This is a genomic window from Limnohabitans rimovensis (SeqCode) (assembly GCF_965234775.1).
Classification (GTDB): Bacteria; Pseudomonadota; Gammaproteobacteria; order Burkholderiales; family Burkholderiaceae_C; genus Limnohabitans; species Limnohabitans rimovensis.
Genome location: NZ_OZ248566.1, coordinates 444,335 through 500,306 on the forward strand (window position 1 = coordinate 444,335; position 55,972 = coordinate 500,306).

General features: G+C 57.6%; 56 protein-coding genes and 1 other RNA gene (2 of these 57 cut by a window edge). 28 read left to right on the top strand and 29 right to left on the bottom strand.

Annotation, left to right across the window (positions count from 1 at the left end):
* From araD to AC8GFZ_RS10990, 3 genes are all read right to left on the bottom strand, one after another.
* Positions 1-366 carry the 5' end (the start) of an L-arabinonate dehydratase gene (araD, locus tag AC8GFZ_RS10980; protein ID WP_506644921.1) on the bottom strand. The gene continues 1,386 nt to the left of window position 1, outside the view, so the window shows 366 of its 1,752 coding nt (coding positions 1-366); its start codon is at positions 364-366; its stop codon lies beyond the left edge, outside the window.
* 91 nt (positions 367-457) lie between these two features.
* Complete coding sequence (locus AC8GFZ_RS10985; RefSeq protein ID WP_506644922.1) at positions 458-697, bottom strand: hypothetical protein; 240 nt, start codon at positions 695-697, stop codon at positions 458-460.
* A 167-nt stretch (positions 698-864) separates the two neighbouring features.
* The gene (locus AC8GFZ_RS10990; protein WP_506644923.1) at positions 865-2,370 is read right to left on the bottom strand and encodes a Ppx/GppA phosphatase family protein; all 1,506 of its coding nucleotides are present in this window, start codon (positions 2,368-2,370) and stop codon (positions 865-867) included.
* 226 nt (positions 2,371-2,596) lie between these two features.
* Here AC8GFZ_RS10990 and pstS point away from each other — a divergent pair, with 226 nt between their 5' ends.
* The 7 genes from pstS to phoR all read left to right on the top strand — a co-directional run bounded on the left by pstS (position 2,597) and on the right by phoR (position 9,165).
* Positions 2,597-3,616: a phosphate ABC transporter substrate-binding protein PstS gene (gene pstS, locus AC8GFZ_RS10995; protein WP_506644924.1), complete on the top strand. Its 1,020-nt coding sequence runs from the start codon at positions 2,597-2,599 to the stop codon at positions 3,614-3,616.
* 85 nt (positions 3,617-3,701) lie between these two features.
* Entirely contained in the window at positions 3,702-4,712 is a 1,011-nt protein-coding gene (gene pstC, locus AC8GFZ_RS11000; RefSeq protein ID WP_506644925.1) for a phosphate ABC transporter permease subunit PstC, read from the top strand.
* A gap of 15 nt (positions 4,713-4,727) precedes the next feature.
* On the top strand, positions 4,728-5,576 hold the full coding sequence (gene pstA / locus AC8GFZ_RS11005; RefSeq protein WP_506644926.1) for a phosphate ABC transporter permease PstA: 849 nt from the start codon (positions 4,728-4,730) through the stop codon (positions 5,574-5,576).
* 18 nt (positions 5,577-5,594) lie between these two features.
* Positions 5,595-6,374 carry a phosphate ABC transporter ATP-binding protein PstB gene (gene pstB / locus AC8GFZ_RS11010; RefSeq protein ID WP_506644927.1) on the top strand — a complete coding sequence of 260 codons (780 nt, stop codon included), beginning with the start codon at positions 5,595-5,597 and terminating at the stop codon, positions 6,372-6,374.
* A 14-nt stretch (positions 6,375-6,388) separates the two neighbouring features.
* The gene (gene phoU / locus AC8GFZ_RS11015) at positions 6,389-7,087 is read left to right on the top strand and encodes a phosphate signaling complex protein PhoU (protein ID WP_506644928.1); all 699 of its coding nucleotides are present in this window, start codon (positions 6,389-6,391) and stop codon (positions 7,085-7,087) included.
* Between the two features lie 2 nt (positions 7,088-7,089).
* A complete protein-coding gene (gene phoB / locus AC8GFZ_RS11020; RefSeq protein WP_506644929.1) occupies positions 7,090-7,812 on the top strand; it encodes a phosphate regulon transcriptional regulator PhoB in 723 nt (240 codons plus the stop codon).
* A gap of 42 nt (positions 7,813-7,854) precedes the next feature.
* On the top strand, positions 7,855-9,165 hold the full coding sequence (gene phoR, locus AC8GFZ_RS11025; RefSeq protein ID WP_506645115.1) for a phosphate regulon sensor histidine kinase PhoR: 1,311 nt from the start codon (positions 7,855-7,857) through the stop codon (positions 9,163-9,165).
* Here phoR and AC8GFZ_RS11030 read toward each other — a convergent pair.
* The 6 genes from AC8GFZ_RS11030 to ffs form a co-directional block, all read right to left on the bottom strand.
* Positions 9,140-10,483, bottom strand: a complete 1,344-nt coding sequence (locus tag AC8GFZ_RS11030) for an MATE family efflux transporter (protein WP_506644930.1) — start codon at positions 10,481-10,483, stop codon at positions 9,140-9,142. The two genes, phoR and AC8GFZ_RS11030, sit on opposite strands and share 26 nt — an antisense overlap.
* The gene (locus AC8GFZ_RS11035; RefSeq protein WP_506644931.1) at positions 10,480-12,198 is read right to left on the bottom strand and encodes a hypothetical protein; all 1,719 of its coding nucleotides are present in this window, start codon (positions 12,196-12,198) and stop codon (positions 10,480-10,482) included. The genes AC8GFZ_RS11030 and AC8GFZ_RS11035 overlap by 4 nt, the downstream gene beginning before the upstream one ends.
* A 95-nt stretch (positions 12,199-12,293) precedes the next feature.
* The gene (locus AC8GFZ_RS11040) at positions 12,294-12,548 is read right to left on the bottom strand and encodes a type B 50S ribosomal protein L31 (protein WP_506644932.1); all 255 of its coding nucleotides are present in this window, start codon (positions 12,546-12,548) and stop codon (positions 12,294-12,296) included.
* 81 nt (positions 12,549-12,629) lie between these two features.
* Complete coding sequence (rho, locus tag AC8GFZ_RS11045) at positions 12,630-13,892, bottom strand: transcription termination factor Rho (RefSeq protein WP_506644933.1); 1,263 nt, start codon at positions 13,890-13,892, stop codon at positions 12,630-12,632.
* Between the two features lie 167 nt (positions 13,893-14,059).
* Positions 14,060-14,392, bottom strand: a complete 333-nt coding sequence (gene trxA, locus AC8GFZ_RS11050) for a thioredoxin TrxA (protein WP_506644934.1) — start codon at positions 14,390-14,392, stop codon at positions 14,060-14,062.
* A gap of 160 nt (positions 14,393-14,552) precedes the next feature.
* Positions 14,553-14,649, bottom strand: an RNA gene (ffs, locus tag AC8GFZ_RS11055) — signal recognition particle sRNA small type.
* Between the two features lie 48 nt (positions 14,650-14,697).
* Here ffs and dnaX point away from each other — a divergent pair.
* From dnaX to AC8GFZ_RS11085, 6 genes are all read left to right on the top strand, one after another.
* On the top strand, positions 14,698-16,569 hold the full coding sequence (gene dnaX, locus AC8GFZ_RS11060; protein WP_506644935.1) for a DNA polymerase III subunit gamma/tau: 1,872 nt from the start codon (positions 14,698-14,700) through the stop codon (positions 16,567-16,569).
* A gap of 12 nt (positions 16,570-16,581) precedes the next feature.
* Positions 16,582-16,905 carry a YbaB/EbfC family nucleoid-associated protein gene (locus AC8GFZ_RS11065; RefSeq protein WP_506644936.1) on the top strand — a complete coding sequence of 108 codons (324 nt, stop codon included), beginning with the start codon at positions 16,582-16,584 and terminating at the stop codon, positions 16,903-16,905.
* On the top strand, positions 16,905-17,501 hold the full coding sequence (gene recR / locus AC8GFZ_RS11070) for a recombination mediator RecR (protein WP_506644937.1): 597 nt from the start codon (positions 16,905-16,907) through the stop codon (positions 17,499-17,501). The genes AC8GFZ_RS11065 and recR overlap by 1 nt, the downstream gene beginning before the upstream one ends.
* A gap of 94 nt (positions 17,502-17,595) precedes the next feature.
* Positions 17,596-18,645: an ABC transporter substrate-binding protein gene (locus tag AC8GFZ_RS11075; protein WP_506644938.1), complete on the top strand. Its 1,050-nt coding sequence runs from the start codon at positions 17,596-17,598 to the stop codon at positions 18,643-18,645.
* Between the two features lie 39 nt (positions 18,646-18,684).
* Positions 18,685-19,497 carry an ABC transporter ATP-binding protein gene (locus AC8GFZ_RS11080; RefSeq protein WP_506644939.1) on the top strand — a complete coding sequence of 271 codons (813 nt, stop codon included), beginning with the start codon at positions 18,685-18,687 and terminating at the stop codon, positions 19,495-19,497.
* A gap of 12 nt (positions 19,498-19,509) precedes the next feature.
* Complete coding sequence (locus AC8GFZ_RS11085) at positions 19,510-20,349, top strand: ABC transporter permease (RefSeq protein ID WP_506644940.1); 840 nt, start codon at positions 19,510-19,512, stop codon at positions 20,347-20,349.
* A 35-nt stretch (positions 20,350-20,384) separates the two neighbouring features.
* On the opposite strand, the gene AC8GFZ_RS11090 is transcribed toward AC8GFZ_RS11085, so the two are convergent.
* Together AC8GFZ_RS11090 and gloB are read right to left on the bottom strand one after the other, a co-directional pair.
* Positions 20,385-21,923, bottom strand: coding sequence for a transglycosylase SLT domain-containing protein (locus AC8GFZ_RS11090; protein WP_506644941.1), 1,539 nt, complete (start codon positions 21,921-21,923; stop codon positions 20,385-20,387).
* Entirely contained in the window at positions 21,905-22,672 is a 768-nt protein-coding gene (gene gloB, locus AC8GFZ_RS11095) for a hydroxyacylglutathione hydrolase (RefSeq protein ID WP_506644942.1), read from the bottom strand. The genes AC8GFZ_RS11090 and gloB overlap by 19 nt, the downstream gene beginning before the upstream one ends.
* On the opposite strand from gloB, the gene AC8GFZ_RS11100 reads away from it, so the two are divergent.
* From AC8GFZ_RS11100 to AC8GFZ_RS11115, 4 genes are all read left to right on the top strand, one after another.
* Positions 22,671-23,519 carry a class I SAM-dependent methyltransferase gene (locus AC8GFZ_RS11100; protein WP_506644943.1) on the top strand — a complete coding sequence of 283 codons (849 nt, stop codon included), beginning with the start codon at positions 22,671-22,673 and terminating at the stop codon, positions 23,517-23,519. The genes gloB and AC8GFZ_RS11100 overlap by 2 nt on opposite strands.
* On the top strand, positions 23,506-23,955 hold the full coding sequence (gene rnhA, locus AC8GFZ_RS11105) for a ribonuclease HI (protein ID WP_506644944.1): 450 nt from the start codon (positions 23,506-23,508) through the stop codon (positions 23,953-23,955). The genes AC8GFZ_RS11100 and rnhA overlap by 14 nt, the downstream gene beginning before the upstream one ends.
* Positions 23,956-24,060: 105 nt before the next feature.
* Positions 24,061-25,659 carry an efflux RND transporter periplasmic adaptor subunit gene (locus AC8GFZ_RS11110; protein ID WP_506644945.1) on the top strand — a complete coding sequence of 533 codons (1,599 nt, stop codon included), beginning with the start codon at positions 24,061-24,063 and terminating at the stop codon, positions 25,657-25,659.
* Between the two features lie 23 nt (positions 25,660-25,682).
* Positions 25,683-28,790, top strand: coding sequence for an efflux RND transporter permease subunit (locus AC8GFZ_RS11115; protein ID WP_506644946.1), 3,108 nt, complete (start codon positions 25,683-25,685; stop codon positions 28,788-28,790).
* A 23-nt stretch (positions 28,791-28,813) separates the two neighbouring features.
* Here AC8GFZ_RS11115 and moeA read toward each other — a convergent pair whose 3' ends face one another.
* The 4 genes from moeA to AC8GFZ_RS11135 all read right to left on the bottom strand — a co-directional run bounded on the left by moeA (position 28,814) and on the right by AC8GFZ_RS11135 (position 34,186).
* Entirely contained in the window at positions 28,814-30,088 is a 1,275-nt protein-coding gene (moeA, locus tag AC8GFZ_RS11120; RefSeq protein ID WP_506644947.1) for a molybdopterin molybdotransferase MoeA, read from the bottom strand.
* Between the two features lie 12 nt (positions 30,089-30,100).
* Positions 30,101-30,730 (bottom strand): molybdenum cofactor guanylyltransferase MobA, encoded by a 630-nt coding sequence (gene mobA / locus AC8GFZ_RS11125; RefSeq protein ID WP_506644948.1) that lies wholly within the window; start codon positions 30,728-30,730, stop codon positions 30,101-30,103.
* A 44-nt stretch (positions 30,731-30,774) separates the two neighbouring features.
* The gene (gene moaA, locus AC8GFZ_RS11130; RefSeq protein ID WP_506644949.1) at positions 30,775-31,935 is read right to left on the bottom strand and encodes a GTP 3',8-cyclase MoaA; all 1,161 of its coding nucleotides are present in this window, start codon (positions 31,933-31,935) and stop codon (positions 30,775-30,777) included.
* A 64-nt stretch (positions 31,936-31,999) separates the two neighbouring features.
* Positions 32,000-34,186 (bottom strand): sodium-translocating pyrophosphatase, encoded by a 2,187-nt coding sequence (locus AC8GFZ_RS11135; RefSeq protein WP_506644950.1) that lies wholly within the window; start codon positions 34,184-34,186, stop codon positions 32,000-32,002.
* Positions 34,187-34,425: 239 nt separating this feature from the next.
* On the opposite strand from AC8GFZ_RS11135, the gene ppa reads away from it, so the two are divergent.
* Positions 34,426-34,968, top strand: a complete 543-nt coding sequence (ppa, locus tag AC8GFZ_RS11140) for an inorganic diphosphatase (protein WP_506644951.1) — start codon at positions 34,426-34,428, stop codon at positions 34,966-34,968.
* 13 nt (positions 34,969-34,981) lie between these two features.
* On the opposite strand, the gene AC8GFZ_RS11145 is transcribed toward ppa, so the two are convergent.
* Complete coding sequence (locus AC8GFZ_RS11145) at positions 34,982-36,154, bottom strand: GNAT family N-acetyltransferase (RefSeq protein WP_506644952.1); 1,173 nt, start codon at positions 36,152-36,154, stop codon at positions 34,982-34,984.
* A gap of 23 nt (positions 36,155-36,177) precedes the next feature.
* On the opposite strand from AC8GFZ_RS11145, the gene AC8GFZ_RS11150 reads away from it, so the two are divergent.
* Together AC8GFZ_RS11150 and AC8GFZ_RS11155 are read left to right on the top strand one after the other, a co-directional pair.
* A complete protein-coding gene (locus tag AC8GFZ_RS11150; RefSeq protein WP_506644953.1) occupies positions 36,178-37,842 on the top strand; it encodes an NAD+ synthase in 1,665 nt (554 codons plus the stop codon).
* Positions 37,843-37,862: 20 nt separating this feature from the next.
* Positions 37,863-38,201: a P-II family nitrogen regulator gene (locus AC8GFZ_RS11155; protein ID WP_506644954.1), complete on the top strand. Its 339-nt coding sequence runs from the start codon at positions 37,863-37,865 to the stop codon at positions 38,199-38,201.
* 132 nt (positions 38,202-38,333) lie between these two features.
* Here the strand turns inward: AC8GFZ_RS11155 and AC8GFZ_RS11160 are convergent, their stop codons facing one another.
* Positions 38,334-39,347: a Bug family tripartite tricarboxylate transporter substrate binding protein gene (locus AC8GFZ_RS11160; RefSeq protein ID WP_506644955.1), complete on the bottom strand. Its 1,014-nt coding sequence runs from the start codon at positions 39,345-39,347 to the stop codon at positions 38,334-38,336.
* A gap of 18 nt (positions 39,348-39,365) precedes the next feature.
* Positions 39,366-40,160, bottom strand: a complete 795-nt coding sequence (locus tag AC8GFZ_RS11165; protein ID WP_506644956.1) for an alpha/beta hydrolase — start codon at positions 40,158-40,160, stop codon at positions 39,366-39,368.
* Between the two features lie 345 nt (positions 40,161-40,505).
* Here AC8GFZ_RS11165 and AC8GFZ_RS11170 point away from each other — a divergent pair, with 345 nt between their 5' ends.
* A complete protein-coding gene (locus AC8GFZ_RS11170; protein ID WP_506644957.1) occupies positions 40,506-41,015 on the top strand; it encodes a DUF1993 domain-containing protein in 510 nt (169 codons plus the stop codon).
* Between the two features lie 137 nt (positions 41,016-41,152).
* On the opposite strand, the gene AC8GFZ_RS11175 is transcribed toward AC8GFZ_RS11170, so the two are convergent.
* From AC8GFZ_RS11175 to AC8GFZ_RS11205, 7 genes are all read right to left on the bottom strand, one after another.
* Positions 41,153-41,725, bottom strand: coding sequence for a TIGR00645 family protein (locus tag AC8GFZ_RS11175; RefSeq protein ID WP_506644958.1), 573 nt, complete (start codon positions 41,723-41,725; stop codon positions 41,153-41,155).
* A gap of 86 nt (positions 41,726-41,811) precedes the next feature.
* Complete coding sequence (locus AC8GFZ_RS11180) at positions 41,812-42,402, bottom strand: DedA family protein (RefSeq protein ID WP_506644959.1); 591 nt, start codon at positions 42,400-42,402, stop codon at positions 41,812-41,814.
* Positions 42,403-42,643: 241 nt separating this feature from the next.
* On the bottom strand, positions 42,644-43,231 hold the full coding sequence (locus AC8GFZ_RS11185) for an LOG family protein (protein WP_506644960.1): 588 nt from the start codon (positions 43,229-43,231) through the stop codon (positions 42,644-42,646).
* Positions 43,232-43,253: 22 nt separating this feature from the next.
* The gene (locus AC8GFZ_RS11190) at positions 43,254-43,775 is read right to left on the bottom strand and encodes an RDD family protein (RefSeq protein ID WP_506644961.1); all 522 of its coding nucleotides are present in this window, start codon (positions 43,773-43,775) and stop codon (positions 43,254-43,256) included.
* Entirely contained in the window at positions 43,772-44,446 is a 675-nt protein-coding gene (locus tag AC8GFZ_RS11195) for a DUF3106 domain-containing protein (RefSeq protein ID WP_506644962.1), read from the bottom strand. The genes AC8GFZ_RS11190 and AC8GFZ_RS11195 overlap by 4 nt, the downstream gene beginning before the upstream one ends.
* A gap of 4 nt (positions 44,447-44,450) precedes the next feature.
* Complete coding sequence (locus tag AC8GFZ_RS11200) at positions 44,451-44,879, bottom strand: DUF3619 family protein (protein WP_506644963.1); 429 nt, start codon at positions 44,877-44,879, stop codon at positions 44,451-44,453.
* Positions 44,876-45,442 carry an RNA polymerase sigma factor gene (locus AC8GFZ_RS11205; protein ID WP_506644964.1) on the bottom strand — a complete coding sequence of 189 codons (567 nt, stop codon included), beginning with the start codon at positions 45,440-45,442 and terminating at the stop codon, positions 44,876-44,878. Before AC8GFZ_RS11205 ends, AC8GFZ_RS11200 begins: the two co-directional genes overlap by 4 nt.
* Before the next feature lie 271 nt (positions 45,443-45,713).
* Between AC8GFZ_RS11205 and AC8GFZ_RS11210 the strand changes: the two genes are divergently transcribed.
* From AC8GFZ_RS11210 to AC8GFZ_RS11240, 7 genes are all read left to right on the top strand, one after another.
* Entirely contained in the window at positions 45,714-47,489 is a 1,776-nt protein-coding gene (locus AC8GFZ_RS11210) for an acetolactate synthase 3 catalytic subunit (protein WP_506644965.1), read from the top strand.
* 163 nt (positions 47,490-47,652) lie between these two features.
* Positions 47,653-48,144, top strand: a complete 492-nt coding sequence (ilvN, locus tag AC8GFZ_RS11215) for an acetolactate synthase small subunit (RefSeq protein ID WP_506644966.1) — start codon at positions 47,653-47,655, stop codon at positions 48,142-48,144.
* Positions 48,145-48,188: 44 nt separating this feature from the next.
* A complete protein-coding gene (ilvC, locus tag AC8GFZ_RS11220; protein ID WP_506644967.1) occupies positions 48,189-49,205 on the top strand; it encodes a ketol-acid reductoisomerase in 1,017 nt (338 codons plus the stop codon).
* A 77-nt stretch (positions 49,206-49,282) separates the two neighbouring features.
* Positions 49,283-49,942 carry a phosphatidylserine decarboxylase gene (locus AC8GFZ_RS11225; RefSeq protein WP_506644968.1) on the top strand — a complete coding sequence of 220 codons (660 nt, stop codon included), beginning with the start codon at positions 49,283-49,285 and terminating at the stop codon, positions 49,940-49,942.
* 27 nt (positions 49,943-49,969) lie between these two features.
* Entirely contained in the window at positions 49,970-50,770 is an 801-nt protein-coding gene (pssA, locus tag AC8GFZ_RS11230; RefSeq protein WP_506644969.1) for a CDP-diacylglycerol--serine O-phosphatidyltransferase, read from the top strand.
* Positions 50,771-50,939: 169 nt separating this feature from the next.
* Positions 50,940-52,478, top strand: a complete 1,539-nt coding sequence (locus tag AC8GFZ_RS11235; protein WP_506644970.1) for a 2-isopropylmalate synthase — start codon at positions 50,940-50,942, stop codon at positions 52,476-52,478.
* A gap of 161 nt (positions 52,479-52,639) precedes the next feature.
* The gene (locus tag AC8GFZ_RS11240; protein ID WP_506645116.1) at positions 52,640-53,590 is read left to right on the top strand and encodes a serine hydrolase; all 951 of its coding nucleotides are present in this window, start codon (positions 52,640-52,642) and stop codon (positions 53,588-53,590) included.
* Between the two features lie 90 nt (positions 53,591-53,680).
* Here the strand turns inward: AC8GFZ_RS11240 and AC8GFZ_RS11245 are convergent, their stop codons facing one another.
* The 4 genes in view from AC8GFZ_RS11245 to AC8GFZ_RS11260 are tightly spaced (at most 16 nt apart) and all read right to left on the bottom strand, a layout consistent with a single transcriptional unit that may run on beyond the window.
* On the bottom strand, positions 53,681-54,409 hold the full coding sequence (locus tag AC8GFZ_RS11245) for an alpha/beta fold hydrolase (RefSeq protein WP_506644971.1): 729 nt from the start codon (positions 54,407-54,409) through the stop codon (positions 53,681-53,683).
* A 16-nt stretch (positions 54,410-54,425) separates the two neighbouring features.
* Positions 54,426-55,163, bottom strand: a complete 738-nt coding sequence (locus AC8GFZ_RS11250) for an amino acid ABC transporter ATP-binding protein (protein WP_506644972.1) — start codon at positions 55,161-55,163, stop codon at positions 54,426-54,428.
* Between the two features lie 9 nt (positions 55,164-55,172).
* Complete coding sequence (locus AC8GFZ_RS11255; RefSeq protein WP_506644973.1) at positions 55,173-55,859, bottom strand: amino acid ABC transporter permease; 687 nt, start codon at positions 55,857-55,859, stop codon at positions 55,173-55,175.
* Positions 55,860-55,861: 2 nt separating this feature from the next.
* Positions 55,862-55,972: the 3' portion of an amino acid ABC transporter permease gene (locus AC8GFZ_RS11260; protein ID WP_506644974.1), read on the bottom strand. The gene runs 651 nt beyond the window's last position; the window shows 111 of its 762 coding nt (coding positions 652-762); its start codon lies beyond the right edge, outside the window; its stop codon occupies positions 55,862-55,864.

A 55,972-nucleotide genomic window follows, 5' to 3' on the forward strand; every position in this document is an offset into this window, starting at 1 on the left:
GCCATCGATGGGGTGGCTGCGAATCAATTCTTCGGTTTCCATGGCCAACATGTTGCGGTACAGCATGGCGGTCGGGCGCACAAAGGCTTCGGCCAGAGAAATGGCCGGAAGTTCCAAGGGAAAGCCGCCGGCTTGAAAAATGCCGCGTTTGACGTCTTCCACCCGTTGCTTGAAGTGGGTGTGGCACGGGTTGATGTCCGACCAGGTATTGACAATCGCAATAACCGGTTTGCCCGCCCAGTCTTGCGGGGCATAGCCCATTTGCATGGCGCGGGAGCGGTGGCCAAAAGAGCGCAGGTCGTCAGGTGCAAACCAACGCGCGCTGCGCAATTGATCGGGATTTTTGGGGGTGTTTTTCAAGCTCATGCACGCATTCAATCACCGACGCCAGGTGGCGTCAACGCGGGCTTGTCATGTGGGGTATCAAAGTCGCCTGTGATGGGCGACGGTTCAAGGGTTAACCCTTGGCTTGTTCGGGGGTTTCGGCGGGTTTGGCCGGTTTGCAATCGAGGCACACAAACATGCTGGTTCCCAGCAGTTTGCGGAAAGTTCCAGAGGCCCGGGGTTTATGCAAGCCGCATTTGATGCAACTCATGGTGCTGCCTGCCAAGCCAGTGGTGCCGAATGGCGAGCCGCCTTTTTTGGACTTGTACCGGAGACCGTCTTGCGTGATTTTGGTGGTGTCGTCAGTGGCCATGTCTCTAAAGGATTCCCTTTTACTCATCTACCAGTGCACCCACCTGTCAACGCTCCGAGGAGGCCCACAAGGGGTGTGCAAGCCTTATTTTAAACGTTTATCGAGGCGGAGGTCGGGCGTGAGCTTTGTGGCGAATGCCGGGGCGCTTGTTTCGATCACATGGGCCACTATGGGCTGACCTTGTTGTTGCGCAAGCGAAGCGTCCATGGGGTTTTTTGCCAGGCCACGATTTCTTGTTGAATCAGGTGATGGGACTGCGGAAAACGCTGCGACCAATCGCTGGGACAAACCCATTCAAAGACTTTTTGTTCCGGCTCGCAATGCACCTGCAAACCCGTCATGTCTGGCTGGCGGCGTGAATGGCACAAGATGACCGACAAGCGCAGGGCCAACAATTGCTGAACCACCATGGGGTCCTCAAAGTCCATGTCGAGTTTGCGCAACTTGCCATGGTGACCCAGCACCAGCAGACTGAGGCGGTGCAATTCTGGCTGGCTGAAGCCCATGACATCGGCATTGTCCAAAATATAAGCGCCATGTTTGTGGTGATCGCTGTGGGAGATGGCCAAGCCAATCTCATGCAGTTCACAGGCCCAGGCCAGCTTGCGCTCAATCCGATGCGGTGCTCGGTTGTCGGCGGGATTCATCATGGCCAGCAATTGAAGGGCCACATCAGTCACGCGTTTGGCCTGATCGCGGTCAACGCCAAATTTTTCGGCCAGCCGGTGGACGGAGGCATCGCGGACGTCTTTTTCACTGTGGTCACGCTCCATCAACTCATGCATGGCACCGTGGCGCAAAGCCCCCTGGGCCACGTGCAAGGCTTCGATGTCAAACTGCTCGAACAAGGCGGCCAACACGGCCAAACCGCCACCAATCACGGCGCGCCGGTCCTCCTTGAGCCCTTCCAAGCGCAAGCGGCTGAAGTGTTGTGCGGCTTGCACGCATTGGATCAGCCAGGCCAAGCCATCTCGGGTGATTTGCCCCGGCGTCCAACCGGCCAATTGCAATACATCGGCCACTGCGCCCACGGTGCCAGACGCGCCATAGGCCTTGTCCCACAAATCGCGCGGGTACATGACCAGGGCTTCTTCCAACACGGCTTGGGCAGCCACTTTGGCCTGGTTAAACGCCTGCTCGGTGAATTGGCCTTGCGGAAAGTACTTTTGCGACCAAGACACACTGCCCACACGGTAGGAGTTCATGACGGAGGGTTCGCGGTTTTGCCCCAAAATCATTTCAGTGGATCGCCCGCCCACATCAAGCACCAAGCGGCGTTCGCCGTCATTGGGTAAAAACTGGCTCACGCCAATGTAGATCAACCGGGCCTCCTCGGTGCCGGAGATGATTTCAATCGGATAACCCAAAACCTGTTGGGCTCGGTTCAGAAAAATGTCTCGGTTGCGGGCTTCACGCAAGGTTTGGGTGGCCACGGCCCGGACCTGTCGGGCTGGCAGCCCATGAATGCGCTCGCGGAATCGGGCCAAACATTCCCAGCCGCGTTCCATGGCCTCTGGTGTGAGGTTGCGGTGTGCGTCCAAATCACCGCCTTGTCGGACGGTTTCTTTGAGGTAATCGGTGCGCACCAGTTGGCCGTGCTCCATGCGCCCCAATTCCAAGCGGAAACTGTTGGAGCCCAGGTCAATGGCGGCGAGCATGTCTTGGTGGGGCATTGGTTTGGGCAATTGGAGTCTAGAGCTGTATGAATATACAGAAGCGCTAAATTCTAATGCGCCATCATGAACGAGTGATGACAGTTCAGAGACATCCCTTGTCAATGATTTGCCTTGGACGGGCATTTTTTCACCGTATTGTCACAATCGGGGCCTAAAGTCCAAATTTCCATGCGCGGCATGGTACCCAAATTGATTGAAGTCCCTCTTTGTTAAAGGATCTGGCATGTTAAATCTGAAATCTTGGTTGGTGGCGATTGGCCTGTCCACCGTGGGTTTGGCTTCTATGGCGGTGGATATCACCGGCGCAGGGGCAACATTTCCCTACCCCATTTACGCCAAATGGGCCGAGGCCTACAAAAAAGAAACCGGCAATGGTTTGAACTACCAATCGATTGGTTCTTCGGGCGGTATTCGCCAAATCCGAGCCAAAACAGTGACCTTTGGCGCCACCGATGCCCCATTGAGCGGTGACGATCTCAACAAAGACGGCATGGTTCAGTTTCCCGCCATCATTGGTGGCACGGTTCCCGTGCTCAACCTGGACGGCTTCAAGCCCGGTGAGTTGCGCATCAGCGGCCCTGTGTTGGCTGAAATGTTCATGGGCAAAATCACCAAGTGGAACGACCCCAAATTCGCTGCATTGAACCCTGGCAAAAACCTGCCCGATCAAGCCATCACCGTGGTGCACCGCGCCGACGGCTCAGGCACCACTTTCAACTGGACCGACTACCTGACCGCCATCAGCAAAGATTGGGCCGATACCGTGGGCCGTGGCGCTGCTGTGAAGTGGCCTGCTGCATCCTCCGTCGGTGGCAAGGGCAATGAAGGTGTGGCCGCCAACGTCAATCGCGTCAAGGGCGCCATTGGTTACGTGGAATATGCCTACGTCAAGAAAAACAACATGAACTTCATGCAGTTGCTCAATGCCGATGGCAAATATGTCAGCCCTGATGATCTGACTTTCGCTGCGGCAGCTGCAGGTGTGGATTGGTTCAGTGTGCCGGGCATGGGTGTGTCCATGGTCAATGCCAAGGGTGCCACCAGCTGGCCCGTCAGCACCGCCTCCTTCATCCTGATGTACAAAGATCCTACTGACAAAAACCTGGCACAAGAGGCGCTGAAGTTTTTTGATTGGTCATTCAAAAATGGCAAGCAAATGGCCGCTGATTTGGACTATGTGGCCTTGCCTGATTCCTTGACCCGCCAAATTCGCGAGCGCGTTTGGTCGCAAATTGCCAAGTAATTCGATAGGTCTGAAATGATCAACCCCACACGCAGGGCGCCAGCTGGGACCGCGTTGGGGGTTGTGAACTTTATAAAGCGACACCATGGCCCTCACTGAACAATCCCCCACGAGCCACCCAGCCGATACCCAGATCCTGAGTGCGGCCGCCCGTTTGGCGGTGGCCAAGCGGCAGCAACTGCAAGACAAGTTCTTTCATGCACTGACCTTGGGCTTTTCATTGCTGGTGCTGATCGCTTTGATGGGCATTTTGATTTCCTTGGTCATCAACGCATGGCCTTCTTTTCAAAAGTTTGGCGTGGGTTTTATTTGGCGTGTCGAGTGGGACATCATCAACGAAGAGTTTGGTGCAGCGATTGCGATTTTTGGCACCGTGGCCAGCGCATGCATTGCATTGCTGATTGCCGTGCCGCTGTCGTTTGGCATTGCTGTTTTTTTGACCGAAACCTGCCCGGTTGCACTGCGTCGCCCCTTGGGCACGGCCATTGAATTGCTGGCTGCAGTGCCATCCATCATTTACGGCATGTTTGGTCTGTTTGTGTTTGCGCCACTGTTTGCCGAGTATGGCCAACCTGCATTGCAGTCCACCTTGGGTCAAATGCCTATTTTCAGCACTTTGTTCGGTGGCGCCATGAATGGCATTGGTATTTTGGCTGCGGGCATTGTGTTGGCCTTCATGATTTTGCCCTTCATCGCTGCCGTGATGCGTGATGTGTTCGAAATTGTTCCGCCGGTATTGCGCGAGTCGGCCTATGGCATTGGCTGCTCAACCTGGGAGGTGGTGCGCAACATTGTGTTGCCCTATACCCAAAAGGGTGTGATCGGCGGGGTGATGCTCGGCTTGGGTCGGGCCTTGGGTGAGACCATGGCGGTGACCTTTGTGATCGGTAACTCTCAGCGTTTGGGCACTTCGCTGTTTTCGCCGGGCACCTCCATTGCTTCCACCTTGGCCAACGAGTTTGGCGAAGCCGATGACTTCCATTTGTCCACCTTGTTCGCATTGGGATTTCTACTGTTTGTCATCACCTTCGTGGTGTTGGCTTTGGCCAAATGGATGATGGCCCGCACAGAAAAATCCAAAGGCGCGAAAACCTAAGGTAAGAGAAAAATCATGGACTTGAATCTTTATAAACGCCGGCGCTTGACCAATCAAGTGGGTCTGACTTTGTCCATGTTGGCCATGGCATTGGGCTTGTTTGTGTTGTTGTGGATACTGTTCGTGCTTTTCAAAAACGGCTTGCAGTCCATCGACTGGGCCATGTTCACCCAATCCACCCCGGCGCCCGGGTCCGAGGGCGGCGGCTTGGCCAATGCCATCGTCGGAAGCTTGATGATGGTGGGCTTTACCGCTTTGGTCAGCACACCGATTGGTATCTTGGCCGGGGTTTATTTGGCAGAGTACGGTGATCAAAGCAAAACCGCCAGTGTGACCCGCTTTATGACAGACATCATGTTGTCGGCGCCATCGATTGTTTTGGGTCTTTTTGTCTATGCCATTTGGGTGGCACAAGTCAAACACTTTTCCGGTTGGGCTGGGTCCATGGCCTTGTCATTGATTGCGATTCCAGTGGTGGTTCGCACCACAGAGAACATGTTGCGTTTGGTGCCTGGCAGTTTGCGCGAAGCCGCATTTGCCTTGGGTGCGCCCCGTTGGAAGGTGGCCACTTTCATCACACTGCGCGCCGCACAAACCGGGGTGATCACCGGTTTGTTGTTGGCGCTGGCGCGCATCAGTGGAGAGACCGCGCCTTTGCTGTTCACCGCTTTGAATAACCAGTTCTTTTCCCTCGACATGAACGCCCCCATGGCCAATTTGCCGGTGGTGATTTTCCAGTTTGCCATGAGCCCTTATGACAACTGGGTGCGTTTGGCCTGGGGTGGGGCTTTGCTCATCACTTTGACGGTTTTGTTCCTCAATATTTTGGCGCGTGTCTTATTTCGCGACAAAGTCCAATCCTGAACACTAGGAGTTCATTGCATGCCCACCACGCCCATCCTGGAAGAAAAAACAGCCATCGAGGTGAGAAACCTGAGTTTTTTCTATGGCACGTTCAAGGGGTTGATGGATATCAATCTCAACATCGCAGAGCACAAAGTCACCGCCTTCATTGGCCCGTCTGGCTGTGGCAAGTCGACCTTGTTGCGCACCTTTAACCGCATGTACAGTTTGTACCCAGGGCAACGTGCCGAGGGACAAATCAAACTCTACGGCCAAGATATTTTGGACGCCGGGCAAGACTTGAATTTGCTGCGCGCCCGTGTCGGCATGGTGTTTCAAAAACCGACGCCATTCCCGATGTCGATTTATGACAACATCGCCTTTGGGGTGCGCTTGTATGAAAACTTGAACCGTTCTGACATGGACGACCGGGTGGAGTGGGCGCTGAGCAAAGCGGCCATCTGGAATGAAGTCAAAGACAAATTGGGCCAAAGTGGTTTGTCTTTGTCGGGTGGTCAGCAGCAACGCCTGTGCATTGCTCGGGGCATTGCGGTCAAACCGTCGGTGTTGTTGCTCGATGAGCCCACTTCGGCCTTGGATCCGATTTCCACCGGCAAAGTGGAAGAACTGATCAGCACCCTGAAAAATGATTACACGGTGGTGATCGTCACCCACAATATGCAACAAGCTGCCAGGGTGTCAGACTACACCGCCTACATGTATTTGGGTGAATTGATCGAATTTGGCCAAACCGAGGCGATTTTCATGAAACCCAAACGGCAAGAAACTGAAGACTACATCACCGGCCGCTTTGGCTGATACAAAGGCAAACCATGGACAAGCACTTATCGAGTCAGTTTGACAATGAATTGCACAACATTTCCTCTCGGGTCATGGAGCTCGGCGGTTTGGTGGAATCTCAAATTCGTCAAGCCATATTCGCCCTTTCGCACTTCAATATGGACGTGGCCAATGCAGTGGTCGAGGCCGAGCAAAAAGTCAATTTGATGGAAGTCGAGATCGACCACGACATCGCCTCTGTGATTGGGCGCCGCCAGCCGACCGCCCGAGATTTGCGCTTGCTCATGGCCATGTCCAAAACCACGGCCAATTTGGAGCGGGTGGGTGATGAGGCTGAAAAAATTGCACGCATGGTCAAGTCCATCATCGAAAGTGGCTCAGCCCGGGCGTTGCCCTGCTCGGAGTTGAATGTGGCTTCCGAGCTGGCCTCGGGTTTGTTGCGCAAGGCCCTCGATGCCCTGGCCCGCTTGGATGTGCAAACGGCATTGGTGATTTTGAAAGAAGACGATTTGATCGACCAAGAGTTTGATGGTTTTGTGCGCAAGCTCATCACCTACATGATGGAAGACCCACGCACCATCTCTCCGAGTCTGGACTTGCTGTTCTTGGCCAAAGCCATTGAGCGCATTGGCGATCATGCGAAGAACATTGCCGAGTTCATCATCTACATCGTCAAGGGCGCCGATGTGCGCCACACCTCTTTGGCCGAGGTGGAATCGGTGGTGCGCTGATCATGCGTTTGCCCAAAGTATTGATCGTGGAGGATGAGTCTTCGATCGCTGAGTTGATCTCGGTCAATCTCAAACACAATGGTTTTGCGCCCGTATGGGCCGTTGATGGGGACGCGGCCCAACGCGAAATCGACGCTGTGTTGCCCGATGCGATTTTGTTGGATTGGATGTTGCCCGGGCAATCGGGCTTGGCTTTGGCGAAAAAGTGGCGTTCTGATCCGCGCACCAAAGCGGTCCCCATCATCATGCTGACGGCGCGCGGTGACGAGCCTGACAAAGTCTCCGGCCTCAACTCGGGGGCAGACGATTACATCACCAAGCCTTTTTCCACCCAGGAGTTGGTGGCGCGCATACGCGCTGTCTTGCGCCGCCGCTCACCTGAACAAACCATGGAGCGGGTGCAAGTGGGTGACTTGGTGCTGGATGGGTCCACCCACCGCGTGAGTTTTCATGACCAGGCTTTGAAATTGGGTCCCACCGAGTTCAAGCTGTTGAGTTTCTTGATGCACCATGCTGAGCGCGTGCACAGCCGTGGCCAGTTGCTCGACAAGGTGTGGGGCGACCATGTGTTCATCGAGGAGCGCACGGTGGATGTGCACATCAAACGCTTGCGTGAAGCCCTGGGTCAAGCTGGGGTGATGGTCGAGACCGTTCGCGGTGCTGGATATCGCTTGACCGTGGCCTCCAGCAGCGGTGTGGCCACGCCTTCCACCCCCACCCACTGAATCCGATCTGTGCTGGGTCGATTCATTTCATTTGCGGCCTTTCTGTTTGCCGGGGCGTTGGCTGGTGCGATCGTGCAGGGTTGGGTGGGGGCCTTTTGGGGGCTGACGCTTTTTGCTTTTGTCTGGTGGTCCATTGATGCCTGGCGCGGCCAGCGGTTTTTACATTGGCTGCAAAGGTCCGGCCAAGAACCGGTGCCCTTTACCTGGGGTTTGTGGGGTGAGGTCACCGATCGCGTTTGGCGCATGCGCCGTGAGAGCACTCGGAACATGGTCTTGAGCGACCAGCGCTTGAATGATTTTTTGGCCGCCATACAAGCCTCACCCAATGGTGTGTTGTTGCTTGATGAAGAAGGCAAGATCGAGTGGGCCAATCAAACGGCTGCCCAGCATTTGGGCATTGATGTGGTGCGTGATCATTTGCAGGTGCTGACCAATTTGTTGCGCAGCCCTGATTTTTTAAATTATCAAGCCCAAGCCGACTACAGCCACGATGTGGTGATTGCCGGGCGCGATGACAAGCCGCAAAGGCCGGTGCGCATCGCTGTGCGCTTGCACCCTTACGGCGATGGTCGAAAACTCATGCTGACCCGCGACATCACGGCATTGGAGCAAGCCGAGGCCATGCGGCGCGATTTTGTCGCCAATGTCTCGCACGAAATTCGCACCCCCTTGACGGTCATTGCGGGGTTTGTCGAAACCATGCAATCTTTGACCCTGGAGCCCCAAGAAACCCGGCGTTATTTGGATTTGATGGCTGGCCATTCGCAGCGCATGAAGGGCCTGGTGGAAGATTTGCTGATCTTGTCCCGCTTGGAGGGCAGTCCTTTGCCCGGCGTGGATCAATCGGTGGGGCTCAAGCCCATGTGGGACCAAGCGCAGCAAGAGGTTCGCGCACTGTCGGCTGTGTTGATGCCGTCACCGGCACAGCAATTGGATTTCAACTTTCCGCCAGAGTTGATCGACGTCGAATTGGTGGGCGTGCCCTCAGAAATTCAAAGTGCTTGGTCCAATTTGCTCAGCAATGCCGTGCGCTACACCCCGGCTGGTGGACGGGTTTGCGCAACGGCACACATCGATCAAGCTGGGTTCTTTTGCTTATCGGTGCAAGACTCGGGTCCAGGCATTGCGCCAGAACATTTGTCACGCTTGACCGAGCGCTTTTATCGGGTGGACAGCAGCCGCTCGCGCGACTTGGGCGGTACCGGTTTGGGCCTGTCCATCGTCAAGCATGTCATGCAACGCCATGGTGGTGAGTTGCGCATTGACAGCCATTTGGGCGTGGGCTCCCATTTCGAATTGGCTTTTCCTGCAGCACGCATGCGCGGCCTCAAACCCTTGGTTCACGCAGGCTGACTTTTCTCAGCAGCCACAAAAAAATCAGCGATGTCAGTGCCAGTGCCAAACTGCTGCTGATCCAAAAAGCCACCGGGTCTTGCAAGGCCGCAGTCCAAGGTGTCCCGTGGTAAGCGATCCATTGGCCGCCACCCAGCCCCAATCCCCACAGCATCACGGCATATACCAGCAAGGGTGCCAAGGTCACTTTGTGGCAGCGCAGCAAAAACATGCCCAGCGCTTGCATCGCGTCTCCCAAGTGGAAAACAGCCAGCCAGCCGAGCAAGTGGCTGGCCAATGCCACCACCTCGGCTTGTTGGCTGTAGACAGCGGCCAGCGGTTGGCGACACAACCACACCAGCAAACCCAGCGCCATGGCACAGCCTGCCACCAGTCGAATGCCCAACCACTGAACCTGAAGCGCCCGCTGGGTCTGATTGGCACCAATCCAGTAACTGACCCTGGCACTGGTCGCGATGGACAAGGACAGGGGCACCATGTAAAGCAGGGTGGCCACATTGGAGGCAATCTGGTGCGCTGCCAAAGGCAGGTTACCCAGGCGTGCAATGAACAAAGCCATGAAGGCAAATGAGGAGACTTCGACCAACAGCGACAAGCCATTGGGCAGGCCCATGGCCAACATGGGTTTAATGGTGGCCCAATCGGGTCGTCGCCAGGGTGCGCCAATGCGCAAAGGCCGGTACATAGGGGCCCAAACCAACAAACCGATCATGGCCAAAAGCATGGCGAGATTGACCCACCACGTGGCCCATGCACAACCAATCAAACCCATGCCGGGCTGACCGTCCACACCCAAGGCCAGCCATATCGACAGGGGAATTTTGACCGCCAAGGCCAGCACTTGGATCAGTGTGATCACCCGTGGGTGGCCCAGACTTTGGTTGAGCGTGCTGAACATGCGAAATAGCAAAGCGGGTGCCAGCGCCAACGACAGAATGGCCAGGTAATCAGAAACCACGCCTTGCAAATCTGCCGGCACTTGTGTCCATTCCAAAATCTGTTTTGGGTGACACAAAAAAAATGCCCCAGCAAGGCTGAGCAAGACGCAGATATACAAGCCTTGCTCAAAACAGTGGCCAATGGCGTGTTTTCGGCCTGCACCCACATGCTCGCTCAAAATGGGCAACAGGGCTTGCAGCACCCCCATCAGGGCCACAAAAACGGTGATGTACAGCGAAGAGCCAACCGATAAAGCGGCCAAGGCCTCAGGAGAGCTGCGACCGGCCACCAATGTATCGGTCACGCCAAAGCCCATCACCGCAATTTGTCCAATGAACACGGTGGCCGCTTGGCCGGCGATCAGCCGCCGTTCATTCATGGTGGTGGGGTGTTCGATGGGGCGGGGCTGATCTGCCGATAGATCAACAGGTTTTCATAGGCGCGCGTGGGCCTTTGAACCTTTTGAACCCGGGCCCACTGCAGTGGGTCTGGGGCATGCGTGGGGTCGCTGGCCCATTGCGGGTCTACCAACAACCATTCGCAGCGGCTGGCAGCAGACAGGTTTTCCAAGCGCCACGGCCCATGCCACTTCAAGGCGGCAATTTGACCTGCGTTCAACCCCTGGATGGCTACGCAAGAGGTCTTGGGAATGGCCAGTTTCACTTGTTGAACCAAGGGTACATAGCTGCGCGCGTAGTTCAACAAGGGCAACCACAAGGTCATCAACAGCAGCCAACACAAGGCGGCACCGGCAGAGGGCAACACCAGGCTTTTCCACAAGGCGGTCCGGTGCCGGCCCGCCCGCCAATGCACCAGCCAGACCCACAGGGCTGAACCGGCCAAAGCCAGGGCCAAGGGGAGGTACTCAAAAGAGGGCGTGAAACCAGGTGCCAAGCGGGCGACGTTGGCGGCGGGTTGCGGCGGCCAACCGGTTTGCATGGCCAGCCACACCACCCAAATGACCACACCGCAGCCGGTGAAAAACAGCAAGGTGAACCAGTCGATCAATGCCGTGACACTGCGCTTCAGGGTGGGCAGCGCAAAGGCCGCCATGGCGGCAAAAGCTGGCAAGGCCAGCAGCAAAGTGCGCTCTGAGGCCGCTGTGATGGCGCTGGCCACAGTCACGACCCCAATCATGGTGATGGGCCAAATCACATGCATGGACCACGGGCGGCGGCCCCAATGGCGCCGCCAACTCCATGCTGCCCACAGTGCGAGTGGCCAGCATGGCCAGGTGAACCACACCATCAGCTCCAGCCAGCGGCGCACTTCAGAGCCTTGCAAGGGCCAGGTGCGCAAGCGCCAACGCCACAATCCCCATTCGCTCACCAAATGGGCCAGCAGCAACAAGGCCACAAGCAACAGCCCTGCCAATGCCAAGCGTTTGCTGACAGACAGTTCTGGTGTTCCACCCAAAATCAACAATAGACTAGCCACGCCCAAAGCCATGGCCAAAGTGGGTGCGCCACTGAGTGCCAGCACCAGCAAGCCCAGCGCGCTGATCAAGCCGCCACGCCAAGGCTTGGTTCCCAATAGCGCCATGCCCATGAACAAGGCACTGCTGCCACCCAGTTGAACCAACATGGGCGAGGTTTCATGCAGGGGGACGGCCAGACCCAGGCATGCAATCAATGCCAATAAACCCGCATCGGCCAGGGTCCGCGCATAGGCTTTGGGTTCCGCCTCACCACCGAAAGCAAAGCTCACGGGTTGGGCCTGGGGACTTCGGGCCAGGGCTTCAATGGCGTACCAGGTCATGGCCAAGCACAAAGCGGCAATCGCCATGAACGGTAGGCGAGAAGCCATCACGGGAGAGAGCCCATCGGGAGCGACAGCCAAGGCCCAGGCACCCAACCAAAAGGGCAACAACCCATCGAGCTCGGGCGGCAAACCCATCAAAGTGGGTTGCCACCAAAGGCTTTCACCTTGGGCCAAGGCCAGCATTTGGCCAAACGCCGCCATGTCCCAGGGACGCCAAGGGTCGCGGCCCAAAAAGCCAGGCAACAAATACACCCCGCACAACAGCAGCAGACCCCAGCGTGGCAGTCGGCGCACGCCGCTTTGGGCAACGATGGCGGGATTGAGCGTGTTCAAGTTTTCAGGGCTTGGTGGGCCTTCAGGGTAGAGCGGTCAGCCATAAAAAAAGCAGCGCGGTCGTCCCGTGCTGCTTTTGTATGGGTGAAGACGGCTTACTTGGCGGCAGTCTTGTACTTGTTGCGGAATTTCTCCACGCGACCGCCCATGGTGTCGACCGACTTTTGGGTGCCGGTGTAGAAAGGGTGTGATTCGCTGGAGGTGTCCAACTTGTACAAGGGCAGCTCGCGTCCATCATCCATCTTCACCATTTCTTTGGTGTTGGCGCAGGAGCGGGTGACAAATTTGAAGCCGTTGGAGAGGTCGACAAAGCAAACCTCGCGGTAATTGGGGTGAATGCCGTCTTTCATGGGGTGTCCTTTGATCAACTGCAACAGCCACGCCAAACCATTTGGCGCACTTTTCGCAAAACGCGTAATTATGCCACGGCTTCAGCCGCCTCGGCGCATCAGGTCAAAGAAGTCGACATTGGTTTTGGTCGACTTCATGTTCTTGAGCATCAGCTCCATCGACTCGATTTCATCCATGTTGTAGATGAACTGTCTGAGGATGCGGGTTTTTTGCAAAATCTCGGGCTGCAGCAGCAATTCTTCGCGGCGGGTTCCGCTGCGGTTGAGTTGAATGGCAGGGAACACCCGTTTTTCGTACAGGCGGCGGTCGAGGTGGATTTCGCAATTGCCGGTGCCTTTGAACTCTTCAAAAATCACTTCGTCCATGCGGCTGCCGGTATCGACCAAGGCCGTGCCAATGATGGTCAGCGAGCCGCCCTCTTCAACATTGCGCGCAGCGCCGAAAAATCGTTTGGGGCGCTGCAAGGCATTGGCGTCCACACCACCCGAGAGCACCTTGCCGGAGCTGGGCACCACGTTGTTGTAGGCGCGGGCCAAGCGGGTGATGGAGTCGAGCAAGATGACCACATCTTTTTTCAATTCCACCAAACGTTTGGCGCGCTCGATCACGATTTCAGCCACGTGCACATGGCGTGCAGCAGGCTCGTCAAAGGTGGAGGCGATGACCTCGCCGCGCACGCTGCGCTGCATCTCGGTCACTTCTTCGGGGCGCTCATCGACCAACAACACCATCATGTGGCTGTCGGGATAGTTGGCGGTGATGGCATGGGCGATGTGCTGCATCATCACGGTTTTGCCGCTTTTGGGCGGGGCAACCAGCAAGGCGCGCTGACCTTTGCCGATCGGGGCAATGATGTCAATGATGCGCCCAGTGATGTTTTCTTCGCCTTTGATATCGCGCTCAAGCCGCATGTGTTCCTTGGGGAACAAGGGCGTGAGGTTTTCAAACATGATCTTGTGTTTGTTGTTCTCGGGCAAATCGCCGTTGACCTTGTCCAATTTGGTCAGCGCGAAATAACGCTCGCCGTCTTTGGGGATGCGCACCTCGCCTTCCACCATGTCACCAGTGTGCAGGTTGAAGCGGCGCACCTGGCTGGGGCTGATGTAGATGTCGTCGGTGCTGGCGGTGTAACTGGTGTCTGGGCTGCGCAAAAAGCCAAAACCGTCGGGCAGGATTTCGAGCACGCCGTCGGCAAACACCTGTTCACCAGCGCGGGCGCGTTTTTTGATGATGGCAAACATCAGCTCTTGCTTGCGCATGCGGCCCGTGTTTTCGATTTCGAGCGCTTCGGCCTGCTTGAGCACTTCAGACACGTGAAGTGCCTTGAGTTCGTTCAGATGCATGAAAAGACTCCTGCGATGGAGTTCATAAATAAATGGGGGGAGGGGGGAGCGGCCGCAAGGGCCATTCGATCCGCTGGGGATCCCGTCAATCGGATTGGACGGGAGGCATCAACGGGAAGATTATGACAGGAAAAAAACCTGGGCCGGCGGACCCAGGTGGCGGGGGTTCAGGCCAATTGCTGATCGATGAACTCGGTCAATTGGGCTTTGCTCAGGGCACCCACTTTGGTCGCGGCCAGTTGACCGTCTTTGAACAGCATCAGGGTGGGGATGCCACGGATGCCAAATTTGGCAGGGATGTCGCGGTTTTCGTCCACATTCATTTTGGCAATTTGCAGCTTGCCTTGATAACCGTTGGCGACATCGTCCAGGATCGGGGCGATCATCTTGCAAGGGCCGCACCACTCGGCCCAGTAGTCCACCAACACCGGCGTTCCCGATTGGAGAACATCGGCTTCAAAGGATTGATCGGTGATGTGTTTGATGAGGTCGCTGGCCATGTGTTGTCCTGTGGTGGTGTGGCGAATTGAATGCAGATTGTGACAGAAAGAGCTGATTTCAAGTGGCCCCTGCGCGACCCTGCGGGCTCGCCAGGGGTGACCCATGGGGTCTGAGGGGGGCAGTGGGCTGGTGCGCCGTGCGCGGGACCGCAAGAGGGGAGTTGACGAGCCTTGACCCCGGCACTGGTTCCACAGTTAGAGCTGCTTGGTTCCCCACCTGACTCGGTTGGCCGCTTAGCCATGCGGGAAGGCCCGTCGAGATCGATTGTAGGTCAAGGGGGCGGGGGCGTCATAGAATCCCGGCCATGTCTTACTTGGTGCTCGCCCGCAAATACCGCCCCAAAAACTTCACCGAGATGGTGGGGCAGACCCATGTGGTGCGGGCGCTGGTCAATGCCCTGACACAACAGCGTTTGCACCATGCCTATTTGTTCACCGGCACGCGGGGGGTGGGCAAAACAACCGTGTCACGCATTTTGGCCAAGTCGCTCAATTGCCAGGGCGTGGATGGTCAAGGTGGCATCACCGCTGAGCCCTGCGGCGTGTGCGATGCCTGTCGCGACATCGATGCCGGGCGTTTTGTGGACTACACCGAACTCGATGCGGCCTCCAACCGGGGTGTGGATGAGGTTCAAGCCTTGCTGGAGCAAGCGGTTTACAAACCGGTTCAGGGCCGCTTCAAGGTGTTCATGATCGACGAGGTGCACATGCTCACCAACACGGCGTTCAATGCCATGTTGAAGACCTTGGAGGAGCCGCCCGATTACCTCAAATTTGTGCTCGCCACCACCGATCCGCAAAAAGTGCCGGTCACTGTGCTGTCGCGCTGTTTGCAATTCAATTTGCGGCCCATGGCGCCGTCGGTGTTGGTCGATCACTTGGTGCATGTCCTGCAAGCCGAAGGGGTGCCGCATGAGATGCCGGCCTTGCGCTTGATGGCCCGCGCAGCCCGGGGTTCCATGCGGGATGCGCTGAGCCTGACCGACCAAGCCATGGCATTTGGAGCCGGGCAGGTGATGTTGGAGCCGGTGCAGCAGATGCTGGGATCAGTCGATCGCGGTCATGTGTTTGGCTTGATCGAAGCCTTGGCCCATGGAAACGGGCAGCAAGTGGTGCACACGATAGAGCAATTGCGCGCGCAAGGCTTGAATGCGGCATCCACCTTGGAAGACCTGACCGTGGTGTTGCAACATATGGCGGTGTTGCAAGCGGTGCCTGGCGCCAGTGAAGAAGCCGATGCGGACGAAGACGCCCAAACCGAGCGCCAATTGGCCAGCCTGATGCCGTCCGATGAAACACAACTGCTCTACAGCATGTGCTTGCATGGGCGAGCTGAGCTGGGTTTGGCACCCGATGAATATGCGGCCCTGACCATGGTGTTGTTGCGCTTGCTGGCATTCAAATCTCCGCAACAGCCCAGTGCCGACACGGAAAAAAAAAGCCTGAAATCAGCCAGCCCTGAGCTGGCGCATCCCAGCGCCATTTCGGCCCCAGCAGCCCCAAAGCCAATCAACAGTGGCTCAGTCAGCCCCCTGTCGGCACCCGTGGCGGTGCCCTTGGCGGGCCCGACGCCAAACCCTTTGCCCCAGTCTGTTGCACCAGCTGCCGCTGAGCATTTGCCACCCGGTCGCCAAGTGCCGGTGCGCGACACTTCCGCCAGCCCAAGCTTGGCTCGCTCCGACAGTCCCCAGTCTGTTGCCTCGGGTGGTGGGGCGATACCGGTGCGTGACCTAGGGCCTGCAGCCGAGCGCTTGGACAAACCCCAGGCACCCACCGAGTTGGTCTTGGTCACCTCTGAAGAGGGGGACTTTTGGCACGCACTGGTGCAACAAATGGTGGCGGCAGAGCGGATCACCGCCTTGGTGCGCGAATTGGCCTTGCAGTCGCAATTGGTGGGCCGCGATACCCAACAGTGGTTGCTGCGCACAGAGCGTGAGTCTTTGCACAACCCCATTGCGCGCGAGCGACTGGAGCAAGCTTTGTCAGATACCGGTCATGCTGTGCGCCTGACGCTTGAAGTGGGACGTGTGATGGACAGCCCGGCCAAACGCGCAGCGGCCTTGGCCGCGCAACGCCAACGAGAGGCCGAAGCCATCATCCTGCACGACCCCTTTGTGCAAAAAATCATGCGTCAATTTGACGCGAAAATTGTTCCCGGATCCCTTAAACCCGCATGAAAGAAACACACCATGTTCAATAAAGGACAACTCGCTGGCCTGATGAAGCAAGCCCAAGCGATGCAAGACAACATCAAAAAAACCCAAGATGAACTCGCCACCATCGAGGTCACCGGAGAGTCGGGCTCGGGCCTGGTCAAGGTGCTGATGACCTGCAAGCACGATGTCAAACGGGTGAGCATCGATGCCAGCTTGCTCAGCGACGACAAAGACATGTTGGAAGACCTGGTGGCCGCCGCCTTCAATGATGCGGCGCGCAAAGCCGCCGAAACCACAGAGGCCCGCATGGGCAAACTCAATGCCGGCATGCCCCCCGGCATGAAGCTGCCCTTTTGATGTCGACCAGCCCAGCCCTGGAGGCCTTGATGGCGGCTCTCCGCCGCTTGCCAGGGGTGGGCGTCAAATCGGCCACACGCATGGCCCATCATTTGCTGCAAAACGACCGTGAAGGTGCCCATTTGATGTCCCAAGCCATCGCGCAAGCTTTGGACAAAGTTGGGCATTGCGAGCGGTGTCACACCTTGTCGGAATTGAGCGTGTGCGTCACCTGTGCCGATCCAGCCCGAGACCCTACGCGCTTGTGTGTGATTGAAACACCGGCCGATCAATTGGCCTTGGAGCGCACCGGCGCTTACCAGGGAACCTACTTCGTGTTGATGGGTCGCATCAGCCCCATCGAAGGTCTGGGTCCGCATGAAATGGGTTTGCAAAAACTCATCGACCGCGCTTGTGATGGGCAGGTTCAAGAAGTGATTTTGGCCACCAACTTCACCGCAGAGGGAGAGGCCACAGCCCATGTGATTGGCGAGGTGTTGAAAAAGCGCGGCATCGCGGTCAGTCGTTTATCGCGGGGTGTGCCCATTGGCAGCGAGTTGGAATTTGTGGATTTGGGCACCATTGCCCATGCCCTGCTCGATCGGCGCAGCACCTAAGTGATAACCCTCTCGGGATGACACCGATGCGTTCTGGGGTCTGCAGGGCTATGCTTTTCACTCGCCCTGCTGACCATTTTTAAAAGTCCAGCCCATGAACGCTTTTGAACTCAACCGCCGACAAATCATCCGTGCCACCGCTTGGGCAGGCTTGGGCTTGGCCTGGTCTGGGGCACAGGCCCAAAACGGCAAACTTGAAAAAACCAAGGTGTCCATTGCGGTTGGCGGCAAAGCCTCTTTTTATTATTTGCCATTGACCCTGGCCGAGCAATTGGGCTACTTCAAGGCTGAGGGCTTGGAGGTGGAAATCAGCGATTTTGCCGGTGGCACCCAGGCTTTGCGGGCAGTGGTCGGTGGGTCGGCCGATGTGTGCTCTGGGGCCTATGAGCACACCATCAATTTGCAAGGCAAATCCCAAATCTTCAAAGCTTTTGTGCTGCAAGGAAGAGCCCCCCAAATTGCCATTGGGGTGTCCACCAAAACCATGCCGCAATACAAAACCCTGGCTGATTTGCGCGGTAAAAAAATGGGTGTTTCAGCGCCGGGTTCATCGACCAATATGGTGGCCAACCTGATTTTGTCGCGCGCCGGCCTCAAGGCCAGTGACGTCAGCTTCATCGGCGTGGGCACGTCAGCGGGTGCTTTGTCGGCCATGCGCAGCGGTCAAATCGACGCCATCAGCAACATCGACCCGGTGATGACCATGCTGGAGCAAAAAGGGGATGTGAAGATCATCTCCGACACCCGCACCATCAAGGGCACAGTCGAGGTGTTTGGTGGCCCCATGCCGGCCGCTTGCCTGTATGCACCGGCCGACTACCTCGCACAAAACCCCAACACCTGCCAAGCCTTGGCAAACGCCATCGTGCGCGGCTTGAAATGGCTGCAGACCGCAGGCCCATCGGATATTTTGAAAACCGTGCCCGAAAGTTATTTGTTGGGCGACCGGGCCCTGTATTTGGCCTCGTTTGACAAAATTCGCGAGGCCTTGAGCCCCGATGGCATCATCCCGCCTGAAGGCACCAAGACCGCGCTCAAGGCCTTGGCCAGCTTTGATGAAACGCTCAAGGCCGACAAAATTGACTTGTCCAAAACCTTCACCAACGACTTTGCCCGCCGCGCCAAGGACAAGTTCAAAGCCTAAGGTGCTTTGCATGACCCATTCGCGTGTGAATACGCCCTGATGGACACCCCCGCGCTCGAGCTGTGCAACATCTCTTGCACCTTTCGCCCCCGTTCCCCGGCGGAACCCGCATACACCGCGGTGGCCGATACGTCTTTGCTTGTTCAACCGGGTGAATTTGTCTCGGTGGTGGGCCCCACGGGCTGTGGCAAATCGACCTTGCTCAATGTGGCGGCTGGTTTGCTTACGCCCAGTCTGGGTGAGGTGCGTGTTTTCGGGCAAGTGCTGCAGGGCATCAATGCCCGTGCGGGCTATATGTTTCAAACCGAAGCCCTGATGCCTTGGCGCAGCGCTTTGGACAATGTGTTGCTGGGTTTGCAGTACCACCACACCGAGGCTCAAGCCGCGCAGCAATTGGCCCTGGATTGGCTCGCGCGCGTGGGTTTGTCGGGTTTCGAAGACCGCTATCCGCACCAGCTCTCCGGGGGCATGCGCAAGCGCGTGGCTTTGGCCCAAACCCTGGTGCTTGACCCCGATATCATTTTGATGGACGAACCGTTCTCCGCCCTGGACATTCAAACCCGGCAATTGATGGAAACCGAGGTGCTCGAACTCTGGTCGCGTAAAAAAAAGGCCGTGCTCTTCATCACCCACGACTTGGACGAAGCCATTGCCATGAGCGACCGGGTGGTGGTTTTGTCGGCCGGGCCGGCCACGCACCCCATCGGCGAGTTTCAAATTGACTTGCCTCGGCCCCGCCATGTGGCCGAGGTGCGCTCGCAAGCGCGTTTCAATGCATTGCACGGACAAATTTGGGAGTTGCTGCGCGACGAAGTCCTCAAGGGCTATGCCCAGCAATTGCGCAAAGCCTGAGGCAACACCACCATGTGGTCCCTGATCAAACCCCAAGAATCGAATTTGCGCTGGTGGCAAGTGGGCCTGTTGGTGGCGGTGTTGGCCCTGTGGCAATGGGCCAGCCAAGACCCCAAGATGGCTTTTTTTCTGGGCAACCCGGTGCAGGTCATGGGCCGGGTGTGGAGTTGGTTTGCGCCCATCGACCTGCCCCCCAACTTTTTCTTTCCAGATGGGCTCAAGGGCCGGGCTGACATTTATATCCATTTGGGCGTGACCCTGCTCGAGACCGTGTTGGCATTCGGCTTGGGCACCTTGCTGGGCTTGGTGTGTGGCTTGTGGTTGGCGCTGAGCCCCTTGGCCAGCGCCATCTTGGACCCCTACATCAAGGCCGCCAATGCGATGCCTCGGGTGATCTTGGCACCCATCTTCGCCATGTGGTTTGGCCTGGGTATTTGGAGCAAGGTCGCGCTGGCCGTGACCTTGGTGTTTTTCATTGTGTTTTTCAATGTGTACCAAGGCGTGCGCGAGGTCAGCCCGGTTTTGTTGGCCAATGCGCGCATGCTGGGCGCGAAGCAAAAACAACTGTTGCGCACGGTTTATTTGCCCAGCGCCACGAGCTGGGTTTTCTCCAGCTTGCACACCTCGGTGGGCCTGGCTTTTGTGGGGGCCGTGGTGGGTGAGTACCTGGGTTCAGCGCGGGGTGTGGGTTATTTGATCCAACAAGCTGAAGGGACCTTCGATATCAACACGGTGTTTGCAGGCATCACCATTTTGACTACTTTTGCCCTGTTGCTCGATGGGGCCGTGGGGCGCTTGGAGCGCCACTTGATGGTGTGGCAGCCACGCAGCGCAGAAAACGAACGGCTCTGAAATGCCTTGCCTTGGTGGCAAAACCCGGAGCGAATTTAGCGGGCTTTGGCGGTTTGCACCTCGGTGCCCGATTTTCCCGTTGGTTTTTTCTTCGCTTGGGCCTTGGTTTGGCCTTTGGCAGCGCCAGGTTTGGCCGCCACATACACCACCAGCGTTTGGCCGGCTTTGAGCGGACTGCGAGGGCTGAGCTTGTTCCACTCGGCCAATTGCGCCGCACTCACTTTGTAGCGCGCAGCCACTGCATCCAGGTTGTCTTGCGGCTTGGCTTTGACCGTCAGCCGCCTGAGTTGCGCCTCGGGGGACAGGTCCAAGCGCCCGTTATCGGCGATGGCCGGGGAAACGTCATCTTCCATGCGGGCGGTGCGTGGCACCAGCAGGGCAGAGCCAGACTTGATCAACATGTGGGGCGGAATGCCGTTGAGGGCGCGGAAATCGGCCTCAGGCATTCCCGCACGTTTGGCCGCTTCAGCCACTTTGATGCTGTGCGGGGTCACCCAAGCGGTCCAACTGGCCATGCGCGCTTCACCATGTTGGGCAAAGTTGCGCATGAAAATTTCAGCGTTGTCCCAAGGCAGCAGCAATTGGGGGGTGCCTGCAGCCAACAGCACGGGCCGGTGGGCCGAGGGGTTGAGCGACTTGAAGTCCTCCACCGAGATGTCAGCCAGTTTGGCCGCCAAGGTGACGTCAATATCCCGCGTCAGGGGCACCGTTTGAAAATAGGGGTGGTTGGGGATGTGGGGCAATTGCAGGTTATACAACTGCGGCATGGCCACAATGTTTTTCACCGCTTGCAACTTGGGCACGTAATAGCGGGTCTCATTGGGCATGTTCAAGTCGGTGTAGGACAGGCCCAGTTGGCTGCGCTGATTGCGCGCCAATGCCTTGCCCACATTGCCCTCGCCCCAGTTGTAGGCGGCCAAGGCCAGGTGCCAGTCGCCAAACATGTTGTACAACCTTTGCAGGTAATCCAAAGCAGCACGGGTCGAAGCCAGCACATCGCGCCGGTCGTCGCGAAACGCGTTTTGCTTGAGATCAAAGCTTTTGCCGGTGGCCGGCATGAACTGCCACATGCCAGTGGCCCGTGCGGTCGAGACGGCTTGGGGATTGAAAGCGCTCTCTATAAAGGGCAGCAAGGCCAGCTCGGTGGGCATGCCGCGGCGTTCAATTTCTTCCACGATGTGGTAGAGGTATTTGCTTGACCGGTCGGTCATGCGCTGCAAATAGTCGCCCCGGGCCGCATACCACTGGGTGCGGTCTTGCGACAGGGGGTGGTTCAGGTCGGGCATGGCAAAGCCGCGTCGGATGCGGTCCCACAAATCCACGGGCAGGTCCATGCGTGGCACTGTGGAGGGACTGGACTCGGAGGAGGGGGTCAAGGGGCTCAACACGGTCGAGACAGGGTTGGCGGCGGGCTTGTCGACCAAGACTGGGGTGAGTTCGCGCCAGGGCACGGCCGCGATCGGTGGGACCTCATCTGTGGCAACTTGTGTGGGCGGTGGCGTGACACAAGCGGTGGTCACACAGGCGGTGGCCAGCAGCAAAAACAGTCGATTGATCAAAATTGGTTTTTCCATTCGCGCAATTGGGCAAATACCGCCACTTCATCGTCGGCACCGGGGCTGCGTTGCTGCACCGCTTGCACCACCGAGGCTTGGCGGCTGCGCATAAAAGGGTTGATGGCCAGCTCCTGGCTCAGGGTGGAGGGCAGTGTCGGCTGCCCATTGGCACGCGTTTGCTGACAGCGCGCATGGTACGCCAGCAAATCTGCATTGAGGGGTTCTACGGCCAGCGCAAAGCGCAAGTTGGACAAGGTGTATTCGTGGGCGCAGCACACCCGGGTGGCACCCGGCAGGGCAGCCAGGCGGTCCAAGCTGCTCAGCATTTGGGCCGCTGTGCCTTCAAACAAGCGACCGCAGCCCCCAGAAAACAAGGTGTCGCCGCAAAACAGCAGGGGGGCATCGTCTTGGCCAGGGGCAAAGTAGGCAATGTGGCCCGCGGTGTGGCCGGGCACATCGATGACCTCGATGCGCTGTCCCTGCCAATCAAAGTGGTCACCGTCCGACAGGGCCACATAGGGGCCTGGGATGTTTTCACCCGCGGGCCCGTAAACCACAGCCTGAGTGGCTTGCCGCAGCAGGTTCACGCCCCCGGTGTGGTCCGCATGGTGGTGGGTGACTAAAATGGCGTCGAGGTGGAGTTGTGATCGGGCCAAAGCCTGCATCACCACCTCACCGTCACCCGGATCCACCACCACCGCGCGGGTGCTGTCATGCCACAGCCACAGGTAGTTGTCGTTGAAAGCGGGCAGTGGTGTCAGTTGCATGGAGCTTCAAATTATAGAAACCCCTGGATTGAACGCTTGGTGGCAAAGCCCACCCGGTCAATATCTGTTGGATTGGCAGCAAACGCAGTTTGACCGCGTGGTCGGCGATGTGTTTGGTTACCACGCCTTGCAACTGGGTTTGCCACACATCGATACCTTGCGCCACAACCGCATGCCCCACCGCTGGATGGCCTGCCGCAACCATGCCGACCTCGCCCTGTGGTTGGCGCAACCCCAGCAAGCCCAAGATCCGGGGGCTAAGCGCTCGGTTTTTGTCACCGAATCCGTGGCCTTGCCGTTCCCCGATCAATCTTTGGACTTGGTGGTGCTGCCCCATGGTCTGGAAACCAGCCTGGACCCCCATACCACGCTGCGCGAAGTCGAGCGGGTTTTGGTTCCCGAAGGTCGGTTGGTGATATCAGGGCTCAACCCGATGAGTTTGTGGGGCTTGCGCCAGCAAAGAACGCGTTGGTTCAAGCGTTGGGGTGCCACAGATCAATTTGTCCCCGAGGTCTCGGATTGGATGGCTTATTGGCGACTGCGCGATTGGCTGAAATTGCTGAGCTTTCAGGTCGAAAGCGGCGGATTTGGCATTTACCGCCCCGCCTTGGACAAACAGGTCTGGCTGCAGCGCTGGTCCTGGATGGACCCGGCGGGCGACCGCTGGTGGCCGATTTTGGGGGCTGCCTATTTCTTGGTGGCGATCAAACGGGTGCACGGCATGCGCCTGTTGGGGGCCACATGGCGGCGTCCAGGGGCGGCGGCGGTGCGCCAAACCAGCACAGCCAAAACCCGCCCTGCCACCAGTCAGCGACAAAGCAGCGAGGTGCCTCATGAAGTCGGTTGAGATTTACACCGACGGCGCTTGCAAAGGCAACCCTGGCCCCGGGGGGTGGGGCGCGGTGCTGATCAGCGCGGGGCGCGAAAAAGAGATTTTTGGTGGGGAAAGCCTGACCACCAACAACCGCATGGAGTTGATGGCGGTGATCGAGGCTTTGCGCGCTTTGAACCAACCCTGCGCGGTGGTGTTGCATTTGGACAGCGAGTATGTGCGCAAGGGCATAACCGAATGGATCGCTGGTTGGAAGGCGCGTGGCTGGCGCACAGCGGCCAAGCAACCGGTGAAAAATGTGGATTTGTGGCAAATGCTCGACGATGTGGTTCACCAATCGGGCCACGCCATTGATTGGCGCTGGGTCAAAGGCCATTCCGGAAACCCTGGCAATGAGCGGGCCGATCAATTGGCCAACTGCGGCGTGGATTCGGTGATGTCATCTATGTGACAGCTGGGTGATCGTCTTTATCGGCGTGGCTGGATTCAGAGCCTGCGGATTTACCCCACAATCAGCGCTTATTTCTGAAATCTGTCTTTTCCAACATTCTGAGACATGGCAACAAAAATCATTTACCCCTTGGTGGCGGTCATTGGCATTGCAGCGGCCTCCGGCGCTGCCTGGTGGCTCCAGCAACCTGGCAAGTCCATCTCGGATATCGTTAACTTCAAATCCGCTGCCGGGCCTGCACCCGCGGGTGGTGGAGCGCCGGGTGCAACTGGCCCAGGGGGCGGCGCACCAGGCGGTCCGCGTGCCATGGGAGTGGAAGTGACCCAGGTCAGCAAAATCAGCATCCGCGACGATGCGCAAACCGTGGGCACCTTGCGCTCACGCCAAAACGTGATGTTGCGCCCCGAGGTGGCTGGTCGTGTGTTGGCCTTGGGCTTCACCGACGGCAACCGTGTGCGCGCCGGTCAATTGCTGGTGCAATTGGATGACACCTTGCAACGCGCCGAGGTGCAGCAGTCTTTGGCCCAGGTGTCGATCGCCAGTGCCAACCACAAACGCAACCAAGACTTGGTGGCGCAAAACTTTGTCGCTCAACGCGTGCTCGATGAAAGCGGTGCGAGCTTGCAAGTGGCGCAAGCCCAGTTGGCCTTGTCCTGTGCGCGGCTGGACCGTATGCGCATCATTGCCCCGTTTTCGGGCACTGTGGGCATTCGCAACGTCAACATCGGCGACTATGTCAAAGACGGCGCAGATTTGATCAACCTGGAAGACATTGGCACTTTGTATGTGGACTTTCGCTTGCCCGAGCGCAACCAGGGCAAGGTGGTGGCCGGTCAAGTGGTCGAACTCGACATCGATGCCATGCCCGGTCGCATGTTCAAGGCCAAAGTGGAGGCGGTGGATCCGCTGATCGATGCCAATGGCCGCTCGATTGGTGTGCGTGCTGTCATGGCCAACACGTCCGGTGAGGCTTCTTTGCCTCCCGGTGGTGGAAAAGGCGGTGCGGGTGCCGCTAAAGGTTCAGCGCCTGGGGCCGCAGCCGGTTCCGCGAGCAAGGCCGGTGCGCCCATGGGTGGTGGTGCCGCCCGCACCCCGGCAGCGTCAGCACCCAGCCCAGTGGCAGCGCCAGTGGCTGTGGCGGCCCCGTTGCCTTCGGGTTGCCCTCCCAATATATTGGCCAGCCGGGTATCTGAATTGCCCGCAGCTGCCCCCTCCGGCCCATTGCGCCCGGGCATGTTTGCCCGCGTCACCGCGGTGTTTGCTTTCAAACCCGAGGCCTTGGCCGTGCCAGAAGAAGCCATCGTTCCCCAAGCCGGGCGGCAATTTGTGTTCAAACTGGTGGAGCCCAGCACCATGGAAAACTTGGGCGCCTTACCTCCCGATACCAAGTGGGTTTCCAAACGTGTGGAAGTGACCATTGGCATTCGCCGACCGGGGCAGGTGGAAATATTGACCGGCTTGGCCGAAGGTGACACGGTGGTGTTGGCCGGCCAGCAGCGATTGCAAAAAGACGGCACAGCGGTGCGCGTGGTCGAGCTGGGTCGGCCGGGTGGCCCTGGTGGCAAGCCGCCTGCTGGCGCACCTGGAATGCCAGCGGCACCGGGTGCACCCGGCGCACCTTCCACGCCGGCGGCGCCTGCTGCTGCACCTGCAGCCGCGGCCTCTCCCGCGGCTCCACCCGCCGCACCGGCTGTTTCTCGTTGATCCAAACGTTTTGAGGTCCTGGCATGCAACTCCCTGAAATATCGATCAGACGCCCGGTTTTTGCGACGGTGCTCTCTTTGTTGATTGTGTTGTTGGGCTGGGTGTCCTTCAACCGGCTCACGGTGCGCGAGTACCCCAAGATCGACAACCCGGTGGTCACGGTGGAAACCAAGTACGTGGGCGCATCCTCCACGGTGGTGGAGTCCCAAGTCACGAAGGTGTTGGAGGACTCGCTGTCGGGCATCGAGGGGGTGGACGTCATCACCTCCATCAGCCGCCAAGAGCAAAGCCAAATCACCGTCAAGTTTGTTCTCTCCCGCGAGCCCGACTCGGCCGCAGCCGATGTGCGCGACAAGGTCTCGCGGGTGCGCCAGCGCTTGCCGCAGGGCATTGATGAACCGGTGATCGCCAAGGTTGAGGCCGACGCCTTCCCAGTGATTTGGCTCGCCTTCAGCTCTGACACCTTGGATCCTTTGCAGCTGAGCGAATTGGCCAACCGCGTGGCCAAGCCCATGATGCAAACCGCGCCGGGTGCCTCTGATGTGCGGGTGTTTGGCGAGCGCAAATACTCGATGCGCATTTGGATTGACCCCGATCGTTTGGCCGCTTTCAAGTTGACCACCCAAGACGTGGAAGACGCTTTGCGCCGATCTAACCTTGAGGTGCCCGCAGGCCGCATTGAAAGCAATTTGCGCGAGTTCAATGTGACCGCTGCCACCGATTTGCAAAAGCCCACTGAATTTGGCGAGATCACCATCAAGTTGGTCAATGGCATGCCGGTGCGCATCAAAGATGTGGCCCGGGTGGCCCAAGGCCCCTTGTCTGAGCGCACCGCTACCCGGTTGAACGGTCGCGATGCGATCACACTGGGCGTGATTCGCAATGCCACCGCCAACCCCTTGGAATTGAGCGCCGCTGTGCGCGCCATGATCCCCAAGATCAAGGACAACCTGCCCCCAGGCATTGAGATCGATGTGGCCAATGACAACTCGGTGTTCATTGACCGGTCCATCAAGGCCGTTTACACAACGATTCTGGAAGCCGTGGTGTTGGTGGCGTTGGTGATTTTCTTTTTCCTGCGCACCTTCCGCGCTTCCATCATTCCACTGGTCACCATCCCAGTGGCGTTGATCGGTACTTTTTCGATGATGGCCTTGTTTGGCTTCTCCATCAATTCGCTGACCATGCTGGCCTTGGTGCTGGCCATTGGCTTGGTGGTGGACGACTCCATTGTGGTGCTGGAGAACATTTACCGCCACATTGAAGAGGGCATGACGCCCTTCCAAGGCGCCATCGTGGGCTCCAAAGAGATTGCCTTTGCGGTGGTGTCCATGACCTTGACCTTGGCTGCGGTGTTTGCGCCCCTGGCCTTCACCCCGGGACGCACGGGCCGATTGTTTGCGGAGTTTGCCTTGGCTTTGGCCGGTTCGGTGATCGTGTCGGGCTTTGTGGCCCTGACCTTGTCGCCCATGATGTGCTCCAAGTTGCTCAAGCACACCGAAAAGCACAACTGGTTTGACAGCAAGATGGAAGTGCTGTTGCGCGGTCTTGAAAACGGTTACAGCCGGATGCTGGGCTGGACCTTGGGCGATGCCAAATTGGGTTTTTTGCGGTTTTCGCGCCGCTGGTTTGTGGTGGGCATCATGCTCTCGGCTGCCGTGGGCACGGTGGTTTTGTTCATGCAAACCAAGAGCGAGCTTTCCCCCATGGAAGACCGGGGTGTGATTCTGACGGTGATCAACGGGCCCGATGGCGCCACGATGAACTACACCATGAAGTACGCCGAAGCCTTGGAGAAAATAGGTGCGCGCTACCAGGCTGACTTTGACCGCATCTTCACCGTGGTGGGCAATCCCACTGTGGCCCAAGGGAATGTGTTTTTCAGGGGCTTGCCGTGGGAGGAGCGCAGCCGCACCACCATGGATGTGGCGCGGGAAATCACCCCCTTTGTGGCGAGCATGCCGGGTGTCACGGCATTCCCCATCACGCCGCCCTCACTGGGGCAAGGCTTTCGAGAACGCCCCCTTAACTTCGTTATTCTGACTTCCGACAGTTACCAAAACCTGTCGCAGGTGGTGCGCCAGTACCAGGAAGAAATTGCCAAAAATCCTGGCATCGTCAGTGTTGACACTGATTTGCGTTTGAACAAGCCGGAGATCAGCATGGAGGTGGACCGCGAGCGCGCCGCTGACATGGGCGTGCCCGTGGACGCCATTGCCCGCGCGGTCGAGACCATGATGGGAGGGCGCAACGTCACCCGTTACAAGCGCGAAGGTGAGCAGTATGAAGTGGTGGTGCAAACCACTGCAACTGGTCGCGACACCCCCAATGACATTGAAAAGATTTTCGTGCGGGGCCGCAATGAGGCCATGATTCCCTTGTCGGCTTTGGTCAAAATCAAAGAGGTGGTGGTGCCGCGTGAGCTGAACCACTTCAGCCAGCGCCGCAGTGCCACCATCACCGCCAATTTGGCCCCCAATTACTCTTTGGGTGAAGCCTTGGTGTTCATGAAGGATGTGTCTAAAAAGGTGCTCAAGCCCGGCTATTCCACCGACTTGAACGGCACTTCGCGTGAGTTTGTCGAGTCATCGGGCTCCTTGGCCTTGGTGTTTGTGCTGGCTTTGTTGTTCATCTTTTTGGTCTTGGCCGCTCAGTTTGAAAGCTTTGTGGATCCGTTTGTGATCTTGCTATCGGTCCCTTTGTCCATGGTGGGTGCCTTGCTCGCGCTCAAGTGGTCGGGGGGGTCGCTCAATGTGTTCAGCCAAATTGGCCTGATCACCTTGGTGGGATTGATCACCAAGCACGGCATTTTGATTGTGGAGTTTTCCAACCAAATGCGCGGCAAGGGCAAGAGCACCATGGTGGCGGTCAAAGAGGCTGCCACCATGCGTTTGCGCCCCATTTTGATGACCACTGGCGCCATGGTGCTGGGGGCCATTCCGCTGGCCATGGCCACGGGTGCCGGTGCCGAAAGCCGGCGTCAAATTGGTTGGGTGATTGTGGGCGGCATGTCGCTGGGCACTTTGCTGACCATTTTTGTGGTGCCCACCATGTACACCTTGTTTGCCCGCAAGTCCACGCCGGGCGCCATCACCACGGTGATCCACGAGCCAGGCCACGACCCGGCCTGATTCCCGCCTGCGCTTGACGGCGCTCAAATCGCGCCGTCAAACAGCATCACATCCACCGGGTCGCCGACGGCGACATGGCCTTGGTCGTGGTGCAACACGATCAAGGCATTGCCTTGCACCATGGAGCTGAGCACGCCCGAGCCTTGGTTGCCGGTGGTGCGCACTTGCAATGCCCCGTTGTCTGAGCGGCTGACCACCCCACGTTGGTATTCGGTGCGCCCCGCTTTTTTGCGCATGGCTTGCTGGCTTTGTGCCCGCACCAGCAGGGGGGGTGCATCAGTGCAGCCCATCATGCGCCACAGGGCAGGGCGCACGAAGGCCAAAAACGTGACCATCACCGCCACCGGGTTGCCCGGCAGGCCAAACATCAGGGTCTGGCCCATGCGACCCACCGCCATCGGGCGGCCCGGGCGCATGGCAATGCGCCAAAAGTCCACGTCACCGAGTTCGCGCATCAAGGCCTTGGTGTGGTCGGCTTCGCCCACGCTCACACCGCCACTGGTGATGATGGCGTCTGCCCGCTGGGCGGCTTCTTCAAAGGCGGCGCGCAGGCGTTGGGGGTCGTCAGGCACCACGCCGAGGTCAATCCATTCGCAGCCCATGCGCTGCAGCAAGCCACAAACTGTGTAGCGGTTGCTGTCGTACACCGCGCCCTCACGGGGTACCTGGCCGAGGCTCAAAATTTCGTCGCCGGTCGAGAAGTAGGCTACCCGCAGGCGCTGGCGCACAGCCACCTCGGGCAGCCCCAAGCTGGCCAACAAGCCCCAGGCCGCTGGGGTGAGCCGTTGGCCTTGGCGCAGGGCGGCTTGTCCTTGGGCAATGTCTTCGCCACGCAAACGCCGGTTGTCGCCGGTGTGTACCCGTCCTAAGGGAATGGTGATGCGCTCGCCTTGAACCTGCACCATTTCATGCGCTACCACGGTGTCCAACCCAGCAGGCATGATGGCCCCGGTGGTGATGCGCAGGCATTGACCCGTCTTGGGCGGCGGACCGGCCCAGGCCGCGCCCGCCAGGGCGTGGCCCACGCATTGCAGCACCGTTGGCTCGGTGGCGGACAGGTCCGAACCGGTGAAAGCAAAGCCATCCATGGCCGAGTTGTCGTGGGGCGGGACATCGACGGGGGACACCACATCGCGGGCCAAGATGCGTTCACCCGCGGTCATGACCGGCAAGGTCTCTACAGGGCCGTCATGCCGCAAGGGTGCGAGTTGCTCTAAAAAAGCCTGAACCTGTGGCACTGACAGGGCTTGCGGGTCATAGCCTTCCAGGGCAGCGGCGATTTGCGCCAGTGACTTCATCACCATGCCCGGCTAACTGGACAGCCGCTGCAGTTCGGCCAGGGTGTTGGCGTTGGCAAATGCGCGCGGGTCGTCATGGGCTTGGTTGAAGGGCACCAATACCGTGGGGTGTTGGGCGGTCCATTGGTCAATTTTTCGCCCTCCACCTTGGGTAAAGCGCGCCAAGCTTTCGAGCAAGGACACCGGCAGCAGGCAAAACACCGGTTGGGTGCGCAGTTGGGTTTGGCCATCTGGATCGGTTTCTAAGCCGCTGGCCATGGCGATGGCCTGGTCTGACCCGCTCAAGGCCTGGGCCATGCGCTCGGCCAAGTCGGTGGGGAACCAGGGCGTATCGCAGGGCACAGTCAACAGGTAAGGGGTTTCGCAGCGCTCCAAGCCAGTCAAAAAACCGGCCAAGGGGCCGGCATGGTCACTCAAGGTGTCGGGCCACACTGGTGCGCCAAAAGCCTCGTAAGCGGCCAAGTTGCGGTTGGCATTGATCATGGTTTCGCCCACTTGGGGGCTCAGGCGCATCAAAGTGTGCAAAGCCAGGGGGAGACCTTGAAAATTTTGTAAACCTTTGTCCACCCCACCCATGCGCGAACCCCGCCCACCGGCCAAAACCAGACCAGTGATGTCTTGCGAGGCGATGCTGTGGGTCATGCTTGGGCGTGCTGGTAGGCTGCGGTCAGGTTCAGAGCTGGGCCTCAGCCCCCGATGTAGCTCATCTCGACGCGCTTGAGCCCGCTGCCCGAGGGGCCTTGTTGGGCGCCGCGCAGTTCGGAGTAACGGTCGTCGCGGCCATGCCAAATTTGAGCAATGGCCGCGCTGAGTTGTGCATCACTGGCCCCTTGGCGCACCAAGCTGCGCAAGTCATGCCCCTGCGACGCAAACAGGCACAGGTAAAGCTGACCTTCGGTGGATAAGCGAGCCCGGTTGCAGTCACCGCAAAAAGCCTGGGTCACACTGCTGATGAAGCCCACTTCACCCAAGGCCGGGTCGTGTTGGCCGTCGGCTCCTGCATGGCCCCAACGCTGTGCGGTCTCTCCAGACGTTGATGCCGACAAGGACACCAATCGAAATTCGGTTTGCAGCAATTGGAGCAATTCTTTCGAGGGGACCACCTCATCCATGGCCCAGCCATTGGTTTCGCCCACGTCCATGTACTCAATGAAGCGCAAAGCCATGCCGCTGCCCAGAAAGTGCCGCGCCATGGGCAAGACTTCGCCCAGGTTGGTGTGGCGCTTGACCACCATGTTGATCTTGATGCCGCTGGGCCTGCCCGAGGCGTCAACGCCCAAGCCAGCATCGACCGCTGCTTGGATGCCGTTCAGCACATCGCTGACCGGAAAGTCCACATCGTTCATTTGGCGAAACACGGTGTCGCTCAATCCGTCCAGGCTGATGGTGATGCGTTTCAAGCCCGCTTGCTTCAAGGCTTGGGCCTTGCGTGACAGCAAAGAGCCGTTGGTGGTCAATGTCAGGTCCAATGGCAAACCATCGGGTGTGTGCAGCTCAGACAGTTGTGCCACCAGCACCTCGATGTGTTTGCGCAGCAGCGGCTCACCGCCGGTAAGTCGAATTTTTTGCACCCCATGGGCCACAAATTGGCGCGCCACCCGGGTGATCTCTTCAAAGCTCAGCAGCGAGGACTGGGGCAAGTAGGTGTAGCTGTTATCAAACACCTCTTTGGGCATGCAGTAATTGCAGCGGAAGTTGCAGCGGTCGGTGACGCTGATGCGCAAATCGCGCAAAGGCCGCTGGCGTTGGTCCCGCAGCAGACCCGTCGGCGCAACCAGGGGCATGGGTAAATCCCAGGCCTGGCCTTGGTGGCGCTGATCGATCAAAGGAATGGTGCGTGAACCCATGCGTTGATTGTGCCCGAGGCAAAAAAAGACCCGCGCAAGCGGGTCTTTGGGGAGCGCAGCAGTTTTACTTGCTGGCTGCTGGGGCGGGCGCAGAAGCCTCAGCCGCAGGCGCCAAGGTGGGCGCTGTGGCGGTGCTGGCCGCTGGTGCCACCACCGCTGGTGGCGTGGTCACGTGGGCTGGCGCGGCTTTGGGCGTGTTATTGCCAGGCAGGATGGGCACAATCAGCAAGGCCACGATGTTGATGATCTTGATCAACGGGTTCACGGCGGGACCGGCGGTGTCTTTGTAGGGGTCGCCCACGGTATCACCGGTCACAGCCGCTTTGTGCGCTTCGCTGCCTTTGCCGCCAAAGTTTCCATCTTCGATGTACTTTTTGGCGTTGTCCCAAGCACCGCCGCCGGTGCACATGGAGATGGCCACGAACAGGCCGGTCACTATGGTGCCCATGAGCAAACCACCCAAGGCGGCAGGGCCCAGAGTCAGGCCCACAATGACGGGAACCACCACGGGCAGCAGTGAGGGCACCACCATTTCCTTGATGGCAGCAGTGGTCAGCATGTCCACGGCCGCGCTGTAATCGGGCTTGCGTTTGCCGGCCATGATGTCACCGTCAGCAAATTGGCGGCGCACTTCAACCACCACCGAACCCGCGGCACGGCCCACCGCTTCCATGGCCATGGCACCAAACAGGTAGGGAATCAAGCCACCGATGAACAGGCCCACGATCACCTTCGGATCACTCAAGCTGAAAGCCACGTCCAGGCCACGGCTTTCCAAAGAGTGGGTGTAGTCGGCAAACAGCACCAGGGCGGCCAATCCGGCCGAACCGATGGCGTAGCCTTTGGTCACGGCCTTGGTGGTGTTGCCCACCGCATCCAAGGGGTCGGTCACGTCACGCACAGACTTGGGCAGCTCGGCCATTTCGGCAATGCCACCGGCGTTGTCGGTGATGGGGCCGTAGGCGTCCAAGGCCACCACGATGCCGGCCATGCTGAGCATGGCGGTAGCAGCGATGGCAATGCCATACAACTCGCCCAGTTGGTAGGCCGACAAAATGCCTGCACACACCATCAGCACCGGCCAGGCGGTGGAGCGCATGGACACGCCCAGGCCGGCAATGATGTTGGTGCCGTGGCCAGTGGTGGAAGCTTGTGCAATGTGTTTGACCGGCGGGTATTGGGTGCCGGTGTAGTACTCGGTGACCCACACCAAAGCGGCGGTCAACAGCAAGCCGACCGCACAAGCGCCCCACAGGCGAATTTGGGTGCCAGCACCCAAGGCGTCGTCGGGCATGATGGCCTTGGTGACGAAATAAAACGCCACCAACGACAGCACGCCAGCCACGGCCAGACCCTTGTACAGGGCGGGCATGACGTTTTTCATGCCGGGTGAGGCTTTGACGAAAAAGCAACCAATGATGGAGGCAATGATGGACACCCCGCCAAGCACCAAGGGGTAGAGCACTGCTGCCATCGGGGCTGCATTCACCATCAATGCACCCAAGACCATGGTGGCAATCAAGGTCACCGCATAGGTTTCGAACAAGTCGGCAGCCATGCCAGCGCAGTCACCGACGTTGTCGCCGACGTTGTCGGCGATCACGGCGGGGTTGCGCGGGTCGTCCTCGGGAATACCGGCTTCGACTTTGCCCACCAAATCGGCGCCAACGTCAGCGCCTTTGGTGAAGATGCCACCACCCAAACGGGCGAAGATGGAGATCAACGAGGAACCAAAGGCAAATCCCATCAAGGGATTGAGCAAGGAGGCCAGGCTCTTATCGGGGGTCAGGTTGCCGTTGCCAACCAAAAACCAAAAGAAGCCGCCCACGCCCAGCAGGCCCAATCCCACCACCAGCATGCCGGTGATGGCGCCGCCTTTGAAGGCCACGTCCAAAGCCGGACCGATGCCGTGGGTGGCCGCTTGTGCGGTGCGCACATTGGCCTTGACCGACACATTCATGCCGATGAAGCCACAAGCCCCGGACAGCAGTGCGCCAATGACAAAACCAATGGCGGTTTGCGAGCCCAAAAAGACCCCGATCAAAATGGCCAACACCACACCCACGATGGTGATGGTGCGGTACTGACGCGCCAAATAAGCGGCGGCACCTTGTTGAATGGCCGATGCAATTTCTTGCATGCGGGCATTTCCAGCATCCATGGACAAAATGGAAGCACGGGCCCAAAAGCCGTAAATCACGGCAATGACACCGCAAGCGAGCGCAAAAATGAGCGCTGAGTTGCCAGACATAAAGTCTCCTTAGAGTTTCCCTTGAGTGAGGTGGTCCAACACAATGGCCAGACCACGACCGATGTGTTGCTTCCTCAGACCGATGAAATCCTCGGTGTCCGATTGGCCAACCCGTGGAATGTAAGCGAAGCGCGCCTAGGGTTGACCCTAGACGTGTCGCTTGCAAGTCCAGTGAAAGTAAAATGAGGGTTAATACGGATAAAGCCTTTTCGCCATTCTTTTTTTGTTTTGGAACTTCCATGTCACTCGATAACGTCACCCCCGGCGATCAACTGCCCCACGCTTTCAACGTCATCATTGAAATCCCCATGAACGCCGACCCGGTGAAATACGAGGTAGACAAGGCCACGGGTGCGATTTTTGTGGACCGTTTCATGAGCACCTCGATGCATTACCCCACCAACTACGGCTATGTGCCCAAAACCATCAGTGGCGATGGCGACCCGGTGGACGTGCTGGTGATCACGCCCGTCCCTTTGATCCCCGGCGTGGTGGTGACTTGTCGGCCCATTGGTATTTTGAAAATGGAAGACGAGGCTGGCATGGACGGCAAGGTCTTGGCCGTGCCGACCGACAAAATTTTGTCCATTTACACCCAATGGCAAAAGCCCGAAGACTTGAACCCCATGCGCTTGAAAACCATTGCCCATTTCTTTGAGCATTACAAAGACTTGGAGCCCGGCAAGTGGGTCAAGATTTTGGGTTGGGAAGGCCCACAAGCGGCCATTCAAGAGGTGTTGGACGGTATCGCCAACTACCAAAAAGAGCACGGATTGGCCTGAACCGGCCCCGGATTTACTCCATGGCGGCCAGGTCGTTCGCTGGTTTGTAGGGCGTGCGCTGGCCCAAGTGCTCCATGTAGTTGTCCACGCCCCGACCTTCGCGCTCTAAAAACTGGCCAATGGCCTGGGCAAAGCGGGTGTCGGCCACCCCATGGGCGCTGTGTGTCATCACCGGCATCAGGGCCCGGGCCATCTTGTGTTCACCCTGGGCACCGCCTTCAAAGCGCTGCACCCCGTTTTGCAAGCACCAGAGCAGGGGTTGGTAATAACAGGCCTCAAAGTGCAGGCAGTCCACCCGTTCCAGCGCACCCCAATAGCGGCCGTAGGCCACGCCAGGGCGGTCAGTGCCATCTGACAGGCCAATCAGGCTGCAGGCCATGGGCAAACCATTTCGCTCGCCCAACAACAGCAACCAGTTCTCCGGCATGTGGTCTGCCATGGCTTGGAAAAAAGACCGGCTCAGGTAAGGCGCATTGCCGTGCTCTAAATAAGTGCGCTCGTAGCAGGCATAGAAAAAATCCCATTCGGCTGTGCCTATGTCGCGACCGCGCAGGGCTTGGAACTGAACCCCGGCATCGGTCACACGGCGCCGCTCTTGTTTGATTTTTTTGCGCTTTTCTTGTTGCAGGCTGGCCAAAAAAGCGTCGAAGTCGCTCCAGCCTTGGTTGTGCCAATGGAATTGCACGGTGTGGCGCTGCATCCATTGGGCCTGGGTGCAAGCAGCGATGTCCGAATCACTGCCAAACAACAGGTGCCAGGAAGAGATCTGTTGCTCATCGCACCACTGTTGCAGCGCTTGCAACAAAGCTTGGCGGGCAGTGTCATCGCGCGCCAACAAGCGGCTGCCTGGTACCGGCGTGAAAGGCACGGCAACCAAGGCCTTGGGGTAATAGCTCAGGCCATGTTGCTCATAGGCGTTGGCCCAGGCCCAGTCAAACACATATTCACCATACGAGTGGCTCTTCAAGTAAAGCGGGCAGGCGGCATGCAGTTGGTCGCCTTGCCACAGGCTCAGGAACTGGGCGCTCCATCCGGTCCGCGCTGTGGCACTGCCGCTGGTTTGCATGGCGCTCAAATAGGCGTGGCGCATGAAGGGCGTGGGGTGGGTTTGCTGGGCCAGCAAAGCGTCCCACTGTTCAGTGTCAATGTCTTGGGGGTTGTTGTCAACCCGAATGCCATAATTCATGCGCTCAGTATCCATCCCTATTTATGACACTACTTCTCAGCGTTGCCCAGCTCAATTTTGTCGTTGGCGACATGGCGGGCAATGCCCAAAAAATCATCGAAGCTGCACGCACCGGTTACCAGCGCGGGGTGCGCTTGTTGCTGACGCCCGAATTGTCGATTTGTGGCTATGCTGCAGAAGATTTGTTTTTGCGTCCGTCCTTCATCCGAGCCTGCGATGATGCCTTGAAAACCATCACCACCACCTTGGCCGATTTAAAAGGCCTGCATGTGGTGGTGGGCCACCCCAGTGGAGGCGACAGCCGCACCCGTTCGGTGTCGGTGGTGCAGCGATTCAACCGCGCCAGTGTCCTCAGCGAGGGCCAGGTGGTGGCTTTTGCCGATAAACGCGAATTGCCCAACTACCAGGTGTTTGACGAGCGCCGCTATTTCACCCCAGGCCACAGCACCTGTGTGTTTGAGGTGGGCGGTTGGCGTGTGGGGTTGTTGATTTGTGAGGACGCCTGGTTCGAGGCCCCGGCTGCGGATGCCTTGGCCGCCGGGGCGCAGATGCTGGCCGTGGTCAATGCCTCGCCGTTTCACGTGGGCAAGGGCGGCGAGCGTGAGGCCACCATGCGCCAGCGCTGTGAGCAAACCGGTTTGCCCCTGATCTACGCGCATTTGGTGGGCGGGCAAGACGAGGTGGTTTTTGAGGGCCGGTCGTTTGTCTTGGGCGCTGACGGCGAATTGCTTGGGCGCGCCCAGAGTTTTCAAGAGCAGGCGTTTGACATTGGATTGGACCGACCCTCGGGCCTGGTCCAGGTGCAAGCCACACTGGCCCAAGCCCAAAGCCTGGAGTCCGATCTGTGGCATGCCTTGGTGATGGGGGTGCGCGATTACATTGGTAAAAACGGATTCCCCGGGGCCTTGTTGGGTTTGTCGGGTGGCATCGACTCGGCCCTGGTGCTGGCCATTGCGGTGGACGCGCTGGGTCCCGAACATGTGCGGGCCGTGATGATGCCTTCGCCCTACACGGCCGATATCAGTTGGATCGATGCCCGCGAGATGGCCCAGCGCATGGGCGTTCGTTACGACGAACACTCCATCGTGCCGGAATTCGAAGCCTTTTTGGCCACCTTGGCCGGCGAGTTCGCGAACAGCCCGGTCGATACCACCGAAGAAAACATTCAAGCGCGCATCCGGGGGACCTTGTTGATGGCCTTGTCCAACAAGTTCGGCGCCATTGTGCTGACCACGGGCAACAAAAGCGAAATGGCCACCGGCTACTGCACCTTATACGGGGACATGGCGGGTGGTTTTGCGGTCATCAAGGACGTGGTCAAAACCATGGTCTTTCGCTTGGCCCACTGGCGCAATGCCAACGACCCCTTTGGCCGGGGCTTGAACCCCATCCCAGAGCGCATCATCACGCGTCCGCCCAGCGCGGAGTTGCGACCCGACCAAACCGACCAAGACAGTTTGCCCGCTTACGAGGTGCTCGATGACATCTTGGAGCGCTTCATGGAAAACGACGAAAGCCCTGCGCACATCGTGCAGTCCGGCCACAGCCCGGCCGATGTGGAGAAAGTCACCCGCTTGATTCGCATCAATGAATACAAGCGCCGTCAGTCCCCCGTGGGCATTCGCGTCACCCACCGCAGCTTTGGCAAAGATTGGCGCTATCCTATTACCAATCGCTTCCGCGAATGACATTTCAACCTGGAGTGAACATGAAACAAATCACCGCCATCATCAAACCCTTCAAACTCGAGGAAGTGCGCGAGGCCCTGGCTGACTGCGGCGTCACGGGTTTGACTGTGACCGAGGTCAAGGGTTTTGGCCGTCAAAAAGGCCACACCGAGTTGTACCGGGGTGCTGAGTACGTGGTGGATTTTTTGCCCAAGGTCAAGGTCGAGGTGGTGGTCAAGTCGGCCGATGTGGACGCTTGTGTCGATGCCATCGTGCGGGCCGCACGCACCGGAAAAATTGGCGATGGCAAGATCTTCATCACCTCGGTCGAGCGGGTGGTGCGCATCCGAACCGGTGAGCTGGATGAGTCGGCTGTCTAACAAAAACAGTGTTTGGGGTGGATCAGTAAAACGAGGATTCCCTGGCCATGCCAAATGGCCAGATCGTGATGCATCCGAGGGGTACGAATCAATCTCAATGATGTGCGCACCCGCGAGGACTCCATCAGCAGCTTAGTTCATCTTGATGCCAGCCGCTTTGACCACACCCCCATAGAGGACCAGTTCCTTTCGGATGGTGGCGGATAAAGCTTCTGCCGTACCAGGGGTGGCCGCGATACCTGCGGCTTCAAGCTTTGCACGCACTTCGGGGTCTGCCAGTGCTGCATTCAATTCAGTGTTGAGGCGTTCAACAATGGCACGTGGTGTTTTGACAGGCGCCACCAGGCCGACCCAAGAGTTGATATCGAAGTCGGCCAATCCGGACTCGGCAAAGGTGGGAATGTCAGGGTATTGGCGCGATCGCTTGCCAGAAGGCACGCCAAGCGCCTTTAGGTTGCCAGACTTCAAATGGTTCTGTACCGAAGCCGCAGAGGCAAATGCCAGTGGCGTGTGGCCGGCCAGTGCATCGGCAATGGCGGGCGCACCACCCTTGTAGGGGATATGGACCAGATTGGCACCGGTTCGCTGTTTGAGCAATTCTCCAGCCAAGTGAACAATGCTGCCGGTACCCGAGGTGCCGTAGGAAACGCCTGCTGGCTGTGCTTTGGATAGATCAATCAGCTCTCGCATATTGTTGGCTTTGAAGCCTGGGTGCGCCACCAAGATGGTCGTGGAGTCGCCGATCTTGCCGATGGGGCTGAAGTCACGCAGCGGGTCGAAGGGAACCTTGTCATACACATGGGGGTTGATGACGAAGGTGCCGTCCAGCACCAGCAACAATGTATAGCCATCGGGCTCTGCACTGGCCACCACTTGACTTCCGATGTTGCCCGAAGCGCCTGGGCGGTTGTCAGGTACCACCTGCTGCCCGAGCCGCTTGCCCAAGAATTCGGCAATGATGCGACCGCTGGTATCGGTCACACCACCCGGGGCAAATGGGATCACCAACTTGATGGGTTTTGCGGGCCAAGCAGATTGCGCCAGAGCATTGGAATAGGCCAGGGTGCCAGTGGCAAGCAGCGTTCCAGCGGACTGTAGAAATGCGCGGCGGTTGGTTGGCTGGGATTGGTTGCGGATTGGGGGCATTGGGTTCTCCAAAGTGAGTCATATGGACAAAAGATCGCGCACAACCAGACGTGTCAGTTCACCGTCCGGTGATTCAAAGTGGCGCATGACGGTGTAATGGTCGCAACCTTCAAAGTCAATAAAGCGCGCATTGGCGCCTTGAGACGCGCAGGTGGCAGCAAAGCGTTCCGACTGTTCAACAAAGCCCCGGGTTTCCGATCCGCCCACAGCCACGGTCAGGGGTACAGGCTTGCAGGGGGCATGGCGCATGGGGCTCATGGAGGCAACTTGATCGGGGCGCAGGCGAATTTCCTGATTCACAGAGATCGAAAGAACGGGTTCCAGTTCGTAGATACCACTGATGAGCACCGCCGATGACGGCATGCCCGGTGGCACAGACGCTGCATGGGCATGTTTTGCCAAGCATGCCGCAATCAGGTGTGCACCCGCAGAATGGCCGGAAGCGCTGTATCGATGGGGGTCTGCTCCCCATTCGGCCGCATGTTCATGCACCCATGCCAGGCAGTGAGCAACTTGCTCGACGATGGCAGGCAGTTCCACTTGGGGGCACAGGTCGTAATTCATGACGATGGTTGTGATCCCATGCGGCACAAGGGCATCGGCCAGATAACTGAAATCGCTTTTGTCGCGTCCACGCCAGTAGCCACCATGTAGAAACACATGAATGGGTGCATTTGGTGGAGCCGCCTTGAACACATCAAGTGTCGCCAGGGGGCCAGGCCCATAACGCAGGTCGTAAATCCCCTTGTGACGCTGCCTGGCTTCATGGCTCAGTTGTTGGGTTCTGGTGGAATGCACTTCGACATTGGGCACCGCATGGCGCGGGTTGAACTGGGTTTCAATGTCAGTGGAATGCATGCTAATTCTTTTTTGATGGAAGGAAAGAGAGGCTTGGTTCGATGAATTCCTAGTGGTTTCCTTGGGAATGCTTGCAGCGTGATGGTTTGCTCACTGCTTCGCCTGTTTCATCACCCATATCTCAGGGGTGGGCATATTTTGATGTATACATTTATTGGCCACGACAGGGCCGTTCAGGGAAAAAATCATCTCATTCCAATTCATTGCCCACGACAGTCCCTCCTATACTTGATATGCGGGTTGACGAGTATCACCCCTCTTCATCTCTATGATCCACAGTGTATAAACAATTGGAAAACCATGTCTATTTCTCTTTATTCAGCCACGGTTCCTGTTTTGGTGCAAATGCTCACGGCTCTCAGCGAAGTGCTAAAAAAAGGCGAGGCCTTCGCTCATCAGCGAAAATTTGACCCAGCCACCTTATTGCAGTCGCGCTTATTTCCAGACATGCTGCCGTTGGTTCGTCAAGTTCAAATTGCCTGCGATTTCGCCCAAAGTGTTCCTTTTCGCATCGCTGGGCTTGAAGTGGCTGCCTACGAAGACACCGAGCAAAGTTTTGCCGAACTGCAAAGCCGCATTTCCAAAACCTTGGCGCTGATTCACGCACTGTCCCCAAGGCAACTGGATGACAGTGGGATCCAAGAGATTGTTTTGCGCCCCGGCACGCCAAAAGAGAAAAAACTATCTGTCGAAGACTATGCTTTGAAATACGGCATGCCACAATTTTTCTTCCACATCACGACCTCCTACAACTTGTTGCGCCAAAACGGCGTTGAGATCGGGAAAAAGGATTTCATGGGGTCTTACTAGCCGCCGAGGCGATGGCCTTTGGGGTCTTCTTCAAACCCCAAAGGCAGGTTCGGCAATTGCGAGCGCCAGTCCTCTAAAGTTCGTTGAGACCTTGTTCGCCAAGGTCGGCATCAACGATAGCGGTTGTGGCAACCGGTTCAGTGTTCGGTATGGCCTTTGTGTTTCAGCGCATGGGTTCGCTCCGAGATACTGTCCATGTACGCAAAGAGTACCCCCGAAATAACAAGAACAACATGAATGCCGACTTTCCATGCGATCGCTTGATCAGCTTCTGACCAGATCGCGGGCGTGTCGCCCCCGCTCTTGAGAAGGACGCCCAGATTCACGAATCCCTTGAGCAACTCGATCGCAGAGATGGCGACGATCGAGGCAATCACTTTGATCTTCAAGCCAGCAAAATCGACCTGACCCATCCATTCGGGCCGATCCTCATGGCCTTTGGTGTTGATCTTGGAGACAAAGTTTTCGTAACCGCTAAAAATCACGATCAGAAGTAAGTTGGCCACCAATGAAAGATCGACCAAGGCCAAAACCGCCAGCACGACTTCGCTCTCGCTGGCGACGAAAATGTTGGGTATGGCGTGGATCAGTTCTTGTCCGAACTTCACCAGTAACAAAACGATGCCGACCACAAGCCCCAGGTAAAACGGTGCCAAGAGCCACCGGCTGTTGAAAATCAAAACTTCTAATAAATGTTCAATGGCTTTCATGCGGATTTCCCATGGATAAATAACAGTTGCTTACTGGGTTCAATGCAGGCCACCCATCTGTGCGGCCAAGTTACTGCGTCACAGGTCTAACTTCGCTCTGCGACACGTTCGAGTTTCCGGCTGAGGATCCACGACAGCAGGAGGAAAACAATCAGCATGACCATGCCAAAACCAGAGAAAGCATCACTCATCAGCTTCTCCGAGATGTGGCCAAACGCATGTCCAGCTGAAAGAATGGCTGCAGACCAAAGTCCAGCCGCGACGAAATTGAACGCCAGGAATATGGACCACGGCAATCGTGACATTCCGAAGGCAAAACCGGCGACACCGCGAATGCCGTGGGGATAGCGATGAAACAAAATCAGCCACACATAGTAACGATCCACCAACTGAACCACGGTCTGGCTGGTGCGATGAATCCGTGGAAAAGGCGAAAGCCATTGGTTGCCGAAACGCCGTCCGATCCAGAACCGAAACGCATCTCCCAGAAAACTGCCGGTCCAGACGACCACAACGAGGGTGCCCAGATCAAGAGCCTCTGTACTGGAGGCATAACCGGCAAAAAGTGTGAACAGCAGGCTGTGCGATGCCGCGAACGCGAATATCAAGCCGTAGGCTGCATCACCATGCAAGCGCAACAACTCCAGGAACGAGGCCAAATCGGTAGGGAAGATCAATGATGTATTTCAGAAATGAAAAATTGATCATAGCGCACTGCTCAATTTTGTTCCCTGCGTGGGCAATGCCATACGCAGTTGATGGGCATGTGTTTTTGACAACTTTTGCCATTAGAAAGAAAAAAGCAACACGCAAGGCATCGCTTATGACGGTGGTTCCTCAAACTGGGCCTAAAACCAGAGTCCGACACAGTTAGCCTTTGTGGATTGAGCACTGGGGCCAGTGCTCAGGCCTGGCGATTTAAATCTCACTCAGACCTGAGCCAGGTGTGTGCATGCTGGCCGCTCGGGCCAAACCACTCAGCAATTCATCCACATCACTGCCATGTTGAACCAGGTGTTGTTGCGACTCACCAATAAAACCGCGCTCGGTGGCTTGCGATAAAAAACCAGTTAAACCATCGAAAAATCCTTGCACCGATAGCAAACCAATGGGCTTGTGGTGGTATCCCAACTGACGCCAACTCCAGACTTCAAAAAACTCCTCCAAGGTGCCAATGCCCCCCGGGATGGCCAGAAAAGCATCGGCGCGCTCGGCCATCATTTGCTTGCGTTCATGCATGGTTTGCACCACGTGCAGTTCGTCGCATTCTCGCCGCGCAACCTCTTTGTCGACCAAGGCCTGAGGAATCACGCCCACCACCCGACCGCCGGCTTGTGCCGTGGCTTGGGCCACCACGCCCATCAGGCCGTTGTTGCCTCCGCCGTAAATGAGTTGGCCTTGGTGTTGCCCTATCCAAGTGCCTACAGTTTGGGCGGTTTGGGCGTAGGCAGGCGAGTCGCCCATGCGCGACCCACAGTAAACACATAAAGAGAAGGTGGGTTTCATGGGTGAAGGGCGTGAGGAGATGTCAGTCAGGAATGGGTTCATGAACCAATTGCGTGCCCGCCCATGCATCGTGCCAGAACTGGCGCCGGGGTGCAAATCGCGACGACCAAGCCCAGCCAATCACCCATGTCACGCACAAAGCCATGGTCATCATCACCGGCAAATCGGCCAGCCAGGCCAACAGCAAAGGGGGCGCAAACCACAGGCAAGAAAGCACAAAACGTTTCAATGCCAAAGACTGTGTCAGCGCCTTGCCGTATTGATCCAGCACCCGGATGCGCCATGTTTTCATGGCCAAGGTTTGTCCCTTGTGCCAAAACCAAGTGAAGTAAAGCGCCAGCACCAGCCCCACAAAAATTTGCAATCCCAATCGGTTGGCCAAGCCGTGTCTGCTTTGGCTCAAGGCGCTGAACAGGTAGGCTGCAATGAAGGTCACTCCAAAGAGCAGCATGCCTTCGTACAACCAGCACGCCATGCGCCGAAACAAGGTGGGGGTGGGAAGGGGGGCATCGGCCACCGCTGGCGGCAAAGACGCGGAGGTCATTCGCTTTGGGTGGGCGAGCTGGGTGCAGCAGCGGTTTGCGCCGATTGGGGCAACAAGGTGGCCGGGTCCAGCATGTCAATGTCAATCTTTGGGCCGGTGAGGTTGGGCGCTTTGACCGCCGGTGACGCAGCGAGTTTGTGTGAGGCCACTTTTTTCACCGCCGTGGCGGCACCCACGGGAGGGGTGGGCGAGGTAGCCGCGAGTTTGGTTTTTTCTTCGGCGCTCAAGGACTGGTAGGCCTCCCACTTGGCGCGCTTGTGGTCGCCAGAGTGTTGGGCGCTTTCACCAAAGTTCAAGCGGGCCTGGGCTCTTTGCTGTGGGCTGAGTTGGGCCCACTCTTGCACGCGGGCATGGAGTTTGTTCTTTTCCTCAGGGGGCATGGTGGCGAAATTTTTCGACATCGCCAGCCATTTGCGTTTTTGTGCGGCACTGATGGTTTGCCACTGGGGCTTGAGCGGTGCCAAGGCTTGTTGCTCAGATGGGCTCAGATCTGTCCAGTGGGGGCGAGATTGGGGTCCAGGTGTCGCTTTTACCGCTGACTCCGCCTTCAAGGTGCTGCCGGACGTTGCTGGGGTGACCGCAGGTCCTTGCGCCCAGGTGCCGAACGCCCAGGCGCAAACACCCGCCGCCATCATGGGCTTGATCAATTGGAGTGGGTGAAATGGGCGCATTAAATCAATCGGCATTTTCTGCGGCGGGCAGCTTTAAAAAATGCACAAAACCCGGGTCGGTGTAGGCGGTGGGGGGCAAATCATCGGTCAACAAAGCAGCGTCCACCTCGGCAACTTCATTGGCCCGGTATTCGTCGAGCACCATGTTGATGGTGAGCAAGCCCACGACCAATAAGACCATGGGGAACAAACTGGCCAGAGGGGTCCAGCCCTTCCAGGGAGCACCCAAGGACAGGGTTCCATCGCCCATTGGTTGAACTTGCGGCTGCGTGACCGCTATCGGCGAGACCCGCCGTGCAGCGATGGCGCGCATGCGACCAGCACGCAGACGCTCTTGCACTTCGTAAGGCAATTGTTCTAAATTGGCCGACAGGGCACCTGCCACGAGCTGGCCAAATTGGTCTTCAATGTGTGGGTTTGTGCGGGACTTCATGGCTTTGATTTCTTGGATTTCAGGACATTGGCAAGGGTTTGGATGGCACGAAAGCAATGGGTTTTAACACTTCCTTCTGAACATCCCATGGCTGAGGCGGTTTCGGCAATGTCAAGCTCCTCCCAGTAACGCAGCAGGAAGGCTTCGCGTTGACGTGGCGGTAATTTTTCAATTTCGGCTTCTATTTCAGCCATGGTTTGGCTTTGCATCAGGCTTTGTTCGGCGCTTTGTTGCCAGCCATCGGTGTTGGCCGCGCCCAAAACTTCGAGCAAGTCAAAACCATCTTCATCGGCATCGCCCTGTGCATCGGAGAAGTTGATGAACATCGATTGTCGGGTTTTGCGCCGTCTAAACCAATCCAAGGTGCAATTGGAGAGGATGCGCTGAAACAACAGTGGCAACTCATCGATGGGCTTGTCGCCATAGTGCTCGGCCAGTTTCATCATGCTGTCTTGGACGATGTCCAATGCCGCTTCTTCATCCCGCACGTGGTAGAGCGAGCGCTTGAAAGCACGCTTTTCCACACTTTGCAGAAAAAGGGAAAGTTCGCGTTCGGTGGCCAATTTGCGTGGGGTTGTCGCTGTGACTTCAACGCCTGTGAGGCGCCGAAGATTGAAGTGCGCTGGATTATGGCACTGACGAATTAAGTTCCCAGACAGACCCAGACGGCCCCGGTTTTGATGCCATAATCGCGCCTCAATTTTGGCAAACGGGTCTGGATTCGGCATATCAGTGATTGCCCATGGTCTTAGGCCCTAAGTCTTGACACCTCCCCACAAGGGCCGGTGAAGAGGCACCCAAGGTTTTTCGTTTTCGAAGACTGAAAGGTTCATCATGGAAATCTCCAAGGCGGAAATCGCCTCAGCATCCTCCGTTGCCTTCGCCGCCCCTCAAGAGTTGATGGGTGCCGAAATCATGGTCAAGGCCTTGCAAGCCGAAGGGGTCAAGTACCTCTGGGGCTATCCGGGCGGGGCTGTTCTCTACATCTACGACGCGTTGTACAAGCAAGACACCATTGAGCATGTTTTGGTGCGCCATGAGCAAGCGGCCGTGCACGCCGCTGACGGTTATGCGCGCGCCACCGGAGAGGTGGGTGTGGCCTTGGTCACATCGGGTCCTGGTGTGACGAATGCGGTCACGGGCATCGCCACCGCTTACATGGACAGCATCCCGTTGGTGGTGCTCACGGGTCAAGTGCCCACCCATGCGATTGGTTTGGATGCGTTTCAAGAGTGCGATACCGTGGGCATTACGCGGCCCATCGTTAAACACAATTTTTTGGTCAAAGACGTGGCCGATCTGGCCCTTACCATCAAAAAGGCTTTCCACATTGCCCGCTCTGGGCGTCCAGGCCCTGTGGTGGTGGACATCCCCAAGGATGTGTCTTTCAAAAAGACCCTTTACAGCGGCTACCCAGAAGATGTGACCATGCGCTCTTACAACCCTGTGCGCAAAGGGCATTCGGGCCAAATTCGCAAGGCTTTGGGCCTGTTGATGGGTGCCAAGCGGCCTTACATCTATACCGGTGGCGGTGTGCTGCTGAGCAATGCGTCCGACGAAGTGCGCGCCTTGGTCAACATGATCGGCGCGCCTTGCACCAGCACCCTGATGGGCCTGGGGGCCATTCCCGCGAGCGACCCAAAGTTCTTGGGAATGCTGGGCATGCACGGCACCATAGAGGCCAACAACGCCATGCAGCATTGCGATGTGTTGATCGCCATTGGTGCGCGTTTCGACGACCGGGTGATTGGAAACCCCAAGCACTTTGCCCAAAACGAGCGCAAGATTGTCCACATCGACATCGACCCGTCCAGTATCTCTAAGCGTGTCAAGGTGGATGTGCCGATTGTGGGTGACGTCAAGGATGTGCTGACCGAGTTGATGAACCTGATCACCGAGTCCAAAGCCAAGATGGATGCCAAGGCCTTGGCCGATTGGTGGACCACGGTTGAGGGCTGGCGCTCGAGAAAGTGTCTCAGTTACGACCGGGGCATCAATGACGTCATTAAACCCCAGTTTGTGGTGGAAACCCTTTGGAACATGACCAAGGATGTCGACGCCTACATCACCTCCGATGTGGGGCAACACCAAATGTGGGCTGCTCAGTATTACCGCTTCGACCAGCCCCGGCGCTGGATCAACTCCGGTGGACTGGGCACCATGGGCGTGGGCATTCCATATGCCATGGGCATCAAATTGGCCAAGCCCGACAGCGAGGTGTACTGCATCACCGGTGAAGGCTCGGTGCAGATGTGCATTCAAGAGTTGTCGACTTGCTTGCAGTACAACACCCCGATCAAGATCATGGCCTTGAACAACCGCTACCTGGGCATGGTTCGCCAGTGGCAAGAGATCGAGTATTCGGGCCGCTACAGCCACAGTTACATGGATGCCTTGCCGAATTTCGTCAAGCTGGCTGAGTCCTATGGCCATGTGGGCATGTTGATTGAGCGGGCGCAAGATGTGGAGGGCGCGTTGATCGAAGCGCGCAAACTCAAGGATCGCACCGTATTCATGGACTTTCGCACCGATCCGACCGAAAACGTGTTTCCCATGGTGCAAGCTGGAAAAGGCATCACTGAAATGCTGCTGGGCAGCGAGGACTTATAAGGCTGCACCGATCAACGGTGCCTGGATCAAAACCAGGCCCAATTCCATCAACCCCGAGAAGAATCTATTGCCCGCCAAATTTGCCGGTTACCGCTGGCAGACGAGGGCGGTGACACCGATCACACCCCTGTGGCACGGTGTTTGAGCGAAAAGAGGAATCCCCATGAAACACATCATCTCCGTTCTGCTGGAAAACGAACCTGGCGCTTTGTCCCGGGTCGTGGGCTTGTTTTCAGCCCGTGGTTACAACATCGAATCCCTGTCGGTGGCCCCCACCGAAGACCCCAGTTTGTCGCGCATGACGCTGCAAACGGTGGGTTCTGATGATGTGATCGAGCAAATCACCAAACACCTGAATCGTTTGATCGAAGTTGTCAAAGTGGTCGACTTGACCGAAGGCGGCTATACCGAGCGCGAACTGATGATGGTCAAGGTGCGTGCGGTCGGTAAGGAGCGCGAAGAGATGAAGCGCATGGCCGATATTTTCAGGGGCCGCATCATTGATGTCACTGAAAAAAGCTACACCATTGAAGTCACTGGTGACCAATCCAAAAACGATGCTTTCCTAGAGGCCTTGGACCGTTCGGCCATTTTGGAAACCGTGCGCACCGGCGCTTGCGGCATTGGCCGTGGCGAACGCGTGTTGCGTGTTTGATTCAATCCACCCCTTTCCCAACCCTTAATCACCCAGGAGAAATCATGAAGGTTTATTACGATAAAGACTGTGACTTGAGCATCATCAAAGGCAAGACCGTGGCCATCATTGGCTATGGCTCGCAAGGTCATGCCCACGCGCAAAACCTCAACGACAGCGGCGTCAAGGTGTTGGTCGGATTGCGCCCGGGTGGCGCGAGCTGGAACAAAGTGGAAAAAGCCGGCCTGAAAGTGGCATCGGTGGCCGACGCTGTGAAAGCCGCCGATGTGGTCATGGTGTTGTTGCCCGATGAGCAAATCGGCAGCGTTTACACCAACGACATTGAGCCCAATATGAAAAAGGGCGCTTCCCTGGCTTTTGCCCACGGTTTCAATGTGCATTACAACCAAGTGGTTCCCCGTGCCGATTTGGACGTTTGGATGGTCGCGCCAAAGGCTCCTGGCCACACCGTGCGCTCAACCTACGCCCAAGGTGGCGGTGTGCCCCATTTGGTGGCCGTGCACCAAGACTGCAGTGGCAAGGCCCGCGACATGGCACTGAGCTACGCCATGGCCAACGGTGGCGGCAAAGCCGGCATCATTGAAACCAACTTCCGCGAAGAAACCGAAACCGACTTGTTCGGAGAGCAAACCGTTTTGTGTGGTGGCGCGGTGGAACTCATCAAGGCTGGCTATGAAATCCTGGTCGAAGCCGGTTATTCGCCTGAAATGGCGTATTTCGAGTGCTTGCATGAGCTCAAACTCATTGTTGACTTGATCTATGAAGGCGGCATCGCCAACATGAACTATTCGATCTCGAACAACGCCGAATACGGCGAATACGTCACCGGCCCGGAGATCATCAACGACCAGTCGCGTGCAGCCATGCGCAAGGCCCTGGAGCGCATTCAAAACGGCGAATACGCCAAGAGCTTTATTTTGGAAGGCCGCACCGGCTACCCCAGCATGACGGCCCGCCGCCGTTTGACCGAAGACCATTCGATCGAGAAGGTGGGCTCGCAATTGCGTTCCATGATGCCTTGGATTGCCAAGAACAAACTGGTTGACAAAACCCGCAATTGAGCGTCTGAGCGTTCGATGCACAAAGGCCACTTGGGTGGCCTTTGTGCTTGTGTCTTATTCAACGATACACTGAGACCATGTCTTCCAATTCCTATCCCCACCCCATCTTGGCACGCGAGGGCTGGCCTTTCATACTTTTGGTCTTGGTGCTGGCCATTGGTGTACATGCCACCGCTGGCTGGGCTTGGGCTTTGCCGTTTGATGTGGTTTTGGTCTTTGTGGTTCAGTTTTTTCGCGATCCTGCGCGGGCCATTCCCGATCTGCCCAATGCCGTGCTGTCGCCGGCGGATGGCCGGATTGTCAAAATAGAAAAAACATTTGACCCCTTTGCCCAGCGCGATGCCATTTTGGTCAGTGTGTTCATGAATGTCTTTAATGTGCACAGCAATCGCTCCAGCGTGAACGGTGTGGTGCGCAGCGTCAGCTACTTTCCCGGTTTGTTTGTAAATGCCGACTTGGACAAGGCGTCGACCGAAAACGAACGCAATGCCGTGGTGATCGATGCTCAAATTGGTGCTGCACAGCACACCATCACTTTGGTGCAGGTTGCAGGTTTGATCGCACGCCGCATCCTGTGTTACGTCCAGGCCGGTCACAATTTGCAAAAGGGTGAGCGTTATGGCTTTATCCGTTTTGGTTCGCGGGTGGATGTGTATTTGCCGCTGAGCGCTCAAGTGCTGGTGGCCCCAGGTGACAAAGTCTCGGCCACCCTGACCCCTCTGGCCACGGTGGGCTGATTGGCTTTTGTGCCAGATGAATTCCGCATGACCGAGCCCACCGATAAATCTGACGACATGCCCGCACGCCCGCGCAAGGGCATATACGTGCTGCCCAATTTGTTCACCTTGGCGGCTTTGTTTGGGGGCTTTTACGCCATTGTCATGGCCATGAACAACCGATTCGATTTGGCAGCCATGGGTGTGTTTTGTGCCATGGTGCTCGACAGTTTAGACGGGCGTGTGGCCCGCATGACCAACACGCAAAGCGCGTTTGGTGAGCAAATGGACTCGCTGGCCGATATGGTCTCTTTCGGAGCTGCACCTGCATTGATTGCTTACGAATGGTCGCTCAAAGGCCTGGGGCGCTGGGGCTGGGTGGCTGCCTTTGTGTACATTGCCTGCGCAGCCTTGCGTTTGGCCCGCTTCAATGTGAACACTTCAGTGGTGGACAAGCGCTACTTCCAAGGCCTGCCGTCTCCCGCTGCGGCGGCATTGGTCATGGGCTATATCTGGATCATGACCGAGCTGCAGTGGATGGACGGGACCATCACCTGGATCACGTTTGCGGTGTGTTTGTTTTCTGGCCTGACCATGGTGACCAATCTGCCGTACTACAGTTTCAAAGACATTCAGATGAAGAAGAGCGTGCCCTTTGCCGCCATTGTTTTGATTGCTTTGATCATCGCCGTCATCAACATTGATCCGCCCTTGGTTTTGTTCGCCTTGTTCGTGAGCTATGGCCTAAGCGGCTATGCGGTGTACGCTTACCGCAAAGCCACAGGGGTGCAAACCAGCGTGATCAGCACATCCACCGATGAGCCCGACGAAAAAGGCTTGCACAACTGATGCAAAGCCTGTGATATGCTGTGGACCATGAACACACTTTGCTTGCTACTGCTACTTCGCGCCATCGGGCGGAGTGGGTAGCGCGCGCGCACTCCATCCAAGGCCCGTATGCCAGCGCTACGGGCCTTTTGTTTTTTTGGCTATGATTTTCTTGAATAGGAGAAGTGACATGAGCGACCAATTGATCATTTTTGACACCACCTTGCGCGACGGCGAACAGTCCCCAGGTGCCTCGATGACCAAAGACGAAAAGCTGCGCATCGCCCGTCAGTTGGAGCGCCTCAAGGTGGATGTGATCGAGGCCGGTTTTGCGGCCAGCTCCAACGGCGATTTTGATGCGGTGCACGCGATTGCCAATGCGATCAAAGACTCCACCGTGTGTTCTTTGTCCCGAGCCAACGACCGAGATATTTCGCGATCTGCCGAGGCCCTCAAAGGTGCGAAACGGGGCCGCATCCATACCTTCATTGCCACCTCGGCCTTGCACATGGAGAAAAAGCTGCGCATGACGCCCGACCAGGTGTTTGAGCAGGCCCGTCAATCGGTGCGTTTTGCCCGCAACTTGCTCGATGACATTGAATTCAGCCCTGAAGATGGCTACCGCAGCGATGTGGACTTTCTGTGCCGTGTGATCGAAGCCGTCATCCAGGAAGGCGCCACCACCATCAATGTGCCTGACACAGTGGGCTATGCCATTCCTGAGCTGTATGGCGAATTCATTCGCACCTTGCGCGAGCGCATCCCCAACAGCGACAAAGCCATTTGGTCGGTGCACTGCCACAACGATTTGGGCATGGCGGTGGCCAACTCCTTGGCGGGTGTCAAGATCGGTGGCGCGCGCCAAGTCGAGTGCACCATCAATGGATTGGGTGAGCGGGCGGGCAATTGCTCTTTGGAAGAGGTGGTGATGGCCATCAAAACCCGGCGCGACTACTTTGGCTTGGATTGCGGCATCGATACCCGACACATCTTGGCCGCCAGCCGCATGGTGAGCCAAACCACGGGCTTTGTGGTTCAACCCAACAAAGCTGTGGTGGGGGCCAATGCCTTTGCGCACGCCTCCGGCATCCATCAAGACGGCGTGCTCAAAGCACGTGACACTTACGAGATCATGCGCGCCGAGGATGTGGGCTGGAGCGCCAACAAATTGGTCTTGGGCAAGCTCAGTGGGCGCAACGCCTTCAAGCAGCGCTTGTTGGACTTGGGTGTGGAGATGGAGTCCGAGGCCGATATCAATGCCGCCTTTGCCCGCTTCAAAGAGCTCGCTGATCGCAAGAGTGATATTTTCGACGAAGACATTTTGGCCCTGGTCAGCGAAGAGACCACCCACCAAGGTGACGATGCCTATGGTTTTGTGTCTTTGGCTCAGCACAGCGAAACCGGTGAGCGGCCCCAGGCCCAGGTGGTGTTCACGGTGCATGGCAAAGAGGTGCATGGCCAGTCAGACGGCAATGGCCCCGTGGACGCTTCGCTCAAAGCCATTGAAAGCCATGTGAAAAGTGGCGCCGAGATGGTCTTGTATTCGGTCAATGCCATCAGTGGTTCCACCGAAAGCCAAGGCGAGGTCACGGTGCGCCTGCAAAACAGTGGCCGGGTGGTCAACGGCGTGGGTTCAGACCCCGATATCGTGGTGGCATCGGCAAAGGCGTACTTAAGTGCACTGAACAAGCTGCAAAGCAAGGCGGATCGGGTGGCCGCCCAGGGCTAAACCGCCTGGCATCTAGCGTGCAGGGCCGGTTCACTTGATAAATGTTTTCCAAGTCTTTGATCTTGCGAAACTATTTTTCTTTGTTAGACTCCAGGCTTCTAGATTCGTGGGGTAGCGCTTTGAAGCAAATTGCACTGTGTTGGGGCAGGTTGTTCTTGTCCATGTGTTTGGCAGGGTCTGCATTTGCGGCTGAACCTTCAAAATCAACAACTTCAGCTGCGGCCAAAAAACCGGTTGCCCAGGCCCAACGCAACAAAGCCAAAGCAAAAACCAAAACCAAAGCGCCTGTGAAAGCCCGCGTTGACACGCGGCCCTCTTTTGGCAAAGTGGCAGGTCTGCACGATGTCAGCGATGAGCTCTCACTCAAGTCCAGCGTGGCCTTGGTGGTGGACCAAGAAACCCACGAGGTGCTGCTGAGCAAAAACGACAGCGCTGTGTTGCCCATTGCCTCCATCACCAAGCTGATGACGGCTTTGCTCATCAACGATGCGCATTTGCCCATGGACGAGATGATCTCCATCACCCAAGACGATGTGGATACCGAAAAGGGCAGCCGATCACGGCTGCAAGTGGGCACCAGTTTGGCGCGCGGGGAGTTGCTGCATTTGGCCTTGATGGCGAGTGAAAACCGCGCCGCCCATGCCTTGGGTCGCACCTATCCAGGCGGGTTGCATCACTTTGTGGAATTGATGAACCAAAAGGCCAAAGACATCGGCATGACCGATACCCGCTTTGTCGAGCCCACGGGCTTATCGAGCAAAAACCAATCCAGTGCCAAAGACTTGGTCACCTTGGTGCAAACGGCTTATCGCGAGCCCGTGTTGCGCGACCTCTCCACCAGCGACAGCCATGTGGTCGATGTCGGCCGCCACAGCCTGAAATACAAAACCACCAACCGCTTGATCAACAACCCCAGCTGGGACATTGGCTTGCAAAAAACCGGTTACATCTCCGAGGCGGGGCAGTGCTTGGTGATGCAAACCAAAATCGCTGGGCGCAAACTCATCATGGTCTTTTTGGACTCTGCGGGCAAACTCAGCCGCATTGCCGACGCGGAGCGCGTGCGCCGCTGGGTCGAGGCCAAGCACCGCGCGGTTGTCCCGCAAACCTGATCGTCAGGCAAGCCAGGGCGGTCCACACGCCGCACGGATCGACGCCAGATAAAAACTTTGGCCCTTGGCGGGCGAGGCCATTCAACTGGTTCAGCGCTGTCCAGCAGCCAACAGCCGTTGGGTGAGCCACTCTGGCTCTTGCACCATCACCTCATGACCGCAAGCCACCCGCTCTATCTGCCACCCTGGGGTGTTTTTAAGCCGATCTTCGACCGCTGCAAAGGGTGAGGGGTCATAAGCTGCGGCGCGGAAGTACACCGCCTTGCGCACATGCTCCCACGGGCGGTCGTGTTCCAAGGCTTGCAGCATGCAAGCGGCGGGTTGGTCGCTGGTGCGGCGGTCCACCCAGGCTTGGTCTTCGGGTGAAGTGATCTTCCAAGATGCCGCGCTGGGTGATGGGATGCGCCAGTTTGATCCAAATGCCAAGCGCGCTTTTTCGCGCCGATCCTCTGGCATGGCGTCCACCAGGCTTTGCTGGGGTTCCGGCACAAAAGCATCCAAATACACCATGGCGTCGATGCGGCTGCGCAAGGCCTCGGCCACGCCAGTTATCACCATGCCGCCATAACTGTGGCCACACAACACGATGTCTTCCAGTTCTTCGGATTGGATCAGGCCGACCACGTCTTGCACATGGGTCATCAAATTGACTTCGGGGGTGAGCAGGTGAGCGCGATCGGCCAATCCGGTCAAGGTGGGCGTGAAAACACGATGCCCAGCGGCCAACAGCCGGTCACTGACCCGGCGCCAGCACCAGCCCCCGTGCCAGGCCCCATGAACCAGTACAAAGTTCAATGGCATCTCACTGCTGGGGGTCATGGGAGCCAGGCGGTGATCAATGGCTCAAAATCTTTGACAAGAACTCTTGCGCCCGCGCACTGCGGGGTGCACCAAAAAACTCGTCACGGGTGCAGTCTTCCACAATCTTGCCTTGGTCCATGAAGATCACCCGGTGGGCCACCTTGCGGGCAAAGCCCATTTCGTGGGTGACCACCATCATGGTCATGCCTTCTGAGGCCAGTTGCACCATCACGTCCAACACCTCGCTGACCATCTCTGGGTCCAGTGCGGAGGTGGGTTCGTCAAACAGCATGGCGACCGGGTCCATGGCCAAGGCGCGGGCGATGGCCACGCGTTGCTGTTGACCACCGGATAACTGTCCGGGGAACTTGTGCGCATGCTCGGACAAGCCCACGCGCTCGAGCAAGCCCAAGGCCTTTTCCTGTGCTTGTTCGGCCGATCGGCCCAGCACTTTGATTTGACCCAGGGTCAGGTTCTCAGTCACGCTCAGGTGTGGAAACAACTCGAAGTGCTGAAACACCATGCCAATGCGGGCACGCAGCTGGGGCAGGTTGGTGGCGACGTCGCCCACCGATAAACCGTCCATGTGGATGCTGCCTTGCTGAAACGGCTCCAAACCGTTGGCGCATTTGATCAAGGTGGATTTGCCAGACCCCGAAGGGCCACACACCACCACGACCTCGCCTTTGTTGACCTGGGTGCTGCATTGGTTCAGGACTTGGAAGTCCCCATACCATTTGCTCACGTTTTGAAAGTGGAGGGTTGTCGGCATGCTTGTCTTTCAGCGGATGATGGCGGTGCGCGCTTGCAATCGGCGCACCCCCCAAGAGGCGAGGGAGCAAATCACAAAGTACACCAAGGCGGCAAAGGTGTACATCTCCAAAAGGCGGCTGTCGCGATTGGCCACCTTGCTGGCGGCCCCTAAAAAGTCGGTGCTTGATATCACGTAGACCAGCGAGGTGTCTTGAAACAAGATGATGGTCTGGGTCATCAGCACCGGCAACATGTTGCGAAACGCTTGGGGCAACACCACATACGTCATGGCTTGGCGGTAATTCAGACCAATGGCGTAGGCCGCAGAGATTTGGCCACTCGGAATGGACTGAATGCCGGCACGCATGATCTCGCAAAAGAAGGCAGCTTCAAACAGGGTGAAGGTGATCAAAGCACTGGCAAAGGCGCCGACCTTGATGGGATCTTTGCTGCCCAATATCCAAGCACCCAACCAGGGCACCAGGAAAAAGAACCAAAAAATCACCAGCACCAAGGGAAGCGATCGCATCAGGTTGACATACGCGCCCGCAAAAGCCGACAGCGGCTTGATGGGCGACAAGCGCATCAGCGCCAGCGCGGTGCCCAGCACCACCCCACCGACCATGGATAAGGCGGTGAGGGTGAGGGTGAAGCTCATGCCCTCTTTGAACAGGTACTCCCAAGAGCGGGCAATGACGTCGAAGTCGTAGTTCATGCTCAGTGCCCAGCCTGCGGCGCGTTGCTGGCCGAGCCGATGTAGCCAGGCAAGCGCAAGCGATTCTCCAACTTGCGCATGGCCAACACCACGCACAGGTTGACCAACAGGTA

Excerpts from the sequence above, each read along its gene's own strand:
- rho (WP_506644933.1), bottom strand. The coding sequence starts at position 13,892 with ATGCATCTGAACGAACTCAAGGCACTTCACGTGTCTGAAGTGCTCAAG.
- AC8GFZ_RS11210 (WP_506644965.1), top strand. The coding sequence starts at position 45,714 with ATGGAAATCTCCAAGGCGGAAATCGCCTCAGCATCCTCCGTTGCCTTC.
- rnhA (WP_506644944.1), top strand. The coding sequence starts at position 23,506 with ATGAAGTCGGTTGAGATTTACACCGACGGCGCTTGCAAAGGCAACCCT.
- AC8GFZ_RS11185 (WP_506644960.1), bottom strand. The coding sequence starts at position 43,231 with ATGAAACCCACCTTCTCTTTATGTGTTTACTGTGGGTCGCGCATGGGC.
- AC8GFZ_RS11110 (WP_506644945.1), top strand. The coding sequence starts at position 24,061 with ATGGCAACAAAAATCATTTACCCCTTGGTGGCGGTCATTGGCATTGCA.
- AC8GFZ_RS11200 (WP_506644963.1), bottom strand. The coding sequence starts at position 44,879 with ATGAAGTCCCGCACAAACCCACACATTGAAGACCAATTTGGCCAGCTC.
- AC8GFZ_RS11235 (WP_506644970.1), top strand. The coding sequence starts at position 50,940 with ATGAGCGACCAATTGATCATTTTTGACACCACCTTGCGCGACGGCGAA.
- pssA (WP_506644969.1), top strand. The coding sequence starts at position 49,970 with ATGACCGAGCCCACCGATAAATCTGACGACATGCCCGCACGCCCGCGC.
- pstB (WP_506644927.1), top strand. The coding sequence starts at position 5,595 with ATGCCCACCACGCCCATCCTGGAAGAAAAAACAGCCATCGAGGTGAGA.
- recR (WP_506644937.1), top strand. The coding sequence starts at position 16,905 with ATGTCGACCAGCCCAGCCCTGGAGGCCTTGATGGCGGCTCTCCGCCGC.
- pstA (WP_506644926.1), top strand. The coding sequence starts at position 4,728 with ATGGACTTGAATCTTTATAAACGCCGGCGCTTGACCAATCAAGTGGGT.
- AC8GFZ_RS11240 (WP_506645116.1), top strand. The coding sequence starts at position 52,640 with ATGTGTTTGGCAGGGTCTGCATTTGCGGCTGAACCTTCAAAATCAACA.
- AC8GFZ_RS11190 (WP_506644961.1), bottom strand. The coding sequence starts at position 43,775 with ATGACCTCCGCGTCTTTGCCGCCAGCGGTGGCCGATGCCCCCCTTCCC.
- AC8GFZ_RS11135 (WP_506644950.1), bottom strand. The coding sequence starts at position 34,186 with ATGTCTGGCAACTCAGCGCTCATTTTTGCGCTCGCTTGCGGTGTCATT.
- AC8GFZ_RS11155 (WP_506644954.1), top strand. The coding sequence starts at position 37,863 with ATGAAACAAATCACCGCCATCATCAAACCCTTCAAACTCGAGGAAGTG.
- phoB (WP_506644929.1), top strand. The coding sequence starts at position 7,090 with ATGCGTTTGCCCAAAGTATTGATCGTGGAGGATGAGTCTTCGATCGCT.
- phoU (WP_506644928.1), top strand. The coding sequence starts at position 6,389 with ATGGACAAGCACTTATCGAGTCAGTTTGACAATGAATTGCACAACATT.
- ilvC (WP_506644967.1), top strand. The coding sequence starts at position 48,189 with ATGAAGGTTTATTACGATAAAGACTGTGACTTGAGCATCATCAAAGGC.
- gloB (WP_506644942.1), bottom strand. The coding sequence starts at position 22,672 with ATGCAACTGACACCACTGCCCGCTTTCAACGACAACTACCTGTGGCTG.
- AC8GFZ_RS11225 (WP_506644968.1), top strand. The coding sequence starts at position 49,283 with ATGTCTTCCAATTCCTATCCCCACCCCATCTTGGCACGCGAGGGCTGG.
- AC8GFZ_RS11100 (WP_506644943.1), top strand. The coding sequence starts at position 22,671 with ATGGAGCTTCAAATTATAGAAACCCCTGGATTGAACGCTTGGTGGCAA.
- AC8GFZ_RS11030 (WP_506644930.1), bottom strand. The coding sequence starts at position 10,483 with ATGAATGAACGGCGGCTGATCGCCGGCCAAGCGGCCACCGTGTTCATT.
- AC8GFZ_RS11075 (WP_506644938.1), top strand. The coding sequence starts at position 17,596 with ATGAACGCTTTTGAACTCAACCGCCGACAAATCATCCGTGCCACCGCT.
- moaA (WP_506644949.1), bottom strand. The coding sequence starts at position 31,935 with ATGGGTTCACGCACCATTCCTTTGATCGATCAGCGCCACCAAGGCCAG.
- trxA (WP_506644934.1), bottom strand. The coding sequence starts at position 14,392 with ATGGCCAGCGACCTCATCAAACACATCACCGATCAATCCTTTGAAGCC.
- ppa (WP_506644951.1), top strand. The coding sequence starts at position 34,426 with ATGTCACTCGATAACGTCACCCCCGGCGATCAACTGCCCCACGCTTTC.
- AC8GFZ_RS10990 (WP_506644923.1), bottom strand. The coding sequence starts at position 2,370 with ATGCCCCACCAAGACATGCTCGCCGCCATTGACCTGGGCTCCAACAGT.
- AC8GFZ_RS11170 (WP_506644957.1), top strand. The coding sequence starts at position 40,506 with ATGTCTATTTCTCTTTATTCAGCCACGGTTCCTGTTTTGGTGCAAATG.
- AC8GFZ_RS11195 (WP_506644962.1), bottom strand. The coding sequence starts at position 44,446 with ATGCGCCCATTTCACCCACTCCAATTGATCAAGCCCATGATGGCGGCG.
- moeA (WP_506644947.1), bottom strand. The coding sequence starts at position 30,088 with ATGAAGTCACTGGCGCAAATCGCCGCTGCCCTGGAAGGCTATGACCCG.
- AC8GFZ_RS11065 (WP_506644936.1), top strand. The coding sequence starts at position 16,582 with ATGTTCAATAAAGGACAACTCGCTGGCCTGATGAAGCAAGCCCAAGCG.
- AC8GFZ_RS11115 (WP_506644946.1), top strand. The coding sequence starts at position 25,683 with ATGCAACTCCCTGAAATATCGATCAGACGCCCGGTTTTTGCGACGGTG.
- AC8GFZ_RS11250 (WP_506644972.1), bottom strand. The coding sequence starts at position 55,163 with ATGCCGACAACCCTCCACTTTCAAAACGTGAGCAAATGGTATGGGGAC.
- AC8GFZ_RS11175 (WP_506644958.1), bottom strand. The coding sequence starts at position 41,725 with ATGAAAGCCATTGAACATTTATTAGAAGTTTTGATTTTCAACAGCCGG.
- AC8GFZ_RS11090 (WP_506644941.1), bottom strand. The coding sequence starts at position 21,923 with ATGGAAAAACCAATTTTGATCAATCGACTGTTTTTGCTGCTGGCCACC.
- ilvN (WP_506644966.1), top strand. The coding sequence starts at position 47,653 with ATGAAACACATCATCTCCGTTCTGCTGGAAAACGAACCTGGCGCTTTG.
- pstS (WP_506644924.1), top strand. The coding sequence starts at position 2,597 with ATGTTAAATCTGAAATCTTGGTTGGTGGCGATTGGCCTGTCCACCGTG.
- AC8GFZ_RS11245 (WP_506644971.1), bottom strand. The coding sequence starts at position 54,409 with ATGACCCCCAGCAGTGAGATGCCATTGAACTTTGTACTGGTTCATGGG.
- AC8GFZ_RS11040 (WP_506644932.1), bottom strand. The coding sequence starts at position 12,548 with ATGAAAGACGGCATTCACCCCAATTACCGCGAGGTTTGCTTTGTCGAC.
- AC8GFZ_RS11150 (WP_506644953.1), top strand. The coding sequence starts at position 36,178 with ATGACACTACTTCTCAGCGTTGCCCAGCTCAATTTTGTCGTTGGCGAC.
- AC8GFZ_RS10985 (WP_506644922.1), bottom strand. The coding sequence starts at position 697 with ATGGCCACTGACGACACCACCAAAATCACGCAAGACGGTCTCCGGTAC.
- AC8GFZ_RS11085 (WP_506644940.1), top strand. The coding sequence starts at position 19,510 with ATGTGGTCCCTGATCAAACCCCAAGAATCGAATTTGCGCTGGTGGCAA.
- pstC (WP_506644925.1), top strand. The coding sequence starts at position 3,702 with ATGGCCCTCACTGAACAATCCCCCACGAGCCACCCAGCCGATACCCAG.
- dnaX (WP_506644935.1), top strand. The coding sequence starts at position 14,698 with ATGTCTTACTTGGTGCTCGCCCGCAAATACCGCCCCAAAAACTTCACC.
- mobA (WP_506644948.1), bottom strand. The coding sequence starts at position 30,730 with ATGACCCACAGCATCGCCTCGCAAGACATCACTGGTCTGGTTTTGGCC.
- AC8GFZ_RS11160 (WP_506644955.1), bottom strand. The coding sequence starts at position 39,347 with ATGCCCCCAATCCGCAACCAATCCCAGCCAACCAACCGCCGCGCATTT.
- AC8GFZ_RS11145 (WP_506644952.1), bottom strand. The coding sequence starts at position 36,154 with ATGAATTATGGCATTCGGGTTGACAACAACCCCCAAGACATTGACACT.
- AC8GFZ_RS11080 (WP_506644939.1), top strand. The coding sequence starts at position 18,685 with ATGGACACCCCCGCGCTCGAGCTGTGCAACATCTCTTGCACCTTTCGC.
- AC8GFZ_RS11255 (WP_506644973.1), bottom strand. The coding sequence starts at position 55,859 with ATGAACTACGACTTCGACGTCATTGCCCGCTCTTGGGAGTACCTGTTC.